The sequence below is a fragment of the Gilliamella sp. B3801 genome (assembly GCF_026536645.1).
Lineage (GTDB): Bacteria > Pseudomonadota > Gammaproteobacteria > Enterobacterales > Orbaceae > Gilliamella > Gilliamella apicola_I.
Map to the genome: position 1 here is coordinate 230687 of NZ_JAFNNR010000002.1, position 57671 is coordinate 288357.

General features: G+C 33.3%; 47 protein-coding genes, 1 tRNA gene and 2 pseudogenes (1 of these 50 cut by a window edge). 23 read left to right on the forward strand and 27 right to left on the reverse strand.

The window, feature by feature from the left end; all coding sequences use genetic code 11:
- The 4 genes and pseudogenes from J3U14_RS02470 to hutW all read right to left on the reverse strand — a co-directional run.
- Nucleotides 1–889 carry the 5' portion of a FecCD family ABC transporter permease gene (locus J3U14_RS02470; protein ID WP_411589888.1) on the reverse strand. It extends 38 nt beyond the left edge of the window, so only the first 889 of its 927 coding nucleotides appear in the window; it begins with the start codon at nt 887–889; its stop codon lies beyond the left edge, outside the window.
- Between the two features lie 106 nt (nt 890–995).
- Nucleotides 996–1634 (reverse strand): NAD(P)H-binding protein, encoded by a 639-nt coding sequence (locus J3U14_RS02475; RefSeq protein WP_267350759.1) that lies wholly within the window; start codon nt 1632–1634, stop codon nt 996–998.
- Nucleotides 1635–1652: 18 nt separating this feature from the next.
- Nucleotides 1653–2153, reverse strand: a complete 501-nt coding sequence (gene hutX / locus J3U14_RS02480) for a heme utilization cystosolic carrier protein HutX (protein WP_065558198.1) — start codon at nt 2151–2153, stop codon at nt 1653–1655.
- Nucleotides 2154–2278: 125 nt separating this feature from the next.
- Nucleotides 2279–3592: pseudogene (hutW, locus tag J3U14_RS02485) on the reverse strand (heme anaerobic degradation radical SAM methyltransferase ChuW/HutW); the annotation flags it as partial.
- Nucleotides 3593–3932: 340 nt separating this feature from the next.
- Between hutW and J3U14_RS02490 the strand changes: the two are divergent.
- From J3U14_RS02490 to J3U14_RS02525, 8 genes are all read left to right on the forward strand, one after another.
- Nucleotides 3933–4784: a heme/hemin ABC transporter substrate-binding protein gene (locus tag J3U14_RS02490; RefSeq protein WP_267350754.1), complete on the forward strand. Its 852-nt coding sequence runs from the start codon at nt 3933–3935 to the stop codon at nt 4782–4784.
- Nucleotides 4785–4920: 136 nt separating this feature from the next.
- A complete protein-coding gene (locus J3U14_RS02495; RefSeq protein ID WP_267350753.1) occupies nt 4921–7224 on the forward strand; it encodes a TonB-dependent receptor domain-containing protein in 2304 nt (767 codons plus the stop codon).
- 363 nt (nt 7225–7587) lie between these two features.
- Nucleotides 7588–8217 (forward strand): YjfI family protein, encoded by a 630-nt coding sequence (locus J3U14_RS02500; protein ID WP_267350751.1) that lies wholly within the window; start codon nt 7588–7590, stop codon nt 8215–8217.
- A gap of 36 nt (nt 8218–8253) precedes the next feature.
- On the forward strand, nt 8254–8946 hold the full coding sequence (locus tag J3U14_RS02505) for a PspA/IM30 family protein (protein ID WP_267350749.1): 693 nt from the start codon (nt 8254–8256) through the stop codon (nt 8944–8946).
- A gap of 73 nt (nt 8947–9019) precedes the next feature.
- Nucleotides 9020–9673, forward strand: coding sequence for an OB-fold-containig protein (locus tag J3U14_RS02510; RefSeq protein ID WP_267350747.1), 654 nt, complete (start codon nt 9020–9022; stop codon nt 9671–9673).
- A gap of 30 nt (nt 9674–9703) precedes the next feature.
- The gene (locus J3U14_RS02515; protein ID WP_267350746.1) at nt 9704–11815 is read left to right on the forward strand and encodes a hypothetical protein; all 2112 of its coding nucleotides are present in this window, start codon (nt 9704–9706) and stop codon (nt 11813–11815) included.
- A gap of 119 nt (nt 11816–11934) precedes the next feature.
- On the forward strand, nt 11935–16878 hold the full coding sequence (locus J3U14_RS02520) for a DNA repair ATPase (protein WP_267350744.1): 4944 nt from the start codon (nt 11935–11937) through the stop codon (nt 16876–16878).
- A 795-nt stretch (nt 16879–17673) separates the two neighbouring features.
- Nucleotides 17674–18255 (forward strand): hypothetical protein, encoded by a 582-nt coding sequence (locus tag J3U14_RS02525; RefSeq protein ID WP_267350742.1) that lies wholly within the window; start codon nt 17674–17676, stop codon nt 18253–18255.
- Nucleotides 18256–18342: 87 nt separating this feature from the next.
- Here the strand turns inward: J3U14_RS02525 and J3U14_RS02530 are convergent, their stop codons facing one another.
- From J3U14_RS02530 to J3U14_RS02605, 16 genes and pseudogenes are all read right to left on the reverse strand, one after another.
- Nucleotides 18343–18642, reverse strand: coding sequence for a DUF6694 family lipoprotein (locus tag J3U14_RS02530; RefSeq protein WP_267350741.1), 300 nt, complete (start codon nt 18640–18642; stop codon nt 18343–18345).
- A 1136-nt stretch (nt 18643–19778) separates the two neighbouring features.
- Nucleotides 19779–19855, reverse strand: a tRNA-Arg gene (locus J3U14_RS02535).
- Between the two features lie 301 nt (nt 19856–20156).
- Nucleotides 20157–22172 carry a DNA helicase Rep gene (gene rep / locus J3U14_RS02540; RefSeq protein WP_267350739.1) on the reverse strand — a complete coding sequence of 672 codons (2016 nt, stop codon included), beginning with the start codon at nt 22170–22172 and terminating at the stop codon, nt 20157–20159.
- A 110-nt stretch (nt 22173–22282) separates the two neighbouring features.
- Nucleotides 22283–23245, reverse strand: coding sequence for a tRNA dihydrouridine(20/20a) synthase DusA (dusA, locus tag J3U14_RS02545; protein WP_267359622.1), 963 nt, complete (start codon nt 23243–23245; stop codon nt 22283–22285).
- Between the two features lie 407 nt (nt 23246–23652).
- The gene (locus J3U14_RS02550) at nt 23653–24108 is read right to left on the reverse strand and encodes a hypothetical protein (protein WP_267350733.1); all 456 of its coding nucleotides are present in this window, start codon (nt 24106–24108) and stop codon (nt 23653–23655) included.
- 669 nt (nt 24109–24777) lie between these two features.
- The gene (locus J3U14_RS02555; protein WP_065558183.1) at nt 24778–25188 is read right to left on the reverse strand and encodes a hypothetical protein; all 411 of its coding nucleotides are present in this window, start codon (nt 25186–25188) and stop codon (nt 24778–24780) included.
- A 498-nt stretch (nt 25189–25686) separates the two neighbouring features.
- On the reverse strand, nt 25687–25998 hold the full coding sequence (locus tag J3U14_RS02560; protein ID WP_267359626.1) for a hypothetical protein: 312 nt from the start codon (nt 25996–25998) through the stop codon (nt 25687–25689).
- A gap of 604 nt (nt 25999–26602) precedes the next feature.
- Nucleotides 26603–26986: pseudogene (locus J3U14_RS11715) on the reverse strand (tRNA-dihydrouridine synthase); the annotation flags it as partial.
- Between the two features lie 399 nt (nt 26987–27385).
- Nucleotides 27386–27718: a hypothetical protein gene (locus J3U14_RS02570; RefSeq protein ID WP_267350728.1), complete on the reverse strand. Its 333-nt coding sequence runs from the start codon at nt 27716–27718 to the stop codon at nt 27386–27388.
- 640 nt (nt 27719–28358) lie between these two features.
- Entirely contained in the window at nt 28359–28670 is a 312-nt protein-coding gene (locus J3U14_RS02575; protein WP_267350726.1) for a hypothetical protein, read from the reverse strand.
- 386 nt (nt 28671–29056) lie between these two features.
- Nucleotides 29057–29362 carry a hypothetical protein gene (locus J3U14_RS02580; protein WP_267350724.1) on the reverse strand — a complete coding sequence of 102 codons (306 nt, stop codon included), beginning with the start codon at nt 29360–29362 and terminating at the stop codon, nt 29057–29059.
- Between the two features lie 1271 nt (nt 29363–30633).
- Nucleotides 30634–30999, reverse strand: coding sequence for a hypothetical protein (locus J3U14_RS02585; protein WP_267350722.1), 366 nt, complete (start codon nt 30997–30999; stop codon nt 30634–30636).
- A 423-nt stretch (nt 31000–31422) separates the two neighbouring features.
- Nucleotides 31423–31827: a hypothetical protein gene (locus J3U14_RS02590; RefSeq protein WP_267350721.1), complete on the reverse strand. Its 405-nt coding sequence runs from the start codon at nt 31825–31827 to the stop codon at nt 31423–31425.
- A 1232-nt stretch (nt 31828–33059) separates the two neighbouring features.
- Nucleotides 33060–33455 (reverse strand): hypothetical protein, encoded by a 396-nt coding sequence (locus J3U14_RS02595; RefSeq protein ID WP_267350720.1) that lies wholly within the window; start codon nt 33453–33455, stop codon nt 33060–33062.
- 590 nt (nt 33456–34045) lie between these two features.
- Complete coding sequence (locus tag J3U14_RS02600; protein WP_267350718.1) at nt 34046–34342, reverse strand: hypothetical protein; 297 nt, start codon at nt 34340–34342, stop codon at nt 34046–34048.
- Nucleotides 34343–34595: 253 nt separating this feature from the next.
- A complete protein-coding gene (locus J3U14_RS02605; RefSeq protein ID WP_267350716.1) occupies nt 34596–34928 on the reverse strand; it encodes a hypothetical protein in 333 nt (110 codons plus the stop codon).
- Between the two features lie 352 nt (nt 34929–35280).
- Between J3U14_RS02605 and J3U14_RS02610 the strand changes: the two genes are divergently transcribed.
- Nucleotides 35281–35661, forward strand: coding sequence for a DUF5362 family protein (locus tag J3U14_RS02610; protein ID WP_267350715.1), 381 nt, complete (start codon nt 35281–35283; stop codon nt 35659–35661).
- A 110-nt stretch (nt 35662–35771) separates the two neighbouring features.
- Here J3U14_RS02610 and bamE read toward each other — a convergent pair whose 3' ends face one another.
- On the reverse strand, nt 35772–36188 hold the full coding sequence (gene bamE, locus J3U14_RS02615; protein WP_065559463.1) for an outer membrane protein assembly factor BamE: 417 nt from the start codon (nt 36186–36188) through the stop codon (nt 35772–35774).
- Nucleotides 36189–36385: 197 nt separating this feature from the next.
- Between bamE and J3U14_RS02620 the strand changes: the two genes are divergently transcribed.
- The 6 genes from J3U14_RS02620 to J3U14_RS02645 all read left to right on the forward strand — a co-directional run bounded on the left by J3U14_RS02620 (nt 36386) and on the right by J3U14_RS02645 (nt 45427).
- Complete coding sequence (locus J3U14_RS02620; RefSeq protein ID WP_267350713.1) at nt 36386–36997, forward strand: FKBP-type peptidyl-prolyl cis-trans isomerase; 612 nt, start codon at nt 36386–36388, stop codon at nt 36995–36997.
- A gap of 283 nt (nt 36998–37280) precedes the next feature.
- The gene (gene dapB, locus J3U14_RS02625; RefSeq protein ID WP_267350711.1) at nt 37281–38102 is read left to right on the forward strand and encodes a 4-hydroxy-tetrahydrodipicolinate reductase; all 822 of its coding nucleotides are present in this window, start codon (nt 37281–37283) and stop codon (nt 38100–38102) included.
- 9 nt (nt 38103–38111) lie between these two features.
- A complete protein-coding gene (gene tadA / locus J3U14_RS02630; protein WP_267350710.1) occupies nt 38112–38618 on the forward strand; it encodes a tRNA adenosine(34) deaminase TadA in 507 nt (168 codons plus the stop codon).
- Between the two features lie 114 nt (nt 38619–38732).
- A complete protein-coding gene (gene hpt, locus J3U14_RS02635; RefSeq protein WP_267350709.1) occupies nt 38733–39272 on the forward strand; it encodes a hypoxanthine phosphoribosyltransferase in 540 nt (179 codons plus the stop codon).
- A 664-nt stretch (nt 39273–39936) separates the two neighbouring features.
- A complete protein-coding gene (locus tag J3U14_RS02640; RefSeq protein WP_267369554.1) occupies nt 39937–41625 on the forward strand; it encodes an autotransporter assembly complex protein TamA in 1689 nt (562 codons plus the stop codon).
- A 1-nt stretch (nt 41626) separates the two neighbouring features.
- A complete protein-coding gene (locus J3U14_RS02645; protein ID WP_267350705.1) occupies nt 41627–45427 on the forward strand; it encodes a translocation/assembly module TamB domain-containing protein in 3801 nt (1266 codons plus the stop codon).
- 52 nt (nt 45428–45479) lie between these two features.
- Here the strand turns inward: J3U14_RS02645 and mnmD are convergent, their stop codons facing one another.
- Entirely contained in the window at nt 45480–46190 is a 711-nt protein-coding gene (gene mnmD, locus J3U14_RS02650) for a tRNA (5-methylaminomethyl-2-thiouridine)(34)-methyltransferase MnmD (protein WP_267350704.1), read from the reverse strand.
- Nucleotides 46191–46279: 89 nt separating this feature from the next.
- Here mnmD and J3U14_RS02655 point away from each other — a divergent pair, with 89 nt between their 5' ends.
- From J3U14_RS02655 to J3U14_RS02680, 6 genes are all read left to right on the forward strand, one after another.
- Complete coding sequence (locus tag J3U14_RS02655; protein WP_267350703.1) at nt 46280–47011, forward strand: 1-acylglycerol-3-phosphate O-acyltransferase; 732 nt, start codon at nt 46280–46282, stop codon at nt 47009–47011.
- Nucleotides 47012–47020: 9 nt separating this feature from the next.
- Nucleotides 47021–47785 carry a methyltransferase domain-containing protein gene (locus J3U14_RS02660; protein ID WP_411590936.1) on the forward strand — a complete coding sequence of 255 codons (765 nt, stop codon included), beginning with the start codon at nt 47021–47023 and terminating at the stop codon, nt 47783–47785.
- A gap of 107 nt (nt 47786–47892) precedes the next feature.
- Nucleotides 47893–48153 carry a hypothetical protein gene (locus J3U14_RS02665; RefSeq protein ID WP_267350701.1) on the forward strand — a complete coding sequence of 87 codons (261 nt, stop codon included), beginning with the start codon at nt 47893–47895 and terminating at the stop codon, nt 48151–48153.
- Nucleotides 48154–49200, forward strand: coding sequence for an ADP-heptose--LPS heptosyltransferase RfaF (gene rfaF / locus J3U14_RS02670; protein ID WP_267350699.1), 1047 nt, complete (start codon nt 48154–48156; stop codon nt 49198–49200). It abuts the gene before it with no gap.
- Between the two features lie 2 nt (nt 49201–49202).
- Nucleotides 49203–50165, forward strand: coding sequence for a lipopolysaccharide heptosyltransferase RfaC (gene rfaC, locus J3U14_RS02675; RefSeq protein ID WP_267350697.1), 963 nt, complete (start codon nt 49203–49205; stop codon nt 50163–50165).
- A gap of 53 nt (nt 50166–50218) precedes the next feature.
- Entirely contained in the window at nt 50219–50419 is a 201-nt protein-coding gene (locus tag J3U14_RS02680) for a YaeP family protein (RefSeq protein ID WP_267350696.1), read from the forward strand.
- Here J3U14_RS02680 and J3U14_RS02685 read toward each other — a convergent pair.
- The 3 genes from J3U14_RS02685 to trmA all read right to left on the reverse strand — a co-directional run bounded on the left by J3U14_RS02685 (nt 50412) and on the right by trmA (nt 53944).
- A complete protein-coding gene (locus tag J3U14_RS02685) occupies nt 50412–51809 on the reverse strand; it encodes a heavy metal sensor histidine kinase (RefSeq protein WP_267350694.1) in 1398 nt (465 codons plus the stop codon). The genes J3U14_RS02680 and J3U14_RS02685 overlap by 8 nt on opposite strands.
- Complete coding sequence (locus tag J3U14_RS02690; protein ID WP_065559449.1) at nt 51796–52482, reverse strand: heavy metal response regulator transcription factor; 687 nt, start codon at nt 52480–52482, stop codon at nt 51796–51798. The genes J3U14_RS02685 and J3U14_RS02690 overlap by 14 nt, the downstream gene beginning before the upstream one ends.
- A 361-nt stretch (nt 52483–52843) precedes the next feature.
- Entirely contained in the window at nt 52844–53944 is a 1101-nt protein-coding gene (trmA, locus tag J3U14_RS02695; protein WP_267350690.1) for a tRNA (uridine(54)-C5)-methyltransferase TrmA, read from the reverse strand.
- A 457-nt stretch (nt 53945–54401) separates the two neighbouring features.
- On the opposite strand from trmA, the gene srmB reads away from it, so the two are divergent.
- On the forward strand, nt 54402–55724 hold the full coding sequence (gene srmB / locus J3U14_RS02700) for an ATP-dependent RNA helicase SrmB (protein WP_267350688.1): 1323 nt from the start codon (nt 54402–54404) through the stop codon (nt 55722–55724).
- Nucleotides 55725–55840: 116 nt separating this feature from the next.
- Nucleotides 55841–56443: a peroxiredoxin C gene (locus J3U14_RS02705; protein ID WP_267350686.1), complete on the forward strand. Its 603-nt coding sequence runs from the start codon at nt 55841–55843 to the stop codon at nt 56441–56443.
- A gap of 320 nt (nt 56444–56763) precedes the next feature.
- On the opposite strand, the gene J3U14_RS02710 is transcribed toward J3U14_RS02705, so the two are convergent.
- Nucleotides 56764–57078, reverse strand: a complete 315-nt coding sequence (locus J3U14_RS02710) for a DMT family transporter (protein ID WP_267350685.1) — start codon at nt 57076–57078, stop codon at nt 56764–56766.
- 29 nt (nt 57079–57107) lie between these two features.
- On the reverse strand, nt 57108–57431 hold the full coding sequence (locus J3U14_RS02715; protein WP_267350683.1) for a DMT family transporter: 324 nt from the start codon (nt 57429–57431) through the stop codon (nt 57108–57110).
- Nucleotides 57432–57671: the final 240 nt, after the last annotated feature.

The following is a 57671-nucleotide window of genomic DNA, read 5'->3' on the forward strand; positions in this document are numbered from 1 at the left end:
CACCAATTAAACTTGTCAATAACCCTACCGGTATTTCAGTCGGTGCAACAACCGTTCTTGCCAGAGTATCGGCAGAGAGTAATAAACAGCCACCTGCCAATGCCGATGCAGGTAATAACACGCTATGATTAGCCCCAATACGTAATCGAATCATATGAGGAACCACCAAACCAACAAAAGCAATAATGCCACTTACTGCAACCGATGTACCGATTAAAATGGCACTAAACACCAACAAATATTGCTTCAAACGAATAACATTAATACCTAAATAGTGCGCATCTTCATCCCCCAATTGCAATATATTGAGCTGATGAGAAAGAACCAAAATGGCTAACAAAGCAGGGATAATTAACGAAGTAGCAACTAACACTAATTCCCACGATCCTTTACCCAAATGCCCCATTGACCAAAGTGATATTTGTCTTAATTGTGCTTCATCACTAATATAACTTAGGCATCCCATTACTGCTCCGATAATGGCATTGATTGCTACACCCAACAACACCATTTTGGCCAAATTACACTCGGCATGAAGACTATAAAGATAGATCAGAAAACAGATGAATAAACTACCCAAAAAAGCAGCCAACATTTTTCCATACAGCATCATAATTGGTGGAAAGATAGTCGGAAATAAAACTGACAAACCAACCAACAAACCAGCGCCACTGCTGATACCCAACAAACCTGAATCCGCTAAAGGATTACGAAATAATCCTTGCATGACAGCGCCTGAAGTTGCTAATGCCATACCAACAATCACTGCTAATAAAATACGAGGTAAACGTATATTCAACCAAATATTCATCAATGGATCATCAAATGATAATGACAATAACTGAGAAACCGGAAATGTTAAAGCACCCGTATTAGCTGATAAAACCATCAAAACCAACAGCACGATAAACAGTCCCCATAACAATGAACGATGACTATAACGTTGCACTCACTATCCTCACTAAAAATATGGATTTAATTACATTCATGCTATTTTAATGTTCAAATTTAAGATTCGGATCAATAACAGTATAAGCTTTATTATCAAGTTGCTGATGCGCTATTTTATCAATAATGACTTTCGCTAAATCGATACGATGAATCAGTCCATGTACCTCTTGCTGAAAATAGCATTTTGCATTACCTGTTAGTTCCCCATTTTGTAATCCACCCGGTCTTAATATAAGGTATTTTAGCGTGCTAGTTTGTAACCAAACTTCCGCTAACGATTTTTCACGTACCGCATGTCCAAACGCTTGTTTAGCTCGTAAAGATAATGTTGACCATGTATCACCACAACCTAAGGATGTGACTAACACCATCTGCCTTATATTGGCTTGTTCAGCACAATCAATAATAATACGTTGTGCCAGATAATTTCCGGTTTCCCCACCCAGTGTTGAAATAATTGTGGCGTCAGGTCCGGCTAATGCACAAAGCTGGCTAACCATAGATGAGTCGGTCGCATCACCGACATGACACTCAATACCTTGCTCACTTAACTGCTTGGCAAAAGTTTCGTCTCGTACCAATGCAATACAACGCCAACTTGGTTGGCACTGTTTAACTAACTGACAAATCTGATAACCCGTACCCAATTTTGGACTGACACCAAAAACTAATATTGTTTTCATGCTATTATCATCTCAACATTAGTTAATTTTATTTGCTAATGCTCTAAATTTTTCTAATTGATCCTGTTTTAACTGATGTTTTTCATCACGACCCACAAAAATTTTAAACATTGATTGTCCCATATGATTAAGAAAGATCATCGAAGCTGTCGACATTTTCATAAATTTACGTTCAATAAAAGCAATATATTGACAATGTTCAGCTTTAATATGACCACTTAATCCTTTTTGATGACGTAGATTGAAATATTTTTGACTATGCGAACCTGGCGGTAATTCACCTGAAATTTCAGCAATGACATCACCGGTATGGATCAAAAATAACACATCGCCCCAAGTTGTCACTTCATCCCAAATCATATCAAAATAAGAACCATCAACAATTTTCGCATCTGGTAAGGCTTGAATAACTTGCGTCAAAGTCACTTGATGATCTTGAGCAATTTTTTCTAATAACTCCTCGGGATTGGTTTGCATATAAGTTGAAAGATTACTGAGATGAGTTTGCTTATCTACCATGTTAATATCCTTTAATGATGTGAAATAGGTTGATTATTTTTCTTTTCAGAATGTGCACCAGGCATAGCAGGATGACCTTTCATTGCTTGCTTAGCCTTTGCCATTTTATGCTGTAATTCAATATGTTCGGGGTTGTTCAGTTGTAATAACAACTGCTGCAAAGCTTGCAAAATATTGCTTGACCAAAAACGACCAGATAATGTCAGTCGTAAACAATGATCCTCATCTTGAAGTAAACCAACTTGATGCCACTGTTTAATTAAAGGATCAAATAAATGACTATGCTCGGTCAATTTAGTCAAATCCACTCGACCTTTCTCAATGCCTGCTTGTAATTGATGTAACCAATCCCCTAATAAGGATTTACCTGTTAACATCATTAGGGGTTTTTTGCCCTGATCAAGTTGCATATAATACTGATTTAAGTCACGATGAAGCATATACGAATGCGTATCTAATTTACCACCAGCACACGATCCAAAGCCAAAAAAATGCGAACCTTGCTTAATCAAAAAGTTGTACAAGTTACGTTCACGACTTGTTTTAGCCCAATGCGCATTGGTCAAATGAACCCACCCCTGTTTAGCTAAAAACTCAGCACCTTGATGATAAAAATGACATTTGTCACTTACTGACGGCAACGCTATACGGTTGTTTTCTACCCCTTTTGCTAACGGTGTGGTAGGTAGTAAATTTAGTGAATAAAGATCAACACCATCTAACGGAAGATCATTGACGATTTCAAGATCACGTTGCCAAGTTTCAATAGTTTGATTAGGTAAACCAAACATCAAATCGCAGACTAATGCCACACTATCACGTGAAGCAATACGCTCAAAATTTTTGATAATTTCTTGTTCTGTTGATTGACGACCTAACTTCTGTCTGATTGTCGTATTGAAGGTTTGTATGCCAATTGAAAATCGATTAGCACCCGCCTCAATATAGCTATCCACTTTTTCATCATCAAAATCAGAAATACGCCCTTCTACCGTAATTTCGCAATCGGGGGCTAAAGGCGCATATTGCTTAAGATAACGGATAACGCGTGCTAATTGCCCGGCAGCTAAAGCCGAAGGCGTACCACCGCCAAAATAAATGGCATGAATGGGGGCGGATTGCATGGCTTGATTATTAATTTCCAATGAAATTTCTTTCAATAAATAATCGATATAAGTACTTGTATCAAATTTACGCAAGGGGTTTTGATAAAAGCCACAAAATTGACAATGAATGTCACAAAAAGGAATATGAATATAAATAAGACGCTTTCGACCACGCAAATCAGCATTTTGAATTTCTTGCCATTTTTGTTCAATTTCGTGTGGGGCAACGGGTAAACTTGCCTGTAAAGGCATAACCGCCCAGCGATCCTTAAAAGGAAGTGCTGAATTTAACGCATAAAAAGGACTAACATCTAAAGATTTCATAACTGCCATTCTGATTAAATATTCTGTAAAGATTAAATAATAATTATTATCATTTATCAATATATTTTATTTAATTTTTTATTAACCATTTGATACTTTGATAGATATTTTTATTTTTTCAATGAGTGATGAGATTCTTTTACTACCAATTTGAATCTCCTTTTTTCAACTTTTTGCCATTTTTAACAAAATAATCACTTATAACATTCATTGTTCTTACTCTATTTCCCCTTAGTTTTAAACCGAATATCCAACTAAAACGTAAAAATATCACCATATCACTATTGATAATAGTTCTCATTTTCAATATAGTGTAATGCAACTGTATTTTAGCTATAGGAATTATGTAATGATTAAAAAAATATATACAAACCTGAGTGTTATTTTACTTATACTTACATTATCAGGTTTAATAAATATCAGTTCAGCTAATCAAAGAATTGTCATTGCTGGGGGATCGTTAACAGAGATTGTTTATGCTTTGGGAGAAGATCAACAAGTGGTCGGTGTTGATAAAACCAGTACGTATCCGGCAACAACTCAACATCTACCCCAAATTGGATATTGGAAACTGCTCAACATAGAAGGTATATTATCGCTTAAACCAACGCTATTTATTGCCTTTAATGATATTGAACCCGATAACGTTTTAACACAAATGCATCAAGCTAGCGTTGACGTATTGGCATTACCACGTGTCCCAGGCACAGTTGAATTACTTTATCAAAACATTGAAAAGATTGCTCAAAAACTCAACAAGCAACATGAGGGTAATCAATTAATTACCAGAATAAAAACCCATCTTTCCAAGCTACAAGACAAGATTAAAACGCATCCCCAAAAAACCAAAGTATTATTCATGATGACAATGGGAGGAAGTAATGCCATTGCCGGTAAAAATACCACCGCTGACGCCTTAATCACCATTGCAGGTGGTGAAAATCTAGCGACGCATAACAGCTATAAAAATTACAGCGCCGAATCGCTAATTGCGATGAATCCTGATGTAATTTTAATAAACAGCCATTCCATACAACAATTAGGGGGTATGGATAAATTACAAACGATATCTGGCATAACCGAAACATCGGCTTACAAAAATAATCGAATTAAAACCATTGATGACAGTTATCTTTTTGGCATTGGGCCACGAGTGGATGAAGTTGCTACCCAGCTTTATCAAATTTTTTACCCAGAATAATCAATTGAAAGTACTTTAGATTATTCAGCATTAAAGGCATTTAACAGTAACGATAAAACAATCAAGCATCACGAAAACTGTTTTTAACGAATGATAAAAATCATTTAATTTAGATTAGTAAGATTGAAGGTTAAACATGTTATACATTAAGAATTTAAAAAAAACGGGCACACTAGCTTTAGGCTTAACATTCGTTATGCCTGCCATAGCAACTGACAAACATGATGATGAAAAAATCAACGACATCATGACAGTAACGGCACACGAATCAATCAAACAACCGGGTATCAATACTGAAATTTCCGAACAGGATATTCGACGAGACGGCGGGACTAATTTTGGCACGCTTATGCGCTACCAACCATTGATTTCAGCATCGGGCAACATATCGGGTTCTGGCAGTGGTAAAAGTAGTTGGGACAGAGGAGGCTTTACAGGTTACAACATTCGAGGATTAGATGCTAATCGCGTTTCTATCGATATTGACGGAATGCCACTGCCTATTGCACAAGGACGCGTCAATTCTGTCGGGCGAGCAGGCTTTGGCTCGTATGGAATAGGACGCGATTACATCGATACCTATATGTATAACAAGGTCGATATTCAATCTGGCGCAACTTCGGTAAGTAATGCCAATAATGCACTTGGTGGATCGGTGTCGTTTCAAACTAAAACTGCTAGCTATTACCTCTATCCCGGAAAAACCAGCTATTTTGGATTCCAAAATAATTATGACAGCACCGACAGAAGCTATCATCAAGGTATCACATTAGCAGGCGGTGATGATGAACTAAACGGAATTATCGTATTAAGTCGTCGTGATGGACAGCAAGGAAGAAATTACGGAAACTCAATTAATAACTATCCGGAAAACTACCATTCAAATTCAATCCTTGCGGGTTTCAGTTGGCAAATGACCGATGGGCATCAGCTTAATACGACCATTGATTACAATAACAAAACCAAACATTCGCACTATGATACATGGGACAAAAATGGTAAAAAAATTGAATCGCATGATAAGCAACGAAGTAAAAACAACCGCTTCAATTTGGCGATAAAAGATATATGGACACCAACCAATATTAATTGGATTGATAGCCTGACAACGCAATTAAATTATCAACGCACGAATGTGTATGACAGCACCTATCTAAATCACACAACAAATGGTCAATATAACATTCAAACCAATTACAATACTAAAGCCTATAATTTTATTACCACCTTGCTAAAACAATATAATAATCAAAAAATAAGTGCTGGTTTAAATGGTAAATGGAGTGAAGACGAATCGCCATTTTATACATCAGCCAAACCAAGATATGGAAAGATTTTCCCTGACGGAGATTACACTAAACCCCAAGCTGACAGCCGTACTTATCAACTTGGTGGATTTATTGAAGACCGAATCGCCTTCAATATTAATGATCATCATAACTATTACTTAGTACCTGGCATTCGAGCAATTTATCAAAAAACAAAGCCACGTCATTTAGAAAATATGGCTGTCACCATTGCAGATGCATCTAGACTAAGCCAACAATATAAAAGTAACAGTGATTTTCAACTATTACCTTCACTCGCTTTGATGTACGACATCAATCCTAATTTTACAGCTTACCTTCAATATAAGCGTAGCGCACAAATGCCAAACCAAAATCAACTTTATGGTTCTTATTTAGCGCATAGCACCATGTATGTACTGGTTGGTGACTCTAATCTCAAAACCGAAACAAGCGACAATTTTGAATTAGGTGTTAAAGGTCATCCCATGACAGGAATAACCTTATCCACCGCAGCTTTCTACAATAAATACAAAAATTTTATCGCTTACACACGCTATAAAAAAGATTTTGTCGGAACGGGTAATCGACTGGTTTATCAAGCCGAAAACCGTGATAAAGCGTACATCTATGGTGCCGAATTAAGCAGTGAATTTAATTTTGGTTCATGGTTCGACCAAGCTAATGGCTTAACAGCTAAATTTGCAATTGGCTACAACCAAGGTAAATCAAAATCGAGCTATTTAGGTGATAAATATATTGAAATGGACTCTATTGCCCCACTCAAAAGTACCATTGGTTTAGCATGGGATGATCCAAATAAATTTTATGGTATTGCAATTAATGCAACTTTCCAAAAAGGCAAAAAAACCACCCCAACTTCACGGGAATCCTATAACAATGATGGTAAACCCATTCCTGATTCAAAAGAAGAATATTTTAGAATCGCAGGACATGGAGTCATTGACTTAACCAGCTATGTTAACATCACTAAAAACGTCAAGTTAAGTGGTGGTATTTATAATCTTACCGACCAAAAATACTGGGATTATTTAAGTAATAACAAGTTATATCGTTCATCTGATCGTAAATACCTCGATCTATTTACTGCACCGGGTCGAACATTCCAACTCGGCTTAGATATCGATTTTTAAAATCGCCTGATAACATAATGTTGACAATTAACCCGCTTATGCGGGTTTTTGTTAGAAAAGGAGATCAAGCTAGCCTAAAATTCGGTACATCAAAAAAAACAACAAATCGAATTGAACACGTTTCAAATTTATTCAATAATATGGCGCTGAATAAAGATTAATTATCCTATCGTTAATGGCTACTCAACAGACAACTATTAATAAAGCACAATTAATCAAATAATTATTTAAAAATAACTCAATTTTTCATGAATAAATAATCATCATAAAAAACATCACATGTAATATTTACATGTGATGTTTTTATGATAATATTGCTCACATTAAACACTAACAAAATCTTAACTAATTTTTATGAAAAAAATGAAAGAGACAAAAAGCTCAGCTTTTTATCAGCAGCAGTATCGACAACGTCTGCGTGATCAGGGCTTAATCAAAAAAGAAGTTTGGATTTTGCCAGAAAATACTTCAAGGTTACTCGACATTGAAAAGCAATTTCGACTACCTTTGGTAATAAACAACCAGCGTTTTAATGATAAACAGGAATATAATGAAATGAAAAATAATAAAGTTTGGTTAATTACAGATCTTTATGATGAATTAAACAATTCTGAATTAGTTAAACAAGGTTCTGCAAGTATCGAAATCATTGATGGTGTTGATGCTTGTTTGCATATTATCATGCATGAATATGGTGACTTACCACTATTTTTAAGTGTATCAAATCAACAAATTATTGTTGAAGCGCTACTTTGGCCTGTTAATATAATTAAACAACCATCCCAATTTAACGAAGAAATTTTATGCACTCGTAAGCTTTTCCCATTATCAACCATTGCGATTGAAAAAACGGGAGATGGCTCAGTTAACTATATTATGTATGGTGCGCTTAGTGCGACATCGATACTAAGTAATGTCATTTATGAATTAGAAACCTTATCCGATAATGTGATCAAAGCGACCGAAGCTTACGAACATTACTTTAATATTTAACTACAGAATAAATATCAACAATAAGGAGATTAAACAATGACCATTTTCAAAAAACTGATTACGGCACTACGAGGCGGTATTAACGAAGCCGGTGAATCCATTATCGATACCCAAGCTTTGCGCATATTGGATCAAGAAATCCGAGACGCCGATGCAGAACTTAAACAAGCGAAAGAGTCGCTAGCTAACGTTCTTGCTCAACAAAAAATAGCGGAAAAAGAAGCAAAAAGAGTTAAAACTCAAATTACTGAATACGAAGGCTACGCAGTAAAAGCATTAGATTCAGATAATGAAGAACTTGCATTAGAAATTGCTGAAAAATTAGTGACACTTGAAAACGAACATGATAACTACCAAAAACAGGTGACCTATTTTTCTGACAGTGTAAAAAACTTGCGTCAAACCATTTCACAAACTGAAATTAACATTCGCAATTTAAAACAACAAGTTGATATTGTCAAAGCGACCGAAAGCGTGCAAAAAGCTCAAACTGCGATTGCTCAACGTTATGGAAGTTCGACCGCTAAATTACAAACGGCGTTAGATTCTTTAGAACGTATCAAAAAACGTCAGGAAAAAAATGCTGCCATTATTGAAGCAAAAAATGAACTGGCAACAGCAGAAAATGAAAGTTCACTTGATAACAAGCTCGAAGCAGCAGGAATTAAAACAGGCAATCAAAGCGCGATGGCAATTTTAGCCAGATTAAAAGAAAAACAAACAAACTAAAATAGTTATTTATTTTTTAAACTTAAAAATTATAAATATAGCTATTTGGAAAAATGAAATTTAAGGAAATATAATGGATCTATTCTGGGGAATCTTTTTTTCTTTTCCAGTCGTCATCTTTAGTGGATTAGTCACGATTTGCGTACTGTATTGGTTGGTTGCATCAATTGGCGTTTTAACGGTTGATTGCTTAGACATTGATTTTGATATAGATGTCAAACAATTATCAACTGATAATCCAGCTTCAGGATTTAGCGGTTTACTCATGAAGTTAGGATTCAACGAAGTCCCCATGACATTAGTCATTACCCTAATCTCTTTATTTGGATGGTCAATCTGCTATTTTTCTTTTCGTTTTTTCATGATACCAATTAGTCATTATGCGCTAATTTACTACTTATTAGGATTAATAATTTTTATAACTGCCTTCATCGCGGCGGTGTACTTAACCGCATTTACAATAAAACCTCTACGCCCTATTTTTAGCAAACTCAATACAGCCAATAGTCATAAATCATTATTAGGTCAAACTGTTGAAATCCGATCCAGTACTGTCAGCGAAACCAAAGGTGAAGCAACGTATGAAGACGGTGGAGCAGGTCTAATCTTACAAGTTAGATGTAACGAATCATATCAATTCAAACGTGGCGATAAAGCCATTTTGCTAAGCTATGATAAAACAAATAATAGCTATGAAATTATTAGCCTCGACGAGTTTAATGGATAACAAAATTATTTTTTTGGAGAAAAACAAATCATGTCAATCAATCAAGATACAGTCATATTTTTCTTGTTAACAATCGGAATTATATTCCTTGTTATTGTTGGATTTTTCTTATTATTCAAAGCATTTTATATAAAAGTGCCGCAAGGTACTGCACTAATTGTTAACGATATGACGTCAAGACCGAAGGTACACTTTACTGGCGCGTTAGTCTATCCTGTAATCTACAAAAAAGAATTTATGAAAATATCATTGATTACTTTTGATGTAGAACGTCGAGGCAAAGACGGATTAATCTGTAAAGATAATCTACGTGCAGATATTTGTGTTGCCTTTTATTTACGTGTTAACGAAACCACAGAAGATGTGTTAAAAGTGGCAAAATCGATCGGCGTTGATCGTGCATCAGATCAAAAAGCCGTCAGCACACTATTTAGTGCTAAATTCTCGGAAGCGCTAAAAACGGTTGGTAAACAATTCGAACTAGCCAAACTCTTTGAAGATCGGATGAATTTCCGTGAACGAATCATTGATGTGATTGGAAAAGATCTTAACGGTTATGCTTTAGAAGATGTCGCTATCGATTACTTAGAACAAACACCAATTAAATCACTCGATCCCGATAATATATTCGATGCGGAAGGGATTAATAAAATCACGGCTATCACCGCTATCCATAAAGATGAAACCAACAAACGGGAAAGAGATCTTGAATTAGCTTTAAAGAAAAAAGACACAGAAACGATTGAAGCTAAATTAGAACTTGAGCGTCAACAAGCCGATGCCGAAGCCCGTCAAAAACGTGAAATTGAAACGATTCGAGCTCGTGAACAAGCTGAAACATTAAAAGTTCAAGAAGAAGAGCGATTAAAAGCTGAACAAGCAAGAATTCAATCGCAACAAGAAATCGAAGTTCGTGAAGAAAATCGTCTACGTGAAGTAGAAGTTGCACAACAAAACCGCCTACGTGCAATTGCCATTGAAGAAGAACGTGTTGAACGTGCTCGCTCACTTGAAATCGTCGCTCGTGAACGTGAAGTTGAATTACAACGAATCGAAAAAGATAAAGTTCTTGAAGAAGAAAAGAAACATATTGCCAATGTGATTCGTGAACGTGTTGCCGTTGAAAAAACCGTTGCGATTGAAGAAGAAAACATCAAAGAAGTGCGTGAAGTATCCAAAGCGGATCGAGAAAAACAAACAACAATTATCGAAGCCGAAGCACGAGCAGAGCAAGAATTAGTCAAACAAGTTAAACAAGCCGAAGCGGATGAACAAGCATCGAAACATCGTGCGGTCGAACTTAGCACCATGGCACAAGCCGAACTTGAAGCTGCTGCAAAACAAGCCGAAGCGAAAAAACAACTTGCTCAAGGTATTGAAGCAGAAGAAGCAGCAATTGGACTTGCTGAAGCAAAAGTACGTAAAGCACGTGCCGAAGCGGAAGAAAAAGAAGGATTAGTCAAAGCCAACATTACCGCTGAAACCTTATTAGCAGAAGCAAGAGGAAATCAAGAAAAAGGATTATCTGAAGCAAAAGTCATTGAAGCGAAAGCGACAGCAACTGAAAAACAAGGTCTGACTGAAGCGAAAATACTGGAAGAAAAACTATCAGCTCAAGCACGTGGTGATGAACGCATTGGTTTTGCTAAAGCCGCTGCAATGAAAGAACAAGGTCTGGCTGAAGCACTGATCATACGTGAACGCCTAACTGCTGAAGCAAATGGTTTAATTGAAAAATTCCAAGCAATGGGCACCATGAGTGAACAATCTAAAAATCACGAAGAGTTCCGCTTGGCACTCGAAAAAGGCTTTGAACAAGCAATGGCAGCAATTGCAGCGAATAAAGAAATCGCTAAAGAACAAGCAGACGTACTTGCAGCTGCATTTAGTAAAGCAAATATTGAAATTGTTGGCGGTAATGACAACTTCTTTAACAGCTTCTCTAAAGCCATTAGCGTAGGTAAAGCAATTGAAGGAACAGTTAACCAAAGCCCTGTTCTGCAATCTGCTCTACAATCAGTCTTATCACGCCTATCCGGAAATAAAGACATTGATATCAAAGACACATTAAAAAATACTGATTTAAAAGCATTAGCTAAACAATTTTTACCATCGGATAGCAAAAAAGAAAGTGACAGCTAACCCAACTGCACATTATTGATAATGATTAAAACAACATTATCACTATCACCTGTTTTCGGTAAGGCAATCATAGCCTACCGAAAACAATCGCCTTTCTGGATAATGATCAAGAGTTAAAAATGGCAGAAATAGAACAAGAAAACGAACAACAAACAACACTCGATAAAGCGGTCGCCGAAGGCGGTGCTTATGAAATCCTTCGTAAACGTTTGACTTCGCTAGGACAAGAACTAAACCAAAAAACCGAAGCCTTAAACCAACAACGACTGACCGAATTTGGCAAAAGTGACATGTCAATTATCGGACGTATTCGCATCAGAACTGAAAATAACTGTATCGCCAGAGACATAGTTCGATTTGGTGATTGGTTACTTTTTGGTTACAACGTCTTTCTAGGATTAAAAAAAGAAACCAAAATCGAAGACGTATTCTCGCTTTATCAACTTGTAGAACGAGATGGCAATTACGAAGCCGATTCGGTTGATCTATCCAATACCTTTTTAAATATTGATCGCTTTGTTCAAGATTTTAATGAATTCTACACCTATTATAAAAATGCACAATTACTTCAATTAGTTGAACGAGATGGAAAGCTACTTGCCAGTTTCCAAATTGGTGAGCGAGTCAGTGACATTCGTGTATTTCGTTGGTCAATTTCAAGTGACAAAAAAACTATTGATTACATCGATAATCGTGGTGAACGTGATATAGCGCTACCACCAGCTTACGATTTTGAATGGATTGAAACCACACGTGACAATATCGTCAATGGACGATTCCCGCATGTAAATATTTTAGATACAGTCTTTGTTGAAACCATTGGCGGAGACTTAACCATAAAATGTGAAAACAACACCAATGACGGGCTGGGAATCTACAGTGAAGAAGTACTCGACAAAAATCAATCCATTAACGATGCCAAAATTGAATACGCAAAAGTCGGATCCTTAATTTTACTTAAAGTCTTACCGTATCGTGAAGAAAACTGGCGCTATTTAATCTATAACACCCTCACTCAAAAAGCCCAACGCATCGATTTTATTGGACAAGCCTGTATTCAGCTACCGGAAGATCATGGTGTAATCTTTCCTGGCGGATATTATCTACAAAATGGGGAATATAAAACTTTCGATCAATCCATGTCGGGTATGCGATTTAGACGTATCAGACGTTCACCCAATGGCGAAGATGTTCTCTACATATTTTATGAACCAAGTTCAGGTCGCTTAGCATTGTTCAACTACAATATGATCGAACGAAAACTTGATAATCCAATTTTAGGTCATGGTTATGCAGTGTTTGAAGACGGTCGAATGGTGGTATTTGAAGGTGAAAATAACGACCCGACTCGTGTTCATCCAATGCAAATTTGGCAAACCCCCTTTTATAGTGACGAATTTGCAGCGACGCAACCAACTAACAACAGTTTTTTAGGCAAGATAGGCAATGCGGAACTGGTCAGAGGGATTTCAGATCTTTACTTTATTGCACGTGAAATTGATAACCAATCGGTTTCATCCCAACTATACAGCAAACTAAGTGAAGACACAAAAAGGTTATTTGACAGCTATTTTTGGCTCAACGACGAGAAAAATCTATCTTTTACGCCTGTACTACGTAACATTATACAAACGAGTGAATTAGTGATAGATGAATATGAAAAAGTGGAAAGCATACGCCGACAATCTGAAAGCGCCATGCGTGAAGCAATTTCAAACCAACAAGACTTATTGACTAAACTCTATCCCGATAGCTGGCAAGAAACACAACAATACGTAGATGCACTAAATGCAATTAAAATGCAGCTAGGTAGTTTAGTCACATTAAGAACTTACCGTTATATTGATTTGAATCAGATCGACATAATGGAAAAAGCCTTAAAAGAACGCCAATCTATCGTATCTTTAGCGACAGCCGAATTTTTAGGCAGTGACAAAGCGCTCGAACCGTTTATCACACAAATAGATGAAATTGAAAAGTATCTTACTAAAGCGGACACTGTTGCCAAACTTATCGAACCGATAAAAACCGCTGACCAAATGTCTGAAAACTTAGATATGCTTTCGCAATTAATGGCATCATTAAAATTTGATGACGTAACACTACAAACCAAAATCATTGAATCGATCGCCGAAGTTTATGCCAAACTCAATCAAACCAAAGCACGCATTAACCAAAAACGAAAAAATCTATCCAGCGTTGAAATGGTGGCGCAATTTGGTGCGCAATTCAAACTATTCAGTCAAAGTATTGCCAGTGCATTAAGCTTAGCCACCACACCTGAAAAATGTGACGATGAACTATCAAGGCTATTAGTTCAACTTGAAGAACTGGAAAATCAGTTTAGCGAAAGTGAAGAATTTTTAAATGACATACTGGCAAAACGTGAAGAAATCTTAGAATCATTCGAAACGCACAAACAAGCATTACTTGAAGATCGAACAAGACGAACCGAATCGCTACTCACTGCTGCTGACAGAATTTTAGACAGTATTCCAAGACGAACCGCTAAATTTTCAGATCAAAACGAACTCAATGCCTTTTTTGTTGCCGATCCTTTAGCGCTGAAAATTCGTGAAATAGTCGAAAAATTACGTGCACTTTTTGATAATGTCAAAGCTGATGATATTGAATCACGCTTCAAAAGTGCCAGAGATCAAGCAATACGTTCTTTACGTGACAAATCCGAAATCTTTGAATCGGGTGGAAATGTCATTAAATTAGGGCCAAGACATAAATTTAGCGTCAATACACAAGAACTTGACCTTACCATTGTACCCAAAGAACATCATCTTTACTTACAATTGACCGGTACCGATTACCAAGAAAAAATAGTCCATCCAAAATTAGAAAGTTATCAACCTTTTTGGACTATCTCGCTTGAATCTGAATCCCCTACTGTCTATCGAGCAGAGTATCTTGCCTATTCGATCATCAACTCGGCATTAAAAAAAGAACATAATTTAAGTTATGAAGATTTAATCAGCCAACTTAATCAACCCGAAATTCTAAATAAAACGGTACGTGACTACGCTGCCTTACGCTATCGAGAAGGTTATGAAAAAGGGATACATGATCACGATGCGGTAAAAATATTATCGAAAATTGTTCCACTTGGTGAAGCCGCCAAACTACTTAGATACAATCCATTAGCACGTAGCGTGGCGATACTGTTTTGGTATCACAATCAAAAAAATGATATCGTCAGATTATGGCCAGAACGTGCCAAAACGTGTAAGGATATACAAGCATTATTCGGACATGAAGAAGGATTAAAAAATCTACAAAACGAAATATCGGTTGAACTCACTCTATTCTTACAAAAACAGCCAATCGAACATGAACCTTACCATATTAAACAGGCAAGCGAATACTTAAGCTATGTCTTAGCTGAAATTCCACAACAATTTACGTTAAGCAAATATAGCCATTATTTATATGAAGGATTAAATACTCGATTAGAAGAATCGCACATGTGGAGTGATTTTAACCAATCGCAATTAAATCTTAAAAAACGACTGGCTGACCGTTGGAATCTTATTGAAAGTTGGTTTAAAGGGCTTTGTACCCTACCCCAATATCAAAAATTTAGTGAATACATCGCCGAAGCCACTTTACTATGCATGTTGGATAAAGAAAGTAACATCACTTTAGCAATCAGCGAAATTGAACTGGATATCACCGTCAATGATTTATTAGGTGAACACCCTTCAATTACACAAGGGGTGTTACAAATCAATCTTGATGACTTCTTTAGTCGCATGCGTAAACAATCACGTGTCGTTATACCGCAATTCCAACATTACCAAAGCCTGCGTCAAGAAGTGCTGGATGAACAACGTGAGCAATTACATCTTGAAGAATTCAAAGCTAAACCACTCAGTTCATTTGTGCGTAATAAACTGATCAACCAAGTGTATTTACCAATCATTGGGGACAATTTAGCAAAACAAATGGGCACTGTCGGTGAAAGTCGCCGTACTGACTTAATGGGGTTATTACTACTCATCTCGCCACCAGGTTACGGTAAAACAACCTTAATGGAATATGTGGCTAATCGACTTGGCTTAATATTTATGAAAATTAACGGCCCGGCACTAGGACACAGCGTATTATCATTCGATCCACAGCAAGCGCCAAATGCCACCGCGCGACAAGAACTTGAAAAACTCAATTTAGCGCTCGAAATGGGTAATAACGTCATGCTTTATATTGACGATATTCAACACACTAACCCAGAATTTTTACAAAAATTTATTTCGTTATGTGATGGTTCTCGTCGTATTGAAGGGGTATGGAAAGAAAAGACCAAAACCTATGACCTTCGGGGTAAAAAATTCTGTGTCATTATGGCTGGCAACCCTTATACCGAATCGGGTGAAGTTTTCAAAATCCCTGACATGTTAGCCAACCGTGCAGATATTTATAACTTAGGTGAAGTTTTAGGTGGCATGGATGAAGTGTTTGCATCAAGTTACATTGAAAACTGCTTAACATCAAATCCAATATTATCGCCATTGGCACTACGTGATCTTAATGACCTATATCAGTTTATCGACCATGCGCAAGGAAAACCGCTTAACACCAACGAACTTAGCTATGCCTATAGCCAAGCGGAAATTAGCGAAATTATCGCTGTACTGCGTCATTTACTGAAAATTCGAGAAGTGGTCTTTAAAGTCAATCAGCAATACATTATTAGCGCAGCGCAATCCGATAAGTACCGAACAGAACCGCCGTTCAAGTTACAAGGTAGTTATCGAAACATGAACAAATTAGCCGAAAAAGTTTCTTCCGTAATGAATGATGAAGAACTCAATCAAATTATTGAAGATCACTACTTGGGCGAGGCACAACTGCTGACCAACGGCGCTGAAGAAAATCTGCTTAAACTTGCTGAAATTCGAGGGGTGTTAACAAAAGAACAAACTAAACGTTGGCAACAAATCAAAGCTGACTTTATGCGCAATAAAACACTAGGTGGTGACGAAGCGAATACCGGTAACCAAATTGTTACCCAACTAGCTGACTTAGTACAAAGTGTTCAAGCATTAAAGTTATAAACTGGTTATTTTATTAAAAAAGCGGAAATTAATTTTCCGCTTTTTCTTAGAAAATGATGACCATGATTATTCAGTTAGGTTAAAACAAAATTGATAAACAATTAAACCAGACAATAATTTTTGGAGGGCTAAAATAACGATAAAAATATACAAATGAGTATTAAGGAAAACATATAACTTATATAAAGAAAACATATTACATTATCTAATGAAAGAGAAATTTATAATTCCGGAAAAGAATACATTGAAGCTACTTAAAAAAACTTATTATTTGTATGACCTATTTTGAGGATCGGATGCAATCAAGTCCTGCAACCAAAAAGTTCTAAAATCATCAATGGAAAACCTTTTGATATTAGACACCTCGATTTTTCCGTACCTATCGATATCTTTTCATCTAAATTTAAGGGTAATTATAATTAAGAATCTTTAGAAAAAATGACGTCTCCTTATGAGGATGAGGTATTTTTTTATATATGCCACAAGGTAGCAATGAGTTGAAGGTATGGTAATCATGAAAAAATTAATAAACGTGTTTTTACTTAGTAGTTTTCTGTTTTCTTGCGGACAAGCACAAAAAACAGATAAACAAATAATTCAAGAAACTATCTATACTTTAAAAGTTACTTCCGGTAATCCGTATGAATCTTACGTAAATAACATGGTTTTGGAAAAAATTATTTAGCAGGTTCGAGTGATAGTGAATTAATTATTAATGATCTTATATTAAAATCGGGAAAACAAAAATTACAAATTGTCTTATTACCAAATGATGGAAATAAAACGGTAGATAAATTGGGTATTGATTACCTAACATTAAGTATTTATAAATATAATAATGGATATTCATCTTATTCAGAACAAAAATCGACTTTAATTTACGAATTTAAATTGGATGATCCACATGCAGAAATGCCACTAATCACCAAAGAATGGATTTTCAATATTGATGTTCCGTACAAACTAAAAAATTGGGAACACAGCATAGATTTGAGAAAAGAAAATAAGGATAAGTTACTTAAAGAAGTCGTAGATTATTATAACCATTTAGCTAATATAATTAATAAAGGCGATAAAAAATCTTTCTTGGCCATTATGAAAGTAAGAGATTCCGAAGTCTTTAAATCATTATATAATGATACTGAATTAATTAAAGAAGATGAACAATATATAGACAATAGATTATCTAAAAGTATAGGAAATATACAACCGATCAAAAATTATAATATTATGTTTTATGGAAATGGAAGATTAGTGACATTAGAAGACAAAAAAGGCGAAACTCCGCTGTTTGCAGAAGATAAAAATGATATTTACTCATATCAAATCTATCTCCATCGCCCTTATCCTAATGCACCATTAGAAGTAATAAGATAGGTAATCATGACAAAATTATATATTTTTACTTTTTAGTCATTTATTTTTCCCAAAAAAGCTCGCATTTAACGAGCTTTTAATCTTTTACTATGGTTGACTTTTGCTATACTCTTTTAGGATTTCTTTTGCCGTTTTACCATCAAGTTTTTCTTTCAATATTTGCTGAATTTTAGCTTCGTCACCTCCAGTTTCAAAACTAGCGGCGAAAACAATGTTAAATATTGCCTTTTTGAAATTATCGCTATCCTCTCCTTTTAAAGTTTCCGATATTTCTTTCATTGATGTTTGAAATGCTGACTTAGATGAAGCGTCAACTTTAGGTGAACCATCACCACATCCAACTAAAACAAAACTAACAACAAATACAGCTAGTAACTTCTTGAACATGTATAATGTCCTTTTGTTAATTGATTTTTTAGTAATTATACAAAATTAGCCATCGAAGGAATATCGATTATTTTATCCAACAAAAATAAATAGGTAATAATGCCCTTATGATTGTATTATCATCGAAGAAAAACGCAAATTCATGCACCAAATGCTCGGCGGACCAAAATTAACGGCAGTCAATCAGCCTCAACTGTTGGCTTAATAATTTAGGGAACTGCTGGTAATTGCGATTCATAACGCTTCAGAGTGCTTACATGTTAAAAATACAGATGTAAACAGTTGTAAGGCTACTGCGTAACTAAATGTAGTATGTCGCAGCTGTCATCATAGACTGAATATGCTGTCGCGCATAACCAAACAACCAAAGCTATCACTCTCCAATAAGTAACGCCATTATTTTTTAATAGATTAAATAAACCGACAAGAACCAGAATCGAATTTAAAAAATTAATTGAATAAATAAATAAGATTACGCTAATTCTAAGCAATGTTGGAACGTGATATGCGTTGAAAATAGAAGTAATTGCAAAATAAATTGCAATTAGAATCACACTAAATAAAACACCGAACACCCAAAAAGTTACAGCTAGACCTAGATCGCCTTTCACTAATCTCTTAAATATATTCATATCTGTTTCTCGTGTATAAATAAAGCACACTATACAGCCAAATACATTATTCACAAAATTATTTACGGGTGAATTTATGAATACTGATAGCTCGAAAAGGCGAGCATCTTATATACTTTGCCTTCTTTTGAAGGCTTTTTTAGAGATGATTATGACTAAAAAAATTTTGTTAATGTGAAAATCAAAGATAGGTTTTAGAAAGTTTATGAGTTAATAAACTGCGAAATTAATTTTCACCTTACTTTGCACATACGTGGTGAATTTAGGTGGATTATTTGGCTTGTTCTACTGGATGTTTATCCTAGGTTTTGCAGATTCAATAGCTTTTACAATTAGCCTATTTACAGTATTTTTTTGTTGCTGAATTAGAATATACCGTAACGACACCGTTAATAGATTGGTGTTGTCAATCCTATAGAATCATATTAGATCGTGTTAAAAATTCTAAAAATCAAGTATCAATGGGATTTAATCGTGGTCGGGCATTGTGAGTTATTGATGAAATGGCGTCCCCTACAGGATTCGAACCTGTGACCTACGGCTTAGAAGGCCGTTGCTCTATCCAGCTGAGCTAAGGAGACATGTTATCATTGATTTGTTGATTTAACGCTGTGTATTATATAAAGCTATTTCGATCCGTCAATGATTTTTAGTCGTTTGTCTGCTTAGATTATCAAAATATCATCAATTTATCGTTTTATTTGTCTATATTTGCTAATCGTTAAAACGGTATTTGTAGGTTATCTGTTTATTGGTTTTATTTAACTTCTATCGATCACTTAAACATTTTCCATTTGGAAATTTTAATTCTAAATTTCTATCAGTTTATTCTTTCCGCCTGTTTTTAAATTTTTTCGAATTAAGTTTAATTGTAATTGATATTTATTTAGCATTGGCTATCTGCGCTTTTAACATAGCAAGCCTGCTTTGTCCTTGTTGCATATTCTTCTCAGGGGATAATTTTGTTCGTTCATCCGTCCAATTGAGATCATCTTGAGGGAGTTCCAGCAAAAAACGGCTTGGCTCTACGTAAACTGTTTCGCCAAATTGTTTGCGTTGACGACTAAAGGAAAAAGTGAGTTCTTGTTGTGCTCGGGTAATGCCAACATAAGCAAGACGACGCTCCTCTTCTATATTGTCCTCATCAATACTGTTTTGATGCGGTAAAACGCCTTCAGACATGCCAACCAAATAGACATAAGGGAATTCTAGTCCTTTAGATGCATGAAGTGTCATAAGCTGAACTTGATCGAGTTCTTCTTCAGATTCGTTGCGTTCTAGCATATCCCGTAAGGTAAATCTTGCTACGGCTTGTTCAAGTGTCATACCTTCGTCAATGTCATCACCTTGTAACATATCATTTAACCAACTGATTAATTGCTCTATATTGCGCATTCGCATTTGTCCTGCGGTTGGTGAGGGTGATGTTTCATAAATCCAACTTTCATAATGGATTCCATGCAGTAACTCGTGAATGGCTTCCATGGGTTCATTATGGGATTTTTGAATTAGTGAATCAAACCAATGAATAAAGAGTTGTAGCGTTTCCATTCGTTTGCCAGATAATACTTCCGTAAGTCCCATATCATGACTTGCTTGATATAAACTGACAGCTCGATGATTTGCCCATTCCCCTAGTTTTTGGATCGTGACTGGCCCTATTTCACGTTTTGGCGTGTTGATAATGCGTATGAACGCATTATCATCATCGGGATTTGTCAATAATCGCAAGTAGGCCATGAGATCTTTAATTTCAGTTCGAGCAAAAAAGGAAGTCCCCCCCGAAATTCGATAAGGGATCCGGTATTGCATTAACATTTTTTCGATCAATCTGGCTTGATGATTTCCACGATATAAAATTGCATATTGACCATATTGGCTATTATTCGCAAATCGATGACCAATTAAATCATTGATCACCTTTTCGGCTTCGGACTCTTCGCTATCGGCAGAGATAACTTTAAGCTGTTCACCATAACCCAGTTCTGAAAATAGTTTTTTTTCAAATATATGGGGATTATTTTCAATTAAAATGTTTGCAACTTTTAAAATTCGCCCGGAAGATCGATAATTTTGTTCGAGTTTTATAACTTCTAGATTAGGAAAATCTTGTTGGAGTAAAACTAAATTTTTAGGGCGGGCTCCTCGCCATGAGTAGATCGATTGATCATCATCGCCTACAACGGTAAATTTGGCTCGATTACCGACTAATAATTTAATGAATTCATATTGACTGGTATTAGTATCTTGATATTCATCAATGAGTAGATAACGAACTCGATTTTGCCATTTTTCTCGAACTTCTTCATTATTTTTTAATAATAAGGTAGGCAATAAGATAAGATCATCAAAATCCAATATACTGCAAGCTTTTAATTGTTTTTCATAAAGCTGATAACAATGAGCAAATAACTTTTCTTTATTGGTTTGTGCTCTAGCCATGGCTATTGTTGAGTCGACAATATCATTTTTCCAATTCGAAATAGTTGAACGCAATTGATTAATGAGATCTTTATCGCCATCTAACCATTGTTGAGTCAGTTCTTTGAGTAATGCAGTTTGATCATGATCATCAAATAAAGAAAAGTTAGCTTTGATGCCAAGATGTTTATATTCTCGACGAACGATATCCAAACCCAGTGTATGAAAAGTCGAGATTTTAAGCCCTCTTGCCTCTTGTTTGCTGAGTGATTGAGCAATACGCTCTTTCATTTCACGCGCGGCTTTATTAGTAAAAGTCACAGCAACAATATGGCGTGGCAAATATTCCTTAACACGAATTAAGTAAGCAATTTTGTTTATTATAACCCGTGTTTTTCCCGAACCTGCACCGGCTAAGACCAGGCAAGGGCCAGAAACATATTCAACAGCTTGTTGCTGAGTTGTATTTAACCGCACAGAATTTAGACCTTTATGAAAATGGCTTAATAGTATATAACGATTTGCTTGTCACCTGCAATTACGCTTAATTTTTAAACAACCATAACAACAGGATGACGCTGACAATGTTACTGAATAAAGTTTAAAGCATGTTCGACAACTTCAATCCCTGCCCCTTTTTTATGTGCATTTTCGCTAAGATAGCGTCGCCATTGTTTTGCACCTTTTTGTCCATTAAAAATACCCAATGTATGACGCATAATGTGATTAAGTTGAGCACCTTGTAAAAGTTGTTGTTCGATATAAGGATAAAGACATCGTATTGCCGCTATTGGATCTATGGGTTGCGTATCTAAGCCAAAGATTTGGGAGTCAATTTGTGCTAATAACATGGGATTCTGATAGGCTTCTCGTCCCACCATGACGCCATCAACATAATTTAAATGGTGTTTTATTTCGTCGATCGTTTTAACACCACCATTGATGGCTATAGTTAAGTTAGGGTAATCTCGTTTGAGTTGATAAACTCGTTCATAGTCAAGTGGTGGAACTTCACGATTTTCTTTAGGGCTAAGTCCGGATAACCATGCTTTACGTGCATGTACAATAAACGTGTTAGTATAAGGTAGAACTGTTTCAATAAATTGGCATAAAAAAGCGTAGCTATCTAGATCATCGATCCCGATTCGTGTTTTAACCGTTACGGGGATATCAATTTGTTCTTGCATGGACTCAATACATTTAGCCACTAAATCAGCATTTCCCATTAAGCACGCACCAAACATCCCATTTTGAACGCGATCTGAAGGGCAGCCAACATTAAGATTTACTTCATCATAACCATGATTTTGAGCTAATTTAGCGCACTGTGCTAATGCATTGGGATCACTTCCGCCAAGTTGTAAAGCAATAGGATGTTCATCGACGTTAAAATCAAGGTAATTCCCTTTACCAAATAAGATTGCTCCTGTTGTTACCATTTCGGTATACAGTAAAGTTTGTTTGGTCAATATCCGATGAAAATACCGACAATGTTTATCGGTCCAATCGAGCATGGGCGCTACAGAAAATTTATTGTTTGTTGATTTCATTTATGTACCAGATTTAAAGCGGTAATTAAATTATGAAGCAAATAACTAAACATATATTCTATCATAAAACATAGAATACAATGATGTTAGGGTTTTGTGTTTAATTTAGAAGTGTATCAATAAAAAGTACATAATTTAACTTGTTTTTTATCTTGTTATATTGGATTTTAATTTATAAAGATATATTATTTAATTAATTCAATAGTTTTGTTAAATCTTTAAAAGATTACCTGTTAAAAGTCTTAAAGTTATTAAAAGTATCATATTTATACGAGTAACCTATCTATTCATCGTAGTCTTTATTTGCTGTAGAATTTTAATTTGTTGCGCAATAATGATAACTATTTATGAAAGAACAAACTATAACAATAAACCCCAGTTAAATAACTGAGGTTTATTTGGTTAGATTAATCAAATTTCAAATGGTCAAAAATGTACACTAATACAGCAAGTGCGAATTTGCCTATAAGATAAACAGAAATACACACTAATCCTATTATGAAAAGAAACGCCAAAGTAGTTGCAAGTGCATCGACGATTTTATTTTCAATCCGTAGATGATCATTAGAATTTGAACTAATTTCATTTGTGGTTTCATCAGATGTATCAGAATATAATACATTGTAATCCACTTTACACATGCCATAGACATGATACTTACGTTTCTTTAGATCAGGATAATCATCTATCAGTCTATCAAAACGCTTTGAAGTTAATTCAACTCCAATGGTACCTTCAATTTGTTCGCCGTTTCGCATTGCTACTAATTTAACAATTGAACGATCAGGATCCATCAATATTGCTATTGATACTCCCCTTTCACTGTTTTCGGATAAAAATCCGATGATTTTACAATCTGACATAATGCAATTTTTTTAATTAGGCATGTGAATTACTTCACCAGTAGGTAGTTATATAATTCATCATTGTGAATTAGACTAACCTGTTTTTATGTTAGACCGATAATCGTTAAATTTCAATATTTTTTTAATCCCCCAACTGTTTTACTCAATTCTACAGTAATAATTTTTTTATCTCTTTAGTTAGTTTATTAAACTATATTGAATCAATTTAGCTTTTTATCAAAACACCATCAGCGTTAATATTAACTGTATTACCCAGTTATCATCCCAATTGATTTTAATTAATCATAGATTTCCAGCTAATTAAATAGCTTTTTTATTGAAAGAGGAGTGAAATGAATTGCGTAAAATTTGTAGATAATTTTAGTTTTATATCAAGGTAACTTTGGGTTAATTAGATGCAATATGATTGATAATTTATAAAGATATGTTATTTAATTAATTCAATAGTTTTGTTAAATCTTTAAAAGATTACCTGTTAAAAGTCTTAAAGTTATTAAAAGTATCATATTTATACGAGTAACCTATTTATTCATCGTAGTCTTTATTTGCTATAGAATTTTAATTTGTTGCGCAATAATGATAACTATTCATGAAAGACCAAACTTTAATAATAAACCTCAGTTAAATAACTGAGGTTTATTTTGTTGAATTAATAAAATTCCAAAACTATGGCCAAGAAAATAATTCTACTATATATAGAACAAATTTACCTAAACCAAAGAGTAAACAAGCCAGAATTCCAGATATACAAATAAGGAAGAGTATATGTATAAATACATGTTCTAGCGTTCTATGATTTCTCGGTACAGTACGAAACGTATTAGGATATAATACATTTTTATTTACTTTACACAAGCCATAGACATAATACTTACGCTCTGTTGGATCTGGATAATCATATAACAGTCTATCAAAATCCTTTGAGGTTAATTTAACTTCAATAGTACCTTCAATTTTCTTGCCGTTTCGCATTGCTACTAATTTAACAATCGAACGATCAGGTTCCATCAATATTGCTATTGATACTCCCTCTTCTTCTTGTTCGGATAAAAATCCGATTATTACAAAATTTGACATAATGGAATAAATTAATTAAATTTGTGAATACTTCACCAGTAGGTAGTTATATAACTCAACATTGTGAATTAGACTAACCTAATTTTATACTAAACCAATAATTCTGAAATTTCAATATTTTTTAATACCTAAGGTTTTTTACTCAATTCTACAGTAATCATTTTTTTATTTCTTCAGTTAGTTTATTAAACTATATTGAATCAATTTAGCTTTCAATCAAAACGCAATCAGCGTTAATATTAACTGAATTAGCCAGTTATCATCCCAATTGATTTTAATTAGTCATAGGTTTTCAGCTAATAAAATAGCTTTTTTATTGAAAGTGGAGTGAAATGAATTGTGTAAAATATGTAGATAATTTTAGTTTTATATCAAGGTAACTTTGGGTTAATTAGATGCAATATGATTGATAATTTCAAGGCAATGAACCCTTATATCATTCAATAAAAACCCCAGTTAAATCAATAACTGGGGGGTAAAATAAATTAAAAATTTAATTTATTTTTTGGATTGAGACCATGTTTGATGTAAATCGCGAATCTTATTTAAATCTAATTTCATCAACTTCAATGCAATATGAAACTTCGTATAAGAATCAAAATAATCTTTGAAATTATCAAAATAATCACTTTTACTTATAAAAGTTTCAGTTTCACTAACAATGATATCTTCATCAAAGCGAAGAACCAATGAGTATTCTAAGTAAGGGAAATAAGTATAAACTAAGATTTCACATCCTTTTACCTCTTCACTAGAAAAACAACCATAATTAAATTTTCCTCTAGGCATACGTCTAAATCTTTTTTTCATGATTTAAATATTTTTTAGTTAATAAAATTTTTAAATTCATTAAGGCATAGGTAAATTATACTTTTGTAGTAAATTAATTTTAAAAATTAATTCTAGATTAGATTATATAGATAATCGGATTATGTCAATTACATTCCTAAAAGTGATTAATTGTGAAAGTCTATAATATTGAAATCTGAATTCATAATATTTTTGCTCTCTATTAATAAGGAAGTTGTGAGTTTCATAAACTTTTAAATAATTCTTTAGTTTTAAATCAAGATAGCTTTGGATTGATGAGATATTTTATAATAGACTATTTAAATTATTCCATGACGACTTTTACTTAAGTCAAGCAATAAAAACCCCAGTTAGATCGACAACTGGGGGGAATTAAATTAAAATTTAATTTTTAAACATAATATAACTTTTTAAGAAAGACTATTATGCGTGTAAAGACATTACACAACTTCACTGTTTTATCAAACAATTCAAGACTTGAAATACCAGATAAATGGTCCTTAAAGACTTGTTGACTTATTATAGTTACTGTTGCTTTAATGGGATTTGCATTAATACGAAGTACCAATAAGTACATCTCAGTTTCTTCGATTTCATAAATGAAGATGTCAATTCTTTCTTGCATTGACGCAACACATTTAGCCACTAAATCAGCATTTCCCATTAAGCACGCACCAAACATCCCATTTTGAACGCGATCTGAAGGGCAGCCAACATTAAGATTTACCTCATCATAACCATGATGTTGAGCTAATTTAGCGCACTGTGCTAATGCGATGGGATCACTTCCACCAAGTTGTAAAGCAATAGGATGTTCATCGACATTAAAATCAAGGTAATTCCCTTTACCAAATAAGATTGCTCCTGTTGTTACCATTTCGGTATACAGTAAAGTTTGTTTGGTCAATATCCGATGAAAATACCGACAATGTTTATCGGTCCAATCGAGCATGGACGCTACAGAAAATTTATTTAGTGTTGATTTCATTAATGTACCAAATTTAAAGCGGTAATTAAGTTATGAACTTAACATATATTCTATCATAAAACATAGTATACAATGATGTTAGGGGTTTGTGTTTAATTCAGAAGAGTATCAACAAAAAGTGCATAATTTAAGTTGTTATTTATCTTGTTATATTGGATTTTAATTTATAAAATTATATTATTTAATTAAATCAATAGGTTTGTTAAATCTTTAAAAGATTACTTATTAAAAGTCATAAATTTATTAAAAGTATCATATTTATACGAGCAATCTATTTATTCATCGTAGTCTTTATTTGCTATAGAATTTTAATTTGTTGCGCAATAATGATAACTATTTATGAAAGAACAAACTTTAACAATAAACCCCAGTTAAATAACTGAGGTTTATTTGATTAGATTAATCAAATTTCAAATGGTCAAAAATATACACTAATACAGCAAGTGCGAATTTGCCTATAAGATAAACAGCAATACACACTAATCCTATTAGGATAATAAACGCCAAAGTATTTGCAAGCTTATCTACGAATTTAATTTGAGTCCGTAGATGATCATTAGAATTTGAACTAATTTCATTTTTGATTTGATCAAATATTTCAGGATATAAATTAACGTAACCCACTCCACATAAGAGATAGACATACCACTTACGTTTCTCTAGATCAGGATAATCATCAATCAGTTTATCAAAATGCTTTAAACTTAATTCAAGTTCGCTAGTTCCTGCCATTCGTTCGCCGTTTCGCATTGGTAGTAATGTAACAATTGAACGATCAAGATCCATCAATATTGCTATTGATACTCCGTTTTCACTGTTTTCGAATAAGAATCCGATAATTTTATTATATGACATAATGTAAAAATATTGATTAATTAACTAATTAATTATGTGAATTACTTCACCAGTAGGTAGCTATTAACTCAACATTGTGAGTTAGGCTAACCTGTTTCTATATTAAACCGATAATCGTTAAATTTCAATATTTTTTCCATAATGTATTTTACTTAATTCTACAGTAATAATTTTTTATCTCTTTAGTTAGTTTATTAAACTATATTGAATCAATTTAGCTTTTTATCAAAACACCATCAGTGTTAATATTAACTGTATTACCCAGTTATCATCTCAATTGATTTTAATTAGTCATAGTTTTTCAGCTAATCAAATAACTTTTTTATTGAAAGAGGAGTGAAGTGAATTGCGTAAAATTTGTAGATAATTTTATTTTTTATATCTAGGTAACTTTGGGTTAATTAGATGCAATATGATTGATAATTTTGATAATTTCAAGACAATGAACACTTATATCATTCAATAAAAACCCCAGTTAAATCAATAACTGGGGGGTAAAATAAATTAAAAATTTAATTTATTTTTTGGATTGAGACCATGTTTGATGTAAATCACGAATCTTATTTAAATCTAATTTCATCAACTTCAATGCAATATGAAACTTTGTATAAGAATCAAAATAATCTTTGAAATTATCAGAATAATCACTTTCACTTATAAAAGTTTCAGTTTCACTAACAATGATATCTTCATCAAAGCGAAGAACCAATGAGTATTCTAAGTCAGGGAAATAACTATAAACTAAGATTTCACATCCTTTTACCTCTTCACTAGAAAAACAACCGTACTCAGGTTTTCCTCTAGGCATACGTCTAAATCTTTTTTTCATGATTTAATTATTTTTTAGTTAATAAAATTTTTAAATTCATTAAGGCATAGGTAAATTATACTTTTGTAGTAAATTAATTTTAAAAATTAATTCTAGATTAGATTATATAGATAATCGGATTAAGTCAATTACATTCCTAAAAGTGATTAATTGTGAAAGTCTATAATATTGATATCTGAATTCATAATATTTTGCTCTCTATTAATAAGGAAGTTGTGAGTTTCATAAACTTTTAAATAATTCTTTAGTTTTAAATCAAGATGACTCTGGATTGATTAAATGCTTTATAATTGATTATTTTAACTATTTCATGACGATTTTCGTTTATATCATGCAATAAAAACCCCAGTTAGATCAATAACTGAGGGGTAAAATAAATTAAAAATTTAATTTTTGAGAACAGAAGAAAGTTTTATAAGAAAGAGTATCATGCGTGCATTGATATTACACAATCCCACAGCGTTAACAAACAAGGTTTCAAGAGTAAAATCACCCGCTAGATTGTCAATAAAGACTTGTTCACTTATCGTAGTTTCTGTTGATTTAACTGTTTTTCCATCAATACGAAGTACCAATAAGAACTTCTTAATTTCTTCAATTCGATAAACGAAGATGTCAATTCTTTCTTTCAAATTTGGACAGGAAATATAACCTAATTCGGTTAATTTCTTGCCGTCACTTCTTTTTTTCATGAGTTTAATATTAAAATTTAACAATAATTTAAATTCATTAAGGTATAGATAAATTATACTTTTGTAGCAAATTAATTTTAAAAGTTAATTCTATTCTATACTATATAGATTATCAAATTAGGTCAATAACACTTATAAAAGTTATTAGTTAATAAAGCCTATAATATTGAGATTTGAATTTATAATATTTTGCTCTCTATTAATAAGGGAGTTGTGAGTTTCATAAACTTTTAAATAATTCTTCAGTTTTAAATCAAGATAGCTATGGATTGATGAGATATTTTATAATAGACTATTTAAATTATTCCATGACGACTTTTACTTAAGTCAAGCAATAAAAACCCCAGTTAGATCGACAACTGGGGGGTGAATTAAATTAAAATTAAAATTTAATTTTTAAACATAATATAACTTTTTAAGAAAGACTATTAAGCATGTAAAGACATTACACAACTTCACTGTTTCATCAAACAATTCAAGACCTGAAATACCAGATAAATGGTCATTAAAGACTTGTTGACTTATTATCGTTACTGTTGCTTTAATGGGATTTCCATTAATACGAAGTACCAATAAGTACATCTCAGTTTCTTCGATTTCATAAATGAAGATGTCAATTCTTTCTGGCAAATTTAGACAAGGAATATATCCGAATTCGATTAATTTCTTGTCGTTGTTTGTTTTTTGATTCATAAATTTGTAATTAAAATTAATTATTAATTTAAATTCATTAAGGTATAGGTAAATTATACTTTTGTAGTAAATTAATTTTTTTAAAATTAATTCTATTTAATATTATATAGATAATCGACTTAAATCAATAAAAAGATTAAAAATTATGAATTGAATAAGTCTATAATATTGTTAGTCCAATTCATAATATTATTACTTTCTATAAATATAGATATATCTTTATTAAATATCATTTTATTTGTTTATATCATTATTTACTTTTTTGAAAGGTATTTTTAGGGATCGTTACTAACTACTTTCGATGGGTATATGGAATATTTTGTTTAATGTTCCTTTCTCAAACTCACCATGCTTTATATAATAAAAACCCCAGTTAGATAACTGGGGTTCTTTTGGATCAATAAAAAGTATTAAAAATAAATTAACACGATTTAGAAGCCAAATAAACTAAGGTAGCCATCATGATAATCAGAATCATCACTAGTAATAACGTAAAAGTGATTGCTCTGAAGCCATTTTTTGTTCGCAACATTGTTCAAATTCGTGTTTGAAATTTAAATCTCTTTTTGTAGATTCTTTTATAAATTCTTATTTTTTCTTTTAAAAGTATCTATAATTAATAACATACCTCTTTTCAATCCATTAAGTAAAGACGATAAAAACGGCTTTATCCCCTTTTTTTCTGAATTTGAAGAATTGACATGTACCACAAATCTACAAAAATAGAACTGATGAAAAATATTACATGCAATATTAAGATCCTTACAAAAAATCTCTTCATAAAGCTTTTTAGGCATTTCTAAAATAAGTGAATCTTCAACAATTTCATTTCCACGCATTAAAACTATGCGATAAATAGTAAGATCTGCATTTGCAAAAATTCCTAATGACATTTCACTTTGACTATCTAGGAGCAAATAGCCTTTAAAATCATAATGTTTCATTTTTTAATTTTTTAATTGATTTAAAATGTGTGTACCACACCTGGGAGTTAAAAGAAACTCAATAGTTATATTATACCGATAACAAAAATATTTCAATTTTTCTTAACTTATAATAAGATTTTTTGATAATAACACACAAATTCTAAATACATTTTCATTTGCAAATAATAACAATTAATCATAACCTTTAATTAACATCTATTAGCATTAAAACAAACTAGATTTGAAATATTCTTAAGTTACCTTAATATTGCTTTAGATCACATATTTACTCTTTAATTTATTCTAAGTATGACCTCAACAAGACTTTTGTTTTAATAATGTAATAAAAAAACCCCAGTTAAATAACTGAGGTTTATTTAGATCAATTAATTAAATTCAAGATGATCTTAAAAAACTTTTGACAGATAAAGGAAATTCTATCTAAAAAATATGAAGCCATTTACCTAACAAATAAAACAAAGCCATAACTAAAGCAATTATCAGCATAAATTCGAAATGTAAACGATCTCCCTTACTTAGTAAATATTTCTTAGATTTTGAATCAGTCCTAGCTATTGTTCGAACAATTACACTTGGTGATAATAAATCCTTGTCCACTTTACACATGTCAAAGACATGATACAAACGTTTTGATATGTCAGGATAATCAGCTATCAGTTCATCAAAACGCGCTGAAGTTAATTCAACTTCAGTTGTACCTTCAATTTTTTCGTCATTTCGCATTGCCACTAATTTGACCATCGAACGATCTGGATTCATCAATATTGCTATCGATATTCCATTTTCACTGTTTTCGGATAGAAATCCGTTAATTTTAAACATCATAATAAGATTTTAATTAATTAAATTTTGTGAATTACCTCACCAGTAGGTAGTATTTAATTCAATACTGTGAATTAAAGCAACCTGTTTTTATACTATACCGATAATCATAAATTTCAATATTTTTTTATCCCTAATGTATTTTAATCAATTCTACTATCATCATTATTTGTTCATCGAATAGTTTATTCAATACTTAATCACATTTTAACTTGATTAATTTATCTTTCAGCCAAAACGTCATCAATGTTATTACGTTTGATGTTAGCGGGTTATCACCTCGATTTGATATTAAGTTATCAGAGGTTTTCAGTAATTAAATAGCTTTTTTATTGAAAGAGCAATGGTGTGAATTGCGTAAAATTTGTATATAAAATTCTGTTTTAAATCAAGTTTGTTTTAGATTAATTAGATACAATATGATTGGCAATTTTGATAATTTGATGTCAATGTCTACTTACATCAAACAATAAAACCCCAATCTAAATTAATAAATTGGGGTTAGATAAAATTAAACTAATTTAATTTTTTGAGTCTAGAAGATATTTCTGTATAGATGGCAATCTTAACAGAATTAGAAGGAAACAACTTAAATGTTTTAACAACCCTTGTATATCGATCATCATAATTATCGAAATTTTCTTTAAAAACTTGTTCACTTATAATAACCTTCGTTCTTTCAATGGGCTGTCTATCCTTACAAAGGATCAACGAGTATTGATTGTCTTCTTCAATTCGATTAACTGAGATTGTCACCGCTTGGAACATTGAACACGAAAGCATTCCGATTTCGCGAACTGTTCTTTTTGTACTTCTTCTTTTTCTTTTTTGCATGATTTAATTTTTTTTATTATTTAAAAATTTTAAAATCATTAAGGCATAGTTAAATTATACTTTTGTAGTCAGTTAATTTTAATAATTAACTTTTTTATATTATATTGATAATCTACTTAAGTCAATAACATCCTTAAAAATTATCAATTAAGAAAGCTCATAAAGTTGATAACGAAAATCACAATATTCCTGCTTTCTACTAAATAAATATGTCTTGATTGAACATTATTTTCAATCGGTCGAATAATCATTCACTTTTTTTGAAAAGTATTTTTTTCGATTACGCTTAACTAGTTTGGATTGATATAAGTGACATTTTGTTAAATGTTTCTCACTTGAAATCATTCATGCTTACTATAATAAAAAACCCCAGTTGAATTACCGGGGTCTGTTTAGAACAATTAAAAGATATAAGAAAAAAATAGTCCCAATAACAAAATTATCAATAAAATCCAAATAACATTAAAAGCAATAATCGAGAACCTCACTATCAATCTTTTTAATTCAGCCCTTTTTTCCATTTTTCGGATAAGCTTATTAATTTCATCGATTTCTAATGTACAACCATAAGCTTTATAAGCTTTTAATAATCGTTTGTTTTTCCGACATACAGATAAAATAAATTTCTCATACTCTTCTTTAGTATAGTCGGCAAAAATGCTTTCACCTCTTTGTTCTGATTTCGAGCCTATTATGGCTATACGATAACAAGTAGAATTTATATCTGTATAAACTGCTACTGAGATTTCACCTGTACGACTTTCATATAAGAAGCCTTTAAATAGTAAATCATTCATTTCTTAAATTTTTATTTTTGTTTAATATGTGCACCTCACATGGGAGTTAACAAAACTCAGAATTTATATTATACCGATAATTCATATAATTCAAATTATTTATTTCTCAAAAACTGTTTTATGTAGACAGTAGGCAACGCTAACGCCACTGTCAGTTATAAAAATTATGGGAATGCTAATTTTGTTTAATAAATTAAAATAGAAGATTTGATAGAATTTGCCATTTTTTGTTTTGTTTATCTTGTAATGACTATTTATATAACTTCCATAGTTTATTGATCGATACTTAATCATACCTTTATTTGGTTAATTTATCTTTCTGCCAAAACGTCATTAACATTAGTGCTGGTTATATAGCTAGTTTATTAGCTTGATTTGATATTAAGTTATCAGAGGTTTTCAGTAATTAAATAGCTTTTTTATTGAAAGAGCAATGGTGTGAATTGCGTAAAACTTGTAGATAATTTTTAAGTTAAGTTAGTATTGGATTAAATAATAAAATATAATTGACAATTTAAATAATTTTTGATGATATCAAGCAACAAAACCCCAGTTACATAAATAACTGGGGGGTTGAATTAAATTAAAATTTAATTCGTTGTTAAACTTCCAAACACTAATTTGTCGAATCCAACCAACTTCATCGCATTATAAAACAGGATAGAAGAATCAAAATGACTTTGAAAATTCTGCCGATAAACTTGTTCAGTTATAATCGTTTCTGTTTGTTTAATGCGCATTCCATCGACATAAACACACAATTTGAAGTACACTCCTTTTTCGGAAGTTTTACCTCGAAAAACTAGAATTTGTAAGTTTTTAAAAATTGAACCAGGAATATTCCCGATTCTGAATTCATGAACATTGGTTTTGAACTTTTTTGCCATCGTTAAAAGTTTTTGAATTAAACTATGTTTTAAATTCATTAAGGCATAGGTAAATTATACTTTTGTAGTTAGTTAATTTTAAAAATTAACTGCTGATTATATTATATAGATAATCGAATTAAGTCAATATCATTTATAAAAATAACTAATTTAAGAAAGCCTGTAATATTTAAGCATAATCTTATTAGAACTATCATTCTGATTATACAATAAAAAACCCCAGTTATTAATAACTGGGGTTCATTGGATGAAATCATGAATTATAAGGACGAATATCAAATTTTGCGTGCTTATTCAATCTACAAATTTGGGCAGTTTTAGTAAAAACATATCCAGATTCGTCGTCGTCACAATTACTGGTAATTTCATTATAAGTCTCTTCGCTAATTGAGACTTGCGTTCCAGGAATTGGTAAACCATAATACTCAGCTAATAATCCATAACACTCACAATTAGTCTCAGGATCTCGATAGCCTAGTACTTTGATTTCGAGACCTGACAGACATGATCCTGCGACACATCCTAGGTCTTTTAACTTAAAATTTTTAAGTTCGTTTTTCATAATAAAAATTTTTTTTAATTGCATAGTAACGCTATGTTCGTATCATTTCAAAACTAAAGAAATGACGATTTATATTATAACGATAACCTACAAAAGGTCAATACTAATCACTCACTTTAACGCATAAATTTTTTATAGTAACTTTAAACACTATTTAGTGTGATTATTTAAATACTCTTTATATATAAAAGTATTTTCCCTAATTTTGCCTCTCAAAACATAAAGATTAAAATGTAAAAATCTTAAATATTATCGCAATTATGAATAGTAATTAAACCTTGTAATTTATGATGAAAAACGCCTAGACATCTATGATAAAACTGATATTCTATGCTCCTTTTTAAATACAAACTATAAATAAAGAAAGTGGAAAGAAATGAATACAACTGAAAATAAGATAATATCATTTAGTATGAACCAATTGTTATTTAAACAATTAAGATTTGTGGGAACGATGCAGCAAATTTTTGGGGTTTTAGGAATCATTAGTGGCTCTTTAACTTGTTTAGGTATTATTACAGCAATAGTAGGTGTTCCGTTAATTATAGCTGGGGTCAAACTGTTTCAATCGGGAAAAGGATTTAATCAAACAGCGACTCTTGGACGAGAAGAAGATATTATTTATGCTATTCAAAATTTACATGGTTATTGGAAATTCAACCTTATTGTTTTTATCTGTTCTATTGTAATGATGGTTATTTACTTTATATTTATCTTTTTATACATTTTTAGTGTAATGAATAATCAATATTATTAACAATGAGTTATCGTTCCTAAACTTAGGTTTTAAATATAAAAGATAACAATAAAAACCTCATTAATTAATGAGGTTTTTATTTTTTGGGAAAAACAACTTTGGAATGAGTTTTATTCTATATCTTCGTTGTTGTCAGAAATTACATCGATAGGATCAGAAATGATTTGTTTATTCATTTCTTGTAGTGTTTTGGAACCATCAAGCGTTGAGTTTTTAATGTCAGTCACTATGCCCATTTCGTTAAAATAAATAGAATAAGTAATTTGGCTTATACCATTATGTTGTGGTTGTTGACGAAAAACATAATACCAAACGTTATCACCAAATACCGAGGTTAACATAGGTGAACCCATTATAAAAATAACCTGATCTTTTGTTTGACCAACTTTCAATAAATCAATTGCATCTTGTGTTACATAATTACCTTGATTGATATCAGGTCTATATACCCAACGGTCTACCACTGAACAACCAGTTAATAATATACTAGCCACAATTGCAAGCGAGGTAAATTTACGAAACTGCATTTAACTTAATCCATATTGAAATTATAATAAAGTGTATTATCGCTGATATTTGCACTAAGTGCTAGCCAAATTAATAAATTCTTTATGCATTTTATAAAAAAAGCGTTATTCTATTTTATTAATTAATATTTATTCTGTTGATCACAAACTTAATGGATCTCAAATACTGTTTATAAACGACAAACAAAAGGTAAAAAATGAAATTAGAAACCATAGATCAAAAAGCGAGTTATGCTATTGGATTACAAATTGGACAACAATTAAAGGAGTCAGGTTTGAATGGTCTAGATCTTGATGCATTAAAATTAGCTATGCAAGACGTTCTAGCAAATAATCAACCTGTTCTACCATTACAAGAACTGCATGATGCGCTTCGTCATATGCATGAAAAAGCCACTCAAGAGAAAGCAAAACAAGCAGAAAAAATTGCTCAAGCAGGTAAAGATTTTTTAGCAGAAAATATTAAAAAAGATGGGATTAAATCAACTGAATCCGGCTTGCAATATGAAGTCATTACCGAAGGTACAGGCTCCTTACCTAAATCAACAGACCGTGTTCAAGTTCATTATACGGGACAATTAATTGATGGTACGATTTTTGACAGTTCTGTACAACGTGGACAACCAGCTGAGTTTCCTGTTAATGGCGTTATTCAAGGTTGGGTTGAAGCTTTACAGCTAATGCCTGAAGGTTCAAAATGGAGATTGTATATTCCTCAAGAACTTGCTTATGGAGCACAAGGTGCAGGAGGCTCAATTCCACCCTACAGTACATTAATTTTTGATGTCGAATTATTGAAAGTTTTATAAATCTAATGGACGCATTTAAGCGTCCTTTTTTTATAATCTAACTATAGGCTCTAAATAACCTGCCAATAACAATAATGTTTAAAAGTTAACGACGATTAAAATAGAAATCAGCACCAATAATACCATCCTTTCCGATGTACCAAGAACAACAGATAAAATTGTTCATTTAAAGAATTACGATACATCACTTATATTACAGCATTTTAATTTTGCACGGTGTATAAGTCTTTTGTTTTCCGATATAATATTTGATAATATTTTGAAAATAGGTAAGGAAAATTTTATGTCAACTAACCTCATCCGTATCGCTATTGCTGGCGCAGGTGGAAAAATGGGACGTCAATTAATTCAATCTGTTGCACAAATCGAAGGAGTAACTTTAGGTGCGGCATTTGAAAGACAAGGTTCTTCCCTCATTGGAAGCGATGCAGGTGAACTTGCTGGAATAGGCATTTGTGGTGTCACTATTACGGATAATTTAGAACTCGCCAAAGATCAATTTGATTTGTTAATTGATTTTACCCGACCTGAAGGTACGCTTGCCCATTTGAATTTTTGTGTTGAACATAAAAAAATGATGATTATAGGAACCACTGGTTTTGATTCTACAGGTAAGCAAGCCATAACGGATGCGGCAAAAAATATCGCTATTGTTTTTGCTGCCAATTTTAGTGTAGGTGTAAATTTGGTACTTAAATTACTTGAAAAAGCGGCAAAAATCATGGGAGATTATACAGATATTGAAATTATTGAGGCTCATCATCGTTATAAAGTCGATGCCCCATCGGGTACTGCACTTGCGATGGGTGAATCCATAGCTGAAGCTTTAAAATTCAATTTGAACGATCGTGCGATTTATTGTCGTGAAGGTCATACCGGTGAAAGACCAAAAGGAGCAATTGGTTTTTCAACTATCCGAGCGGGTGATATTGTTGGCGAACATACGGCAATTTTTGCCGATATTGGCGAACGTGTGGAAATTAGTCATAAGGCGTCTAGTCGAATGACATTTGCAAATGGCGCCGTCCGTGCTGCATTATGGCTTGCAAAACAGCCTGTCGGACTTTATGACATGCGAGACGTATTAAATTTGAATAATCTATAAATAATTGCAATGTCAGATGAATATTGGATGCAATATGCATTAACGCTTGCCAAACGTGCTGAATCCTTAGGTGAAATTCCGGTAGGAGCGGTAATTATCGATGAAAACAGTCAAGTCATTGGCGAAGGTTTTAACCAATCAATACTTACCCATAATCCAACTGCTCACGCTGAAATGCTTGCTATCGAGCAAGCGGGTAAGTATATCAATAATTACCGTTTAATTAATACGACCCTTTTTGTCACACTTGAACCGTGTATGATGTGTGCTGGTGCCATTATACATAGTCGAATAAAACGAGTAGTATTTGGAGCAAGCGATTATAAAACAGGGGCTGCCGGCTCGTTTATTAATATTCTAGCTTATCAAGGCATTAATCACATTGCACAAGTGCAAGGTGGCGTATTAGCTGATGAGTGCAGCTTGCTACTCAGTCAATTTTTCAAAAAACGTCGCTTAGAAAAAAGAGCAGCCAAGATCGATGCTAACAAGATGATAGATAAGAACATACTATGAATAGTTTAGGGTTATCAAATGTTATGCTAAGCAGATTAAAATAAGCTTTGTTATTCTTTTTATCTATGAAAATTGTTAGAATCTAATTTAAATTTTATTTTTTGAGTATTAGTAATGAAGAAACACACTTTAGAAATGATGATATCAACGGATGATATTCAAAAACGTATCAAAGAACTAGGGCAACAAATTAGTCAAGATTATAAACACAGCCAAAATGAACTTATTTTAGTCGGTCTGCTACGTGGTTCATTTATTTTTATGGCGGATTTAAGCCGTGCTATTACTGTAGGGCATGAAGTTGATTTTATGACCGCATCAAGTTATGGTAATGCCGTTGTCAGTAATCGAGATGTCAAAATATTGAAAGATTTGGATGAAGATATTCGTGATAAAGATGTGCTAATTGTTGAAGATATTATTGATACTGGTAATACGTTAAGTAAAGTCATGGCAATTTTAAAATTACGTCATCCTCGTAGTATCGAAATTTGTACGCTTTTAGATAAGCCATCACGTCGGGAAGTGGCTGTACCAGTAAAATACATTGGTTTTTCAATTCCTGATGAATTTGTCGTTGGTTATGGAATTGATTATGCTCAACATTATCGCCATTTACCTTATATCGGTCAGGTTACACTGCTAGAAGCCTAAATAAATGTTGGTCGAAAATTTAGTCATTAATAGAATAAATCTGTGATACGACTTAATTAAAAGCCCTTAGTATTAAACTGAACAAATGTTAATAAATCGTAGTTTGCATAATCATTTAAAGTTATAGTACTGCATTATAGCGCAATCAATAACCTTTTTAAAATTTCTGAAACAAAAAAGGATCGATGTCTATCAATCGATCCTATATCAAAACAGCTAAATATTTTTTTACATTTTAATAAGTTAACTTAGGGTATATTCATAAATTAAGTAAATATACCATTAATTAGTCCCTACTTTGCTTCATTGATATTATACATTAATGAAATAGTAGAAATCTTAGTCCCACTTCAGAATAAACTAAATGCTTATAGTAATTTATAATATTTTATTTGCTTATAAAAGGTTTTTCCCAAAGATCAAGGGGTTACCTTTACAATCTTAAACTTAAAATGTTAAAACTCAATATTAATAAATTAGACATTGATCCTTACAAAAGATGATATCAAAACTGATTTAGTTAGCTTATCATAGACGATGAAATATTAAATATGTTAAATTTACGTTCATGATTAGCCCAGAAATTAACAATTGATCGTTTTTTAACTTAAACTTCTTCGAGGTCTTTGTGTCACAATTTTCCTATAGGTTTTGTTTACTTTTAATGTTAACAATCATATCAACATCAAGTTATGCTGATATGAAGTTATCGATTAAAGGTTTATCGGGTGAACTTGCTGACAATGTCGATGCTCGTGTTTCATTAATCACTCCAGATAAAGTCGATAACACGCCTAATTTTAAACGGTATTTTGAAAGCGAGGTTAAAAAAGCGCTTCGAGCTTTGGGTTATTACGCTCCGGTGTTTCAATATAACACTCAAAATCCTAGAGTATTAGCGGTAACAATTTCAGCTGGTGAACCGATTAAAATTGAACAATTAAATGTGATTATTGAAGGTGAAGGCCAGCATGATAATGATTACCAACATTTACTCGAAAAAAACCTACCTAAAACGGGTGATATTTTAAATCATGGCATTTATGAGTCTTTCAAGAAAAGTTTGAAAAATCTCGCGTTAGAAAAAGGCTATTTTGATGCCAATATGACGCAACACCAATTAGCGGTGTCCATGGATCATCATCAAGCTTTTTGGAATATCGATTTTAATACCGGGCAGCGCTATAAATTCAGTCAAGTTAAATTTTCTAATACCAAAATTAGAGATGATTATCTTAAAAATATTATACCGTTTAAAGAAGGTGAACCTTATAGTGCCGAAAAACTTTCCATTCTTAATCGTCGATTAACTTCTACAAATTGGTTTAGTTCAATTGTTGTTGTTCCTGATTTTCCAAATGTTACAGCAGACAAATCACTACCAATCAATGTTGTCACCTCTCCCCGAAAAAAAAATAGCATGGATTTAGGGCTTGGATACTCAACCGACAATGGCGTATATGGCAAAATAACTTGGAATAAACCGTGGATTAACAGTCGTGGACAAAGTTTACAAAGTAATTTATCACTTTCTTCACCCGAACAATCCATTACAATGAGCTATAAGATCCCACTCAAAAAATCTCCCCTTGAACAATACTATACTATTCAAGGTGGCTATAAAAAAATCGACAATAACGATACTAAATCACGTTCCTATACCTTTGGTGTGGTTCGATATTGGGACAATTTTGAAGGGTGGCAAAGTGCGCTAGGTTTGAACCTTTTACATGATGACTTTACGCAAGGTGACTCAAGTTTTAATACCCTTTTGTACTACCCTTCTATTAGTCTTTCACGAATTCGTAGCGATGGCAATCTTATGCCAATGTGGGGAGATTCACAACGCTATTCTATTGAAGCCTCTGCTAATTCTTTAGGATCTGATCTCAATCTTATTCGTTTTCAAACACAACAAACTTGGATTCGATCCTTATTCGATAGTCATCGATTTATTTTTCGGGGTAATTTCGGCATAATTCAGGCAAATAATTTTGATCGTGTTCCGCCTTCATTTCGATTCTTTGCAGGGGGTGACCGTAGTATACGAGGTTATAGTTACCAATCTATTTCGCCTAAAGATAAAAATGGTAAATTAAAAGGTGCGTCAAAGCTCATCACTGGTTCAGTTGAATACCAATTTAATTTAACCGGTGCTTGGTGGGGTGCTGTTTTTATTGATTCAGGTGAAGCAATTGATAAAGTCGATAAAACTAAATTTTATACAGGAAGCGGTATTGGTGTGCGTTGGGCTTCTCCGGTTGGACCAATAAAATTCGATTTAGCAACTCCGTTAACGCGAAGAGACTCTGGTTCAGTTCACCTATATATTGGTTTAGGATCCGAATTATAATATGGCTAAAAATCCCATTAGAGAAAAAAAATTAAAAAAAATTAAACGAATACGAAAATGGAAAAAGCGTAGTATTATAGTATTATCTATTTTCGTGTTTTTGGTCGTGTTTATTATCTTACTGCTTTATACCAGTTTAGGCGTTAAGTTGACCACTTATGTCTTAGGTAAAGCCCTACCCGAATTGAAAATTGAACAAGTGGAAGGGACATTAAGCGATTTACAGGTAAATGGTCTTTCATTGCAACTACCGGGTATTGATGTTCAGGTTGATAATGCATCGTTAAAATTATCTGGGTTATGTTTGCTTGAAACTAAAATCTGTATCGAACAGTTTGAATCAAAGGGTATTAAAGTAAAACTGAACACCGATCAGATTATTACCGACCCCAATAAGCCAATACCTGATAAACGGGTTGTTTTGAAAACCCCATTACCAATCGAACTGAAAACGGCACATGTATCAGATGTGAAAGTTGATATTGATGATATGCAATTTGGTCTGTCTGATTTTACGGGTAAGGCGACTTGGGTAAACGAAAAAATTTATGTATTTCCTGCTGAGGCTCAGGATTTAAGTGCTATTTTTGCTGATCACCCACAAGTAAAATCAACAACAGATTCAGTTCAGAATGATTTGCCTCTTAATGAAAAGATAAATCAATTATTCAATCAGCCGTTAATCGAATCATTACCCCAAGTTACTATTCCTCTCGATATCAATGTCGGACGCTTAACGGGTAACAATTGGCTTTTACATATTGGCGGTGAAGATTATCGATTTAACAATGTGACTATTCAAACTAATATCATCGATAATCATATTATCGTTCAACAGGTGAATACAGATGCGACAACTCCTTATGCTAATGGACATGCTTTTGTTTCAGGAGATATTACATTAGGCAATGATTGGCCTATTTTGGCATTTATTCAATTAAAAACAGCCAGTAATCAATTACATAGCCAATTTTCAGGTAAATTGTTAGGTGAATTGACGACAAATACGGTACTTGAAGGACTTAATTCAGCAAAAATTAATGCAAAAATCAATTTTATCGAAAAATATTTACCGGTAATGACCGACTTAAAGGGTAAACACATTCAATGGCCAATTGAAGGACAAGCGCAATATCAAGTTAATAATTTTAATCTTTCAATAGGGGGTAACGTCCAACAGTATGACTTATCAGCTAAAGGTAAATTTAAAGGTGACGATCTGCCCGATACGTCGTTTGATGTTATAGGCAAGGGAACGAATCAATCAGCCATATTCGATCATGGAATAGTGAAACTACCACAAGGGGAAATCAATGTTTCAGGTAATCTTGACTGGCAAAAAGCCTTACACTGGGATGCAAAAGTTAAATTAACTGATGTTGATACCAGCAAAGATTTACCAAACTATCCTATACGATTAAATGGTCAACTTAAAACCAATGGTCAGTTAGAAGGTGATAAATGGCAATTGAATCTTCCCGAAATCCAATTAAAAGGTAATATTAATCACGCTGATTTTTCAACTAATGGCAGTATTCAAATTAACTCTCATCAATCAATCAGTGCGAATAATTTTGTTATGGATTGGGGAAAAAATCATATCAATATCAATGGCGCTTCAGATAAAGAAAATTTGAGTGCTAAGTTAGAGTTATCCTCTTTATCATTATTGGCTGATGACTTACAGGGTTCAATTGTCGGCACGTTGAAAATGAATGGTAGCTTTAATGAACCAAACGTGGATACCGATATCAATATTCACCAATTAAGTTTGATGAATATGTCAATATCATCAGCCCAACTTTCCGGAAAAATAGAATATAAAAAACAAATTAGTGGACATTTAAAACTCATAGGACACGATATAGAACTTCCTAATCAAAGCATAAAAAATGCCAATATTGAGCTTAAAGGTAATGAAAGTCATCATGTTTTAGATATCAACCTTACAGGAACTCCAGCCTCATTCACAACATCACTCAATGGAAAATTAGATCCTGATCGAACAAAATGGACGGGGGATTTATCCCACGCTGTGTTAAATTTAGGTGATAAAAATCATTGGCAATTGGTTAAAACATTACCTTTATCTTATGATGTTACTCATCAAGTTCCCACTATAGGCTCGCATTGTTGGTCAAACCAAGGGTCAAGTATTTGTTTAGATCAAGCACTATCTCCAACAGCTAACAGTAATACAAGTATCACGTTAAAAGATATTGATCTGGCAAAACTTCCTATTCCAAACGATGGTGAAACAAAACTAGCTGGCTTGATAAATGGTAAAGCTTATATAAAATTTAATGCAAATAGTGAAATGCCGAATATCAAGGCCAATATCAAAGGGAATGAAGTTTATATTCAACAGATGATCACATCCCAATCATTATCTATTCCATTTGAAATATTTACTATTAATGCTGAATTTAATCAACAACAAGCAAAGTTTGATTGGTTATTTAGCTTAAAACAATTAGGTAAAATGAGCGGTGATTTAACTATTATCGATCCCACTCAACAAAAGAAATTAAATGGAAAATTAAACATTGATCATCTTGCCTTAGCAATAATCAATCCCTTATTAGATAAAGATGATTTTGCTAAAGGCTCGATAAATGGCAACGTTAATTTTTCCGGGTCGTTAATGGATCCTTATTTAACAGGTAATATTGATTTAAAACACAGTGAAATAAAATCCAGTCAATTACCAATTGATTTGAAATCAGCAAAGGTAGATCTTAATTTCAATGGTAAATCCTCCACCTTAAAAGGAGTTTTAACCACCAAGTCTGGTAATATTGATATTAACGGTCACGCCAATTGGGATACATTTGATAAATGGCAAGCGGATCTTTCTGTCACGGGTGCAGCAATGGAAGTTACCGTACCGCCAATGGTTGTGTTAAGTATTATCCCCAATATTAGAATTGATGCGACCCAAGATGAGATAATTCTTTCCGGAAAAGTCGGTATCCCTAAAGGTAAGATTACCGTCGAATCTTTACCGGCATCCAGTGTTGATGTATCGCCTGACGAAGTTATGTTAGATAAAAATTATCAAGTAATCGAAAAACAAAAACTTGGCATAAAAATCAGTAGCCATATTGAAATTGATATTGGTGAACATGTGACTGTCGATGCTTTTGGGTTAAACGCGTCACTGAAAGGCAATCTCCTTGCGGCACAAACCAACAAAGGGCTAGATCTGCATGGGCAAGTTTTGATTCCAACAGGAAGATTTCACGCTTATGGTCAAGATTTAGTTATCCGTAAAGGTATTATCACTTTTTCGGGCCCTACTGACCAAGCTAAGTTAGATATTGAAGCTATTCGTAATCCAGACTCAATTGATAACAGTAGTATTACAGCGGGTATTCGTGTAACAGGATCTTCGGAAGAGCCCAAAATTGAAATATTTTCAGATCCTGCTATGTCCCAGCAAGAAGCATTATCTTATCTAATACGAGGTCAAGGACTTGAAAGCACCGACCAAAGCGATAATGATATGATGACCGCCCTACTCGTTGGTATCGGTACGGCAAAAACAGGTAAATATATTGGTGATATTGGTAATGTCTTTGGAATAAAAAATCTTTCTTTAGACACGCAAGGAGCCGGTAATAATTCTAAAGTGGTTGTTAGTGGTTATATTTTGCCTAACTTACAACTGAAATATGGAGTAGGTATTTTTGATTCACTGGCGACATTTACTTTACGATACCGATTGATGCCAAGACTCTATTTAGAAGCAACATCTGGACTTGCACAAACGTTAGATTTTATCTACCAATTTGAATTTTAATCACTTATTAGGATAATTGAGTTAGCCTTATCAATTATTTGGTTAAGGCTAGCTAATTTTTACTCCCTATCAACATTTCTCTTTTTAACCCAAAACCTTTTTGTTTTATCACATTGAATCCTGCATTGATTAAGTTTCGCCGAACAAATCCAGCCGCACTAAAAGTCGCAAACGTTCCCTTTTGTGACGTATATTCAAAACAGCTTTTAAATAAGGATTCTGACCACATGTCAGGATTTTTAGCGGGTGAAAATCCATCAAAGAACCAAGCATCAATCAACCCATTTTGTTTAGCCAAAAATTCCGGAAAATATTGAATGTCATCATAAAGTATATCTAAACTGACCTTGTCTAAATGACAGGTGTTATCCGTTAAATAGGCATATAACTGCTTGGCTAATAGTTGAAGTTGGCGTTCATCTTCTATGGCGGCTTGATGCATCTTCATCATTTCTGTCACTGATAACGGATATTTTTCAATACTGATAAATTTAAGTTGCTGAAGTTGATGGTTGGGATATTCTTTTTTAAAAGTTAAAAACGTTTGCCAGGCTATAAGAAAACTTAACCCCGAACCAAAACCCGTTTCACCAATAATAAAAGTATCTTTATCATGTTGGATAAAACGTTGCTGTAGATGATTGCCTTCAATAAAAACATATTTTGTTTCAGCAACTGCACCTTGTGTGTTGAAATAGATATCATCAAAATAGACAGACACTGGGGCTTGGTTTTCGTTCCAAATAATAGTTGATTTTTGCATGACGCCTCTTTACTCAGTTATCGTTGATCAAACTGTATATTGGCACAGTTTACGTATATAATACGCTAAATCAATTTATGAGGTAAATTATGGTTTTTCTTTTCCGCTTAATTACAGTTGTGTTAATAGGTATTGTAGTTTGTGTACTGGGCATTATATTTTGCCTATTCAATCCTCGGAATCCCAAAAACGTAGCCAGATTTGCACATTTATTTAGTTTTTTCTTTAAACCTATTTTGGGCGTTAAAGTTGATACTCGTCTCTATCCTGAGATTAGTAAAATAGGCAGTTGTGTTTATATCGCTAATCATCAAAACAACTTTGATATGGTTGTTGCCGCAGACGTTGTCCAACCAAAAACCGTGACTGTCGGAAAAAAAAGTTTAGCGTGGATTCCTTTTTTTGGGCAATTATACTATCTGACCGGTAATATTTTAATTGATCGTAATAATAAATCAAAAGCCCACGATACCATTGGACAAGTTGTTAAAGAAATTAAAACACGTGGCATATCGATTTGGATGTTTCCTGAAGGAACACGAAGTCGAGGACGTGGATTATTACCGTTTAAAACAGGCGCATTTAAAGCAGCAATTGCGGCAGGTGTTCCTATTGTGCCTATTTGCGTCTCTGATACCAATAACATTCAATTAAATCGTTTAAATAACGGTCATATGATTGTTGAAATGTTGGATCCTATTGACACCAAATCGTTACGTAAAGAAGACGCCAGAACATTAATGGAACAATGTTATCAACAAATGACTGAAAAATTAATTGAAATCAACAATGAAGTTAAGCAACTAAACAGTAAAAAATAATTAATGAATATGCAAGACCGTAATTTTGATGATATCAGTCATAAGTTTGCACAAAATATTTATGGCACAAGTAAAGGAAAAATTCGTGAAGCCATTGTCTGGCAAGAATTAGAAAATATATTAGCCACATTTCCAACAACCAAACCGTTGAAAATTCTTGATGCAGGTGGTGGACAAGGACAAATGGCTTGTCGATTGGCAAAATTAGGACATCATGTCACATTATGTGATATTTCTATGCAAATGCTAGAACTGGCACAAAAAAATGCCCAAGCAGAAAAGTTAAATATTAATTGTCATTGTTGTGCTATTCAAGATATTGATCATATCATTAATGAACAATATGATATGGTGATTTGTCATGCAGTATTAGAGTGGGTTGCCGATCCGATCAGTGTTCTTGAATCATTAAAAAAACACCTCAAACCCGAAGGTTATTTATCCTTGATGTTCTATAATTATCATGCACTTCTTTTTAAAACGGTGACACTTGGTAATTTTGGTTATACTCAATCAGGGCTTGCAAAACGTAAGAAAAAAACATTATCACCCGATTTCCCTCGAATACCAGATGATGTCTATCAATGGTTAACCACGCTAGATTTTCATATTATTAAAAAAACGGGAATTCGTCTATTTCATGATTATATGAATAATAAAGAAAAAATAAATAGTCATTTTGATCAGTTATTGGCACTTGAAAAGCAGTACTGCCAAGCAGAACCGTATCTAAGTCTTGCTCGATACATTTTAGTTACTGCAAAAAATGGTTAACACTTTTCATCATACTGATACTAAGCTTGAAATAGTTAAACTTCACTCGAAAATATTGGCTTAACTCGGTATGATAAACAGCGTAATTCAATTAATTAAGGAAAATAATGATAATCATCATAACTGATGGTATTGTCTCTATTGAAAGTAATATTGTTAATAGTCTGAATAATCAAAAAATTAAAGATGTTTTAGACGTTGATAATTTAACTGATGAGACAAAATTTGCCAATTTACTTGATTTAAATATGGCTGATTTTATTGATAAAGATGACTTTACTACGGCTATCGTTGCCGATCAGCAATTAGATATTAAAGCAATATTTCATCACAATGTTTGTTCATCAACGATTATAAAAGGACATTAAATGAGAACACTAATTATTGGTCCTTCATGGGTTGGCGATATGATGATGTCGCAAAGTTTATATCGAACGTTAAAACAACTTCATCCTAATATTGAAATTGATGTTATGGCACCAGCATGGTGCCAAGCACTATTGAATAAAATGCCAGAAGTGAATCAAGCTATTGAGATGCCAATTGGTCATGGTAAATTCGGTTTAACCCAACGCTATCGACTCGGCAAATCACTCCGTAATAATCATTACGACCAAGCGATAATTTTACCTAATTCGTTTAAATCAGCTTTAATCCCTTTTTTTGCTAGGATTCATCAGCGAACAGGTTGGAAAGGTGAAATGCGTTATGGACTGATTAACGATCTTCGTAAACTTAATAAACAAGCCTTTCCATTAATGGTTCAACGTTATGTTGCCCTTGCCTACCCTAAGGATCAGATCCACACAGCAGAGCAAATACCACAACCCATACTTTGGCCTAAACTTGAAGTTTGTCAAACAGACATCAATGGCACGCTTAACACGTTTAAGATCAATGATAATTTGCCGTTAATTGGTTTTTGTCCTGGTGCTGAATTTGGTCCAGCAAAACGTTGGCCGGATTATCATTATGCCGCTCTTGGTGATATGCTTGTAAAGCAACATGCCAAAATTGTTATTTTTGGTTCTGATAATGATCGCCAAGTTGGCGAAAAAATTATTGAACAAATGGCACAAGGCGACCAGTGTATTAATCTTGCCGGTAAAACAAAATTGGAACAAGCGGTTAATTTAATTGCGGCTTGTAAAGCAATTGTGACTAATGATTCAGGATTGATGCATGTCGCCGCAGCTTTGGATCGCCCTTTGGTTGCGCTTTATGGCCCAAGTAGTCCAGACTTTACCCCACCCCTTTCTGATAAAGCTGAAGTTATTCGCTTAATAACAGGGTATCATAAAGTCCGTAAGGGCGATGCAGAACAAGGCTATCATCAAAGTTTGATTGATATAAAACCTGAAACTGTGTTTGAAACTTTAATGAAGCTTATTGCTCGTTGTGAAAAGAGTCATTAATTATGCGTGTACTTATTGTTAAAACATCTTCAATGGGTGATGTACTTCATACTTTACCCGCGTTAACTGATGCTGCCCGTCATTTACCTAATATGACTTTTGATTGGGTGGTTGAAGAAAATTTTGCGCAAATACCAACATGGCATTTTGCGGTAGATAAAGTGATCCCTGTGGCCATTCGGCGCTGGCGTAAAAACTGGTTCGGTAAATCTATTCGTCAAGAACGTCACCAATTTATTCAATCACTACTTGAACGGGAATATGACTGTATTATTGATGCGCAAGGATTAATAAAAAGTGCTTTTTTTATCACACGTAAAGCAAGAGGCATTAAGCACGGTTTAGATCGTCATAGCATAAGAGAACCGATTGCCAGTTGGTTTTATGATGTTAAACATTCTGTTCCAAAATCAATGCATGCCATTGAACGAGTACGACAACTCTTTGCAAAAAGTCTTGGGTACGACCTATCGGGTGACATGGGTGACTATGCAATTGCAAGTCATTTTTTATCAGAATTACCGTCTGACCATGGACAATATTTGATATTTTTACATGCCACTACCAGATATGAAAAACATTGGACAGAAGACGCTTGGCGTCAATTAATACAATTAATAGCGCCAACCGGTTTAAAAATTAAATTACCTTGGGGAACGGCGAATGAAATGCAAAGCGCTCAACGCTTAGCACAAGGATTTAATCATGTCGAAGTGCTACCAAAATTGTCTCTTTCTCAAGTGGCGACTGAACTTGCTGGGGCTAAAGCTGTGGTTTCAGTCGATACAGGATTAAGCCATTTAACTGCGGCACTCGATCGCCCAAACATAACTTTATTTGGTCAAACCGATCCGAAATTAATAGGCGGTTATGGTAAAAATCAATTTAGTCTTGTCTCTCCAGATCAAAAAATGCAAACTATCTCAGCAACGAAGGTATATGAGCAATTAGCCCGTTTTTTGTAAAACAGGATAGAATTGAAATAACGTTATTGAAAAAGATTAAAGGAATCTAACTAATGAATAAATATTGTGAGCTCATTCGGGAAAAATATGCTCAAATCGGCAGTAATGAATTAGGCTATGTTGAAGATGCTTTAGGAGCCGTTATGTTGGTTTTAAATGAAGTTGCAGCTGATAAACAAGTACCTGCTGAACTTAGAGAGAAAGCTGCTTATGCAGCAGCTAACTTATTAATGAGTGACTATGACATTAAATAGCTGTTGGTAAATTGATAATAAAACGTGTCGATTTATCATCTGATTCTACATAAATTGATCCCTTATGGGTTTCAATAATGGATTTAACAATGGCTAGCCCAATACCTGCGCCGGAACTGTCATTACGATGACGTGATTCATCGACACGATAGAATCGGTCAAAAAGATGTGGTAAATGTTTTTTATCAATTTTTTTGCCCGGATTAGAGATAATAATCTTAACCCGTTTTTCACTCATTTGACTTAACGTGACAGTTATGACCTCGTTATTCGGTGTATAACGAATCGCATTAGACAAAATATTACCAATTGCACGCCCTAACATCATTTTATCACCTTGTATGTGAGAACAGTGACCGTCGAGTTGGAAAGTAATATTTTTTTCATCGGTGAGAGGCTCAAAATAATCACACATCATCATAACCATGTTAGTAAGATCAATGTCAATCAAATTAGGCACAAGCTGGCGATTGTCTGCCTGCGCCAAAAATAACATATCAGAAATCATTTGTGACATTTTTTCATATTCTTCTAAATTAGAATATAAAATTTCACGGTACTCATTTGTCGTACGAGCGTTATTGAGTACAATTTGCGTTTGCGTGGTAAGATTAGTAATTGGTGTACGCATCTCATGTGCAATATCGGCAGTAAAATTATGCTGACGAGTAAAAACATCTTCCATACGATTAAGCATGTTATTAAATGCTCTGACCAAGCTTACATATTTAACCGGTACTGACGAGGTTGGAATACGATAATTTAAATTATTTAAACTAATTCTTTCAATCTTCTTGATTAAGCGATTGATTGGTTTTTGAGTATAGTAAATACTGATGAATGAACCGATTAATGCTAACACACAAGAAATAATAATTAGCAGACCTAATCCGTTTCTTAATCGATTAATAAATTCAAGTTGCACATCACGACGAACGGCAACAATCGTAGTGAATCGTTTACCGTCTTCCCCTATCACCCTTGATGCCGCAATTCGATAAGATGATTTATCTATCGTCTCAATAGAAGTACTGTCATTTTCAATAATCCGTTCTAACTCTTGTGATTTTAGTGCTATCGCTAAGTTGGGGCCTCGAGTGCGATAAACTATTTTCCCCATATCATCAATGATATAAACAAATAAGTGATGATGCCCGGTGAGAATTAGCAATAAATTTTGGATAAATTCATCACGATTATCATTCGGAGAATAATAAGTTAGTTCTCTTTCTATAGAGGTAATAACCGAATTTAATTCGGTCACATTTTGTCTGATTGAAAATTTTTCAAAAGACCGCTCGATCAAATAACTGAAACAATAAAGTAGTCCACATGTTATCAGACAAACAATAATGGGTAACCGAACGGAAATTAATTTACTCTGTTTCATCTAATACATCTATTTTATAACCCATTCCACGCACAGTATGAATAAGTTTAGGTTCGAATCCAGCATCTATTTTGTTACGTAACCGTCTTATGGCTACATCAATCACATTAGTATCGCTATCAAAATTCATATCCCAAACTTGTGAAGCAATTAACGATCGCGGTAACACTTCACCCGGATAACGTAAGAAGTATTCAAGTAATAAAAACTCTTTATTGGTGAGATCGATACGTTTATCTGAACGCGTCACTGTTCGCTTTGGCAAATCCATGACTAAATCAGCAATACTTAATTGATAATTGTTTACTTGCGGCACATTTCGTCTTAATAACGATTTAACTCTCGCTAATAATTCAGCGAATGAAAAAGGCTTCACTAAATAATCATCGGCACCTAAATTTAATCCTTTAACTTTATCTTCAACACTTCCCATTGCTGTCAGCAATATAATTTGGGTGTCTTTACCCGCTTCACGCAATGACTGAACAATTTTCCAACCAACAATATCCGGTAACATTACATCCAGGATAATTAAATCATAATCTTCTGTCATTGCCCGATGATAGCCATCTAAACCATTTTTGGTTAGGTCAACAATAAAGCCTGATTCAATTAATCCTTGACGAAGGTATTCACCTGTTTTCTGTTCATCTTCAACAACTAACAATTTCATTTTAAATATTTCCTTTGCCAAAGTATCAGGTTATCTAACTTACATAATACTGTTCCTATGATATATGAAAAGTTCAAAAACATTCATGATATTTCCATGACTATTTTGTAATCTACTTGTCATTAATCCGTTTGAATGTGTTTGTTATAGTATCCACACAATGATTCATGAGGCTAGACATTATTGTTTCATTGTTTTATTTCCTTTCATCCATTCCTTGCAATTTAATGCAGCCCTAGTTTATCTAGGGTTTTTTTTTGCTTATAAATCACGATAAGCTCGAATTAATCTCTGAAACAATAAATGATTGACTTTAAAATCTCGGCATTCTAACAAAAATAACTGAATCTGAATATCAAATTCAGTTATTTTTATGCAAAACTACGCCTGTTTCGATGTGTTCTGTATAAGGAAACTGATCAAACAGAGCAAAATGTTTAATCGAGTGCGTTTCTGTCAGTTGCTGTAAATTTTCACGCAATGTATGAGGGTTACAAGAAATATAAATAATGGTTTTATAACTTTTTAAATTATTTAATGTTTCTATGTCTAATCCTGCACGAGGAGGATCAACAAGTACCGTATCACACTGATAGTCATCTAAATTAATTCCTTTCAATCGATTAAATTCTCGTTCTTTTCTTATAGCTGACGTAAACTCTTCAGCCGATAATCGAGCAATAATCAGATTATTAATATGATTGACCGCAATATTATGTTGTGCCGAATAGACCGAAGCTTTGGCAATTTCAGTGGCTAATACCTTTCGGAAATTTCGAGCCAACGCAATTGAAAAATTACCATTTCCACAATAAAACTCTAGCAGATCACCGGATAAACCTTGGGTGACCGAAGTAGCCCACTCAAGCATTTTAATATTGACGGCTGCATTAGGCTGCGTAAAACTATTTTCAACTTGGCGATAAATCAAATTGTTACCCATAACCGGTAAAACTTCATCAACATAATCAACATCAATAACAATTTTTTGATTACTTGCTCGACCGATAATATGGCAGTTAACACCTTGTTCGGCTAACTGTTGCTTTAATTTTTCAGCTTCTACCCGCCATTCATCGGATAATTTTTTATGATATAAAAGTGTAATAAGCAGTTCACCACTTAATGTCGAAAAATAATCGATTTGAAAAAGCATATGTCGAAGCAAATAATTAGGTTTTAAAAGTGGAATAATTTTTTGCATAGCATCATTAACAAGTGCTGTTGCAATCGGGAAAGTTTCTACTTTTATTCGCTTTTTTGTATTTTTATCGTACATGATATGATAAAGGTCATCTTTATCATGCCATATTCTAAATTCTGCACGCATACGATAATGACTGATTGGAGACGAATAAACGGTTAAATCAGGTAGTGAAAAATGTGATAAAAGCGCTTTTAAATTCGTGACTTTATTTTCAAGCTGTTGTTGATATTTTTCGTTAGAGAAACATTCTGCCATTTTAATTATCAGATTATTAAAAAGTGGTTATAAAAAATTAGTCAATTTGATTTAATGCTATAGACTAAACAGAGATATAAAAATTGATTTTCGCTTAGTATATCACAATAGATTTTAGCCCCATTATTTTATCTATGTTATCATAAACCACTATCAATGGTAAGCCTGATACCACCCAACGTTAACTTTAAGTCACTTGCCATCAAATTTGCATCATGAAATTCAATTTATGCAGTTGGTCAGAATTGACGTTTCTCTTAATGAATATTACATTCACTTAAATAAGTTATTTTCATTCATTGACATTAATTATCTGGGGATTTACTAAAATTAGCGCATTAAGCTTTCATTTGGTTGAAATGTTGGTATCACCATAGACAATCATTGGTGTGATAATATTGTAGTTATATTGATTGCCGTTATAATGTGTTTTAAATTTCTCGTTATAAAGGTCATTATGACAACGCAAACTTTTTCCGATTTACAAATAGATGATGTATTAATTAACAATCTCGAAGCCCAAAATATTATTACCCCTACTGTAATTCAAGCACAAACGATCCCTGTAGCTTTAGATGGCAAAGATATCTTAGGATCGGCACCAACCGGTACCGGTAAAACACTTGCTTTTTTAATCCCAGCGGTACAACATCTTTTAGACTTTCCGCGTCGAAAACCGGGGCCACCAAGAATTTTAATTTTAACGCCAACGCGTGAGCTTGCAATGCAAATTGCAGAACAGGCAAAAAACTTAACGCAATCAACGCATCTGAGTATTGCGACAATTACTGGTGGTGTCGCTTATATGAATCATGCAGAAGTATTTAGTAAAAACCAAGACATTGTCATTGCCACAACCGGACGACTATTGCAGTATATTAAAGAAGAAAACTTCGACTGCCGAGCGGTGGAAATGTTGATATTAGATGAAGCCGATCGCATGTTAGACATGGGCTTTTCACAAGATGTGGAAACAATTTCTGCCGAAACCCGTTGGCGCAAACAAACCTTACTTTTTTCAGCGACACTGGAAGGTGAAGGTTTATTCAATTTTGCCAGTCGAATTCTCGATCAGCCTGTTGAAATTAATGCGACTCCGTCCCGTAAAGAGCGTAAAAAAATCATCCAATTTTATTATCGTGCTGATGATCTCAATCATAAAGTTGCTTTATTAACCCATCTTCTCAAGCAAGATGAATTTAAAAAAACAATTGTATTTGTTCGAAAACGTGAACGGGTACACGAACTGGTAACTTGGTTACATCAAGCAGGTATAAAAAGTTGTTATTTAGAAGGCGAGATGGTACAAGCAAAACGCAATGAAGCAATAAAAAGAATCAGTAACAACACCGTAAATGTCTTAGTGGCTACTGATGTGGCTGCTCGGGGAATCGATATTGATGATGTTACACACGTCATCAATTTTGATGCGCCAAAAACAGCAGATGTCTATCTACACCGTATTGGTCGTACAGCAAGAGCAGGTAAAAAAGGGACGGCTATCATGTTAGTTGAAGCGCATGACAATGATCTATTACTGAAAATTGAACGCTATATTCAAGAACCCATAAAATTGAGAACGATTGAAGGATTACGTCCTAAAACTAAAGCACCAAAACCGACTAGCAAGAAAAAACCGTCAAATAAATCAAAATTGAAGCGTGGTGCAAAAAAACAGGATGACACAGCAAAGAAAAAAGTTAAAGTCCGTTTACGTGACACCAAAAATAAAGGTAAACCTAAACAAAAATTAAGCGAATCGAATAATTCAAAAGTTTGACATAGTCAGAGCTTATGAAAGCGATTGTTAATAACAACTTGGACAATTTTTATCAGTTGCTATAATACATTCCATCAAGGTTTACAATATTTTTGGTTTTATACAAGGAGAAACACATGACATTAGTCACGCGAAAAGCACCTGATTTTACTTCATCAGCAGTTTTAGGTTCTGGTGAAATTGTAAATAACTTTAATTTAACTCAGCATATTCAAGGTAAATATGCCGTTGTATTCTTTTGGCCAATGGATTTTACTTTTGTTTGTCCATCAGAAATTATTGCTTTCGATCATCGTCTTGAAGAATTCAAAAAACGTGGTGTTGAAGTTATTGGTGTTTCAATGGACTCAGAATATGTTCATAACGCATGGCGAAACACTCCGCAAGATAAAGGTGGAATTGGCGAAGTTAAATTCCCAATTGTTGCCGATATCAAGCACACTATTATGCAAGCTTATGGTGTTGAACATCCTGAAGCAGGTGTAGCGCTTCGTGCATCATTCTTTATTGATAAAAATGGAATTGTTCGTCACGAGACTATCAATGATTTACCTATTGGGCGTAATATTGATGAAATGATCCGTATTGTTGATGCTTTCCAATTCCATGAAGAACACGGTGAAGTTTGCCCTGCACAATGGACTAAAGGTAAACAAGGTATGCAAGGCAATCCTAATGGTGTTGCAAGCTACTTAAAACAACACGCTAACGAACTTTAATATTCTACTCAATACTGAATAACTTATTGAAAAGATTAACTTTCAATTCAAGTTACTTTGTTAAACCGGAGATGTTCTCCGGTTTTTTTTATTCTTAATTGTTTTCTTAATTCCCTTTTTACTTTGAATAAATTCATTCAATAGTTTTGTTTACATTAACTAGAAGATGAAAAGATTGAAATGAATGTCTATTTAGATAAATTCTGTGACTTGAAACGGATCTTTTATCAATAAAAATACTTTATCAAATTGAGTTATCCAGTTGAAAATAGTTTGCGAACGATTAAAAACACTAATGGAAAATAATTTAACACTACGTTTTACATTGTCATATGCAGTCCAACCACGCCAACAATAATAATGACCAATCCCAATAAACGCGGTAAATTTTTAGGTTCATTGAATAAAAACATATTGGCAAATACTGCTCCGGATGTGCCAAGTCCAACCCATACGGGGTAAACAATACTCAGTTCAAGATAATGAAGGGAGAAATAAAAAAGAACAAAAGAAACAAAAAATCCGCCCCAATATAAAACTAATCTTATTATTTTTTTTTGTTCAGCATAGAGCTTCAATCCTATTGCCCCTATCACTTCAAAAAATGATGCTGTTAATATTAAAAGCCATCCCATAATAAAATCCTCAATCTGATCTTTGTCGATTAACTATCTGTACGTTTAAGTTGCACAACGCCAATTATGATTAATGCTACAAAAAAGAGTTGCATCATTTTGATTTCTTTACCAAAAAGCACCATATCAATAATCGTTGCCCCAACGGCACCAACGCCGGAAAATATGGCATAAACAGTGCCTGTTGGAATGGTCTTACAGGCATTAGTTAAAAATGTAAAATCGACAATAATTAATGTGATAATAATCATCCAATGCCAATACTCCGTTGCAACACTAAATCCTAAAATCCAACATAATTCAAAAAAGCAGGTCAATATAACAAATCCCCACTCTTTATTAATGCTAAACATAGCTACCTCGCTGCTATCATTTTACTTATTGCTTGATTTTGCTTTTTCTACCGATGTTTATATCGTTGAAAAATAAGATGGTTCGCAAACATGAAGGTTTGCCACCGAAAGATCAACATGTTAATGCAGAAAAACTACGTGGTTTAAGATTAAACTAACTTAAGTCGCACTAAAACATTTTGATATATCATTACTAGTTTACTTAGCTTATTCTTATTCAATTCTATAATGAAGATACAA

What these genes read in the sequence shown, in the direction of transcription:
- J3U14_RS02610 (WP_267350715.1), top strand. Translation starts at nt 35,281, where the DNA reads ATGAATACAACTGAAAATAAGATAATATCATTTAGTATGAACCAATTG.
- J3U14_RS02645 (WP_267350705.1), top strand. Translation starts at nt 41,627, where the DNA reads ATGGCTAAAAATCCCATTAGAGAAAAAAAATTAAAAAAAATTAAACGA.
- trmA (WP_267350690.1), bottom strand. Translation starts at nt 53,944, where the DNA reads ATGGCAGAATGTTTCTCTAACGAAAAATATCAACAACAGCTTGAAAAT.
- J3U14_RS02715 (WP_267350683.1), bottom strand. Translation starts at nt 57,431, where the DNA reads ATGTTTAGCATTAATAAAGAGTGGGGATTTGTTATATTGACCTGCTTT.
- rfaC (WP_267350697.1), top strand. Translation starts at nt 49,203, where the DNA reads ATGCGTGTACTTATTGTTAAAACATCTTCAATGGGTGATGTACTTCAT.
- J3U14_RS02705 (WP_267350686.1), top strand. Translation starts at nt 55,841, where the DNA reads ATGACATTAGTCACGCGAAAAGCACCTGATTTTACTTCATCAGCAGTT.
- J3U14_RS02575 (WP_267350726.1), bottom strand. Translation starts at nt 28,670, where the DNA reads ATGAAAAAAAGATTTAGACGTATGCCTAGAGGAAAACCTGAGTACGGT.
- J3U14_RS02560 (WP_267359626.1), bottom strand. Translation starts at nt 25,998, where the DNA reads ATGAAAAAAAGATTTAGACGTATGCCTAGAGGAAAATTTAATTATGGT.
- J3U14_RS02580 (WP_267350724.1), bottom strand. Translation starts at nt 29,362, where the DNA reads ATGAAAAAAAGAAGTGACGGCAAGAAATTAACCGAATTAGGTTATATT.
- srmB (WP_267350688.1), top strand. Translation starts at nt 54,402, where the DNA reads ATGACAACGCAAACTTTTTCCGATTTACAAATAGATGATGTATTAATT.
- J3U14_RS02520 (WP_267350744.1), top strand. Translation starts at nt 11,935, where the DNA reads ATGGCAGAAATAGAACAAGAAAACGAACAACAAACAACACTCGATAAA.
- J3U14_RS02600 (WP_267350718.1), bottom strand. Translation starts at nt 34,342, where the DNA reads ATGGCAAAAAAGTTCAAAACCAATGTTCATGAATTCAGAATCGGGAAT.
- J3U14_RS02490 (WP_267350754.1), top strand. Translation starts at nt 3,933, where the DNA reads ATGATTAAAAAAATATATACAAACCTGAGTGTTATTTTACTTATACTT.
- dapB (WP_267350711.1), top strand. Translation starts at nt 37,281, where the DNA reads ATGTCAACTAACCTCATCCGTATCGCTATTGCTGGCGCAGGTGGAAAA.
- J3U14_RS02665 (WP_267350701.1), top strand. Translation starts at nt 47,893, where the DNA reads ATGATAATCATCATAACTGATGGTATTGTCTCTATTGAAAGTAATATT.
- J3U14_RS02655 (WP_267350703.1), top strand. Translation starts at nt 46,280, where the DNA reads ATGGTTTTTCTTTTCCGCTTAATTACAGTTGTGTTAATAGGTATTGTA.
- J3U14_RS02585 (WP_267350722.1), bottom strand. Translation starts at nt 30,999, where the DNA reads ATGAAACATTATGATTTTAAAGGCTATTTGCTCCTAGATAGTCAAAGT.
- J3U14_RS02500 (WP_267350751.1), top strand. Translation starts at nt 7,588, where the DNA reads ATGAAAGAGACAAAAAGCTCAGCTTTTTATCAGCAGCAGTATCGACAA.
- J3U14_RS02505 (WP_267350749.1), top strand. Translation starts at nt 8,254, where the DNA reads ATGACCATTTTCAAAAAACTGATTACGGCACTACGAGGCGGTATTAAC.
- hutX (WP_065558198.1), bottom strand. Translation starts at nt 2,153, where the DNA reads ATGGTAGATAAGCAAACTCATCTCAGTAATCTTTCAACTTATATGCAA.
- J3U14_RS02595 (WP_267350720.1), bottom strand. Translation starts at nt 33,455, where the DNA reads ATGAATGATTTACTATTTAAAGGCTTCTTATATGAAAGTCGTACAGGT.
- J3U14_RS02570 (WP_267350728.1), bottom strand. Translation starts at nt 27,718, where the DNA reads ATGGCAGGAACTAGCGAACTTGAATTAAGTTTAAAGCATTTTGATAAA.
- J3U14_RS02475 (WP_267350759.1), bottom strand. Translation starts at nt 1,634, where the DNA reads ATGAAAACAATATTAGTTTTTGGTGTCAGTCCAAAATTGGGTACGGGT.
- J3U14_RS02510 (WP_267350747.1), top strand. Translation starts at nt 9,020, where the DNA reads ATGGATCTATTCTGGGGAATCTTTTTTTCTTTTCCAGTCGTCATCTTT.
- J3U14_RS02680 (WP_267350696.1), top strand. Translation starts at nt 50,219, where the DNA reads ATGAATAAATATTGTGAGCTCATTCGGGAAAAATATGCTCAAATCGGC.
- tadA (WP_267350710.1), top strand. Translation starts at nt 38,112, where the DNA reads ATGTCAGATGAATATTGGATGCAATATGCATTAACGCTTGCCAAACGT.
- rfaF (WP_267350699.1), top strand. Translation starts at nt 48,154, where the DNA reads ATGAGAACACTAATTATTGGTCCTTCATGGGTTGGCGATATGATGATG.
- hpt (WP_267350709.1), top strand. Translation starts at nt 38,733, where the DNA reads ATGAAGAAACACACTTTAGAAATGATGATATCAACGGATGATATTCAA.
- J3U14_RS02620 (WP_267350713.1), top strand. Translation starts at nt 36,386, where the DNA reads ATGAAATTAGAAACCATAGATCAAAAAGCGAGTTATGCTATTGGATTA.
- J3U14_RS02605 (WP_267350716.1), bottom strand. Translation starts at nt 34,928, where the DNA reads ATGCAATTAAAAAAAATTTTTATTATGAAAAACGAACTTAAAAATTTT.
- J3U14_RS02530 (WP_267350741.1), bottom strand. Translation starts at nt 18,642, where the DNA reads ATGTTCAAGAAGTTACTAGCTGTATTTGTTGTTAGTTTTGTTTTAGTT.
- J3U14_RS02685 (WP_267350694.1), bottom strand. Translation starts at nt 51,809, where the DNA reads ATGAAACAGAGTAAATTAATTTCCGTTCGGTTACCCATTATTGTTTGT.
- J3U14_RS02555 (WP_065558183.1), bottom strand. Translation starts at nt 25,188, where the DNA reads ATGTCAAATTTTGTAATAATCGGATTTTTATCCGAACAAGAAGAAGAG.
- J3U14_RS02515 (WP_267350746.1), top strand. Translation starts at nt 9,704, where the DNA reads ATGTCAATCAATCAAGATACAGTCATATTTTTCTTGTTAACAATCGGA.
- J3U14_RS02660 (WP_411590936.1), top strand. Translation starts at nt 47,021, where the DNA reads ATGCAAGACCGTAATTTTGATGATATCAGTCATAAGTTTGCACAAAAT.
- J3U14_RS02710 (WP_267350685.1), bottom strand. Translation starts at nt 57,078, where the DNA reads ATGGGATGGCTTTTAATATTAACAGCATCATTTTTTGAAGTGATAGGG.
- mnmD (WP_267350704.1), bottom strand. Translation starts at nt 46,190, where the DNA reads ATGCAAAAATCAACTATTATTTGGAACGAAAACCAAGCCCCAGTGTCT.
- dusA (WP_267359622.1), bottom strand. Translation starts at nt 23,245, where the DNA reads ATGAAATCAACAAACAATAAATTTTCTGTAGCGCCCATGCTCGATTGG.
- J3U14_RS02550 (WP_267350733.1), bottom strand. Translation starts at nt 24,108, where the DNA reads ATGTCAGATTGTAAAATCATCGGATTTTTATCCGAAAACAGTGAAAGG.
- bamE (WP_065559463.1), bottom strand. Translation starts at nt 36,188, where the DNA reads ATGCAGTTTCGTAAATTTACCTCGCTTGCAATTGTGGCTAGTATATTA.
- J3U14_RS02495 (WP_267350753.1), top strand. Translation starts at nt 4,921, where the DNA reads ATGTTATACATTAAGAATTTAAAAAAAACGGGCACACTAGCTTTAGGC.
- J3U14_RS02590 (WP_267350721.1), bottom strand. Translation starts at nt 31,827, where the DNA reads ATGATGTTTAAAATTAACGGATTTCTATCCGAAAACAGTGAAAATGGA.
- J3U14_RS02690 (WP_065559449.1), bottom strand. Translation starts at nt 52,482, where the DNA reads ATGAAATTGTTAGTTGTTGAAGATGAACAGAAAACAGGTGAATACCTT.
- J3U14_RS02640 (WP_267369554.1), top strand. Translation starts at nt 39,937, where the DNA reads ATGTTAACAATCATATCAACATCAAGTTATGCTGATATGAAGTTATCG.